We start from the raw sequence: 57,671 nt of genomic DNA on the forward strand, positions 1-57,671 counted from the left end.
GAATATCGACCAGTCGCAGCAATCGGAAGTTGATATTGATCTTTTGTTTTTTTGGCTTTAGTTTTTTTCTTATCTTTGCCTATATATTTATTCACAAAAGGGACTGCATCCAAAGCATCTGCTTTTACAGACAAGCGAATATCACCTTTTTGTGGATTATTTATCGCTTCTTTGGTCATGGGAATATTCAAACTTGCCTGCCCCACAGAGCGACCAATCTGAAAAGAAGTAATATTGAGTTGTTGAGGAGTATGATTAACAACAGAAACATTTGCATCCAAAGAAAGATCTTTTCCTTGCGCATATAGATTGCGAATACCAATTAATTTACCTTGATCGAGCACAACATCTCCAGCAAATGTTGCTGGTTGCCCTATATTTTTTGTCCATATCGGCAATTGAATGCCTGCATTTGACAAATCAAATCGTAAATTTACCGTTGCTTGCCCATTATGTAATTTTTCATATCCTACAAATAAAGGAATATCACCAACAAAATCACCCGATGTATCGACTTGCATTTTTTTTAAGCTATCAGGGGTAATATCCAACCTTACTTGAGCTGTTTCTATGATACTTTGCTCATTTTTATGCGAGAATTTTTGCATATATTTTAACGTTACAGGAAAAACTGAAAAGATACCTTTGCCTGTTAACTCTAAATGATTGGTGTCTACATTGATCGTCAAAGATCCATCTTTAAAATCCTTATCCAAAGCCACATTATCTAAATAGGCATTTTGAATTTCATTATGACCTTGAATATCAATTTGTTCAATTTTCACTTTCTTTTTCAAAGGCAGTTTGACCTTTAAGGTCGTTTTCACATCTCCACTAGGATGCTTAAACGGCAAAGGGTGACGAGATAATAAGCGTAATCTAGGTTCAGACAACAACGCTATGATATCTTTTAATTTTCCTTGGATATCCGTAGAAATAATTCCTGTCTCTTCGTGATTATCTAATCCTGTGATCCACATATCGCCTTTAGGAACCGATAAAGTGCGATAATTATCTGTGGGTTTATTATTCGGATAAACAACCTGATATCCCCCCCAAAGCTTGATATATATACGACTGGGATCAACAAAGCGTAAGCTTGCTTTCATATCTTTTAAAGGTGGAACGGGACGCAACCAATAAATTTCAGCATGATCTGCCTCTTTGATACCACCACCAAGATGCACTAAATCTAGATGTTCCCATCCTTTTTGACTGGCTAACCCAACTTCAATATTAAATCCATGCACCTGACCTGACGTGATATTTTCTGTTACCCACGCATGAGCACCCTTGGCGACCGTCGCAGGCCAATAGTTTTTAATTGTTGCAAAATCCAAAGTTGAACTATTGGCAACAAAATTCAATTTAACTTCTTTTGTTTTTAATAAGCTAGATAGAAACAAAGACCCTGTAAATTGAAATAATGGTCCACTTTGATTTTGATCCAATGCTGTTGGAGAACGCAATTGTAAGACCATTTTATCCATCGTAACATGAATGGGCTTTTGCAAATCCGTTGAAAAGTCAGCATGAAGATGCGCATCAAGCGATGAAGGATATAAATCTTGTCCTTTAACCGCAACCCTCCCTTGACCTGTTTTAATGGTTAAAGCGGTTTCATAAGGTTCTATGACAGCTTGCTTTGGCTCTGATTTCAAACCAATATCTGCTGTAAGGGAAACGGGGAGATCAATTGGTGCGAGTGCTTTTAATGATGGGTTGACCCTCGCAAAATCAGCAGGATTAAACCCATCCATTTGTATATGCCATTTTAATAACCCCGTCTTATCCAGCATTTGACGTGCTATTTCTATATTTTCATCAGCTCCACTTTGCGCACTCAACTGAATCAAATGACCATCCACATCAAGTTGAGCCATTACATGCCCAACAATACCCAGTGTATTTTGGATATAAAATGGTGCGATATTCATATCAATGTGTTTTAATTGAATAACTTTATTATTTGTTTCGTCAGTCAATTTAGCATGGCTATTACGAATAGTAATTTCATGCAAATATCTTAAATTAAAATGAAATTTGGACTTAGAAGAACTCTTTTTTTGGTCGATTAAATCCAACTGTATCCTTTGATCAGATGTTCTTTTGAACCGTAATTCTGCACCATCCACACGCAGGGATAAAGGCTCTATCTCATAACGAAACAAAGGAGCAATTGCCAAACCCAGCTTGGCATATTGGATACTGCCCTGCACTTGTTCTTGATGATCTAAAATCTCGGCTTTTTTGATTTCTATTTGCAAAGGTGCCGAGAAACCCTGTTTCCATACAGGCCATGCGATGACAAGTTTTTCGAAATTTAATGTTCCTGCTGGATAATGTTTGTCTTTTCCTTTGATGATAGGCAGTGGCAACCATGATTTCACAAAAGGCGTAATATTCACAGGCTCAAATGCAAGATACATACCCCCAGCAACCACAACAGCGCTTATAAAAACAATCATTCCCAGAATAAAGAATAGAAAGTTTTTTAACCATCGTATAAGATGTTTTTGTTTCGTTGTCGTTTGTGGTTCTTGGTCTGTATTTGATTGCATACTTTATATAACTACTCATCAATGGATTAGGAATTACAAGGATCATTGATATGCCTGCACCTCATTCTAACTCTATTCCATGGTTTTATCAAAATTGGCCTAAACCAACCAATCAACAATCCGCCGATTTATTTCAAGAAGACCTTGTGAAATTATGGATACATTGCGAAAAAGATCCAGCATTTCTAGAGCAAGAATATAGTATTAATCTTATCCGTTCTATTGGTGGAAGCAGCCCTTATCTATCACATTTAATTTTACAAAATATCCATTTTTTTGAATTCCTTTTACAAAATGGTCCAGATGAAGCCTGCAAAGTAACCTTTGATACATTACATCAATTTTCAGCACAAGAATCTCGTCAAGCAATTGCCAAAATATTACGCATTACCAAGCAAAAAATCGCCTTAAGTTGTGCTTTGGCAGATATTGGAAATGTATGGTCATTACAACAAATCACGTTAACCCTCAGCAGTCTTGCAGAAGCAACATTGAACCTTGCTATTAATCATCTTTTACTCCATGCTCACGAAAATAAAAAACTAAATTTACAACATCCAAACACACCAGAAAAAAACTGTGGCTTTATCGTACTTGGAATGGGCAAACTTGGAGCAAGAGAACTCAATTATTCCTCTGATATTGATCTGATTATTTTATATGACCCTGAAATTTATCCAAATAATGATGGCTTAAATACGATTTTTGTAAGGCTAACCCGTCAACTTGTCTCTTTGATGGAAGAACGTGACGAGAATGGATATGTGTTCCGTACTGATTTACGCTTGCGTCCAGACCCCTCATCCTCTCCTTTGGCTGTTTCTTTACCTGCTGCCATTACCTATTATGAAAGCCTAGGTCAAACATGGGAACGAACCGCAATGAGCAAAGCCAGACCTGTTGCAGGGGACATCCCCGCAGGATATGCTTTTTTAGAAGCAATCCGCCCCTTTATTTGGCGCAGGCATCTCGATTTCACTGTGATTGACGATATCCACGCGATGAAAAAGAGGATCGACCAACATAAAAAAACTGGCAAACAAAACCTATCAAAACTCCCACCTAATCTTCCAGACGAAGATGCCTTGAATTGGCTGGTTGGACAAAATATCAAACTTGGGCATGGCGGGATCAGAGAAATCGAATTTTGCCCTCAAACCATGCAATTAGTTTGGGGAGGACGTTTCCCAGAGTTACAAGATTCAACCACCATCGGTGGATTGACCAAACTGACTGACAAAGACTTACTAACCGAGTTTCAAACGCAAAAACTAATAAAAGCCTATGCTTTGTTGCGTAAAACAGAACATCGTTTGCAAATGCAAAATGATTATCAAACCCATTCTTTACCCAACAATCTTGAAGAGTTAGAGCAATTTTCTATTTTTATGGGATATGAAACCCCTCATAAATTTGCTCGTGACCTTTTTCCTTTGATGCAATTTGTCAGGCAAACATTCGAAGGATTATTTGCAACCCCTGAAAATGATGAACAATATATTCTTGATATGCCCACAACAGAGCTAAAAGAATATTTAAATCAAAAAGGGTTTCCTGATGAAGCCGCCACCATTTTACAATCATGGAATGACAGCGGTCCCAGAGCGTTAAGAACTGCCAAAGCAAGAACTATTTTAACCAATTTGTTACCTAAATTATTGGATGCATTTGCAAACCAACGCAATCCATTATTAGTTTTACAACGATTCGACACTATTCTGGCACGCCACCGTGCAGGTCTTCAACTTTTATCCCTACTTGAACGAAACCCTGCATTAATTAAAAGATTATCAGCGGTTATTGGAACTTCTCACTTTATCGCCGAGCATGTCGCCAGCAACCCAGCAGCGATTGATGCGCTCTTGGAAACAAACCTCGTTAAAAACCGATTTGATTTACGCAAAACAATTCGAAATTATCTTAAAAACGCAGAACATTATATGGATGCAATTCCTGCGTTGCATAGTCTAGTACATAGTGAAGAATTTCGATTGTCCGTAGCTCATTTGGACAATCAAATCAGCCTAAATAAAGCACAGATTTTACGCACTTCTATGGCGAACAGCATCATGAAATCTTTGCTTGACCAAGTTACCAAAGAGCATCAAAGAAAATATGGAACTATTCCAAATGGGGGTATTTGTATTGTTGTTTTGGGTAAAGCTGGTTCTTGGGAAATGACTGCGGGTTCTGATCTTGATTTAATGTTGATTTTCGATCATCCACCCGAAATTTCTGAAAGTATTTGCGTTTCTAATAATAAAAAATCTATAAATCAACGTTCTTTGTCAACCAATAACTATTATATTCGGCTAACTCAAAATTTTATTTCTGCCATTACCAATGCTGGTTCCGCTGGTTCACTATATGAAGTCGATATGCGCCTGCGTCCTTCTGGCAGCAAAGGTCCCGTTGCGGTTTCCCTCACCTCTTTTAAACGATACCACAAAGAGGAAGCATGGACATGGGAAAGAATGGCTTTAACCAGAGCAAGAGTAATTGGTGGACCTTTAAAGTTACAAAAACGCATTACAAAAACCATTCAACATGCATTATCCAACGCCCCCCATAACCTCAGCAACAAGAACGTATTAAAAGATGCTACGAATATGAGGGCTCGTTTATTAAGAGATGCTCCCCCCAACAGTGTTTGGGATGTAAAACACCTTACAGGCGGATTAATGGAAGTGGAATTTATTGCCCAAACCCTACAATTAACTGCCAAAAATCCTGATATTTTTCATCCATGCACCCGTATTGCTTTACGAAATCTTGCAAAATACGGAATTATAGACCTAAAAGATGCCAAGATACTCATTCAAGCGGATAGTTTTTGGAGAAACCTACAAAGTTTATTAAGAATATTTTTTGGCAAACTGCCCCCTAAAGATATTACCACAGACCTGACCCCAGCAATTATTGAAGTGATGTCCAGAGATCTTTTAAAAACCGCAACGCAAGATATTCAAGCCATTACACAAATTCAAGAAAAAGCCGAAATGATTGGCAAGCAAGTCAGGACTATTTTTATAAAATATATTGGCTCTCTTACATAAAATGTTATGCTGTATTTATTCTATTTCTTTAAATCATAAAGGTATATTTCATGACAACATTAACCGAAGGTGCCAAAGCACCTAACTTTGAAATGCAAACACAGTTGAATAAAACAATTTCTTTATCTGAATTAAAAGGAAAGAAATTTATTCTTTATTTTTATCCCAAAGCAGATACTTCTGGTTGTACCAAAGAAGCATGTGCATTTGAAGAAAACCTCTCCACCCTTAACAAAATCAATATTCCTGTTATCGGTGTTTCAAGGGATCCTGTTAAAAAATTAAAGGCATTTGCAGATAAATATAATCTAACTTTTGCTCTTGCCTCTGATGAAGCAGGAAACGTGACAGAAGCCTATGGTGTATGGGTAGAAAAATCAATGTATGGTCGTAAATATATGGGCATTGAACGTGCGACATTCTTAATTGATGAACAAGGCACAATTGTAAAAATTTGGCCTAAAGTAAAAGTAACTGGTCATGTTGAAGATGTTTTAAACACAATCAAACAACTCGACCAGTAATTTATATTTACTGCGCTGGTGCCAATTCTGTTAAATTAGATGGCACCTGAAATAATTTTGAGTCTTGTGGTGCGTAAACCACTTTTAACGCTACAACTAATGGGATATTATTGCGCACAACACGTAACATAACCCCATCATCTGTATAACAAATATCGTTTGGATTGCCTTCAGTATCCACAATTTGCCATTCATTACAATGCTGACCTGCAACAGTGGCTTCTCCGACCTTCATATAATCACCAGCAGGTCTTTGCCCAAGTGCTAAGATTGAATCCCCAGGCGCATGCATTGTTGTTTTTTTCTTTAATTCTGGATTTAATACAACCAATTGCTGCTTTTTATAATCGGTAATCATGTATGTATCGACCCCTTGAGAATCAATACGTTGTTTCCACTCACCCACAGACCAACGCATTCTTTGATGAAATGGTGGTAAGCCAGGCATTGCACCAGCAATCGCATAAACAACATCCACATCATGTTGTGGCGTAATAAAAGGATTCTGATCCGCATCCACTTTTAATCCTTTTGACTCATCGAGCTCCTTTGCTTTCATCGGAATCAAAGGTTGAGCCACACTATTTGGTGCAATTAAAGTCGGAGTATCCCCTTTATGTTGTGGTAATTTTACAGGCTGATAGCCAACAGGAATCTCGAAAGTAGACGATGGTAACTTGCTGTAATCCACAGATAAAGCAATCGTTTTTCCCTCTACACCATCTGCATCTACACCTTCTTGTTTTAATAAAACCCCATCATCTGTGATACATACAATAGCTGCCCCTTTAGGACCTTTTACCTTCCAATCCTGACATAAAACACCTGCTATACGTTCAGTGCCTTTCTTTTGAAAAGTCATCTTAGGGTCTAAAAACAACCCTGATTGATCTGATTTACTGGGAACAACCGTATATACTCTTGATTTATTTGCAATGACTGTCGCAGTCTTTTTTGCAGAATCAACAATTACTGTTCCCAAATTATCCGGACCATCAACACGTAATCTATTCCCATCACCAGAAAATATAATTTTTCTGCTTTGCAACAAAGAGGAATTTTCAGGTTTCACTGCATAAAGTACGGTTACGTCTCGCTTTGGCATAAATAAAGGCTTTTCAGAATTGGCATCCTGACCCCATGCTCCAGACATGATAACAAGAGAACCAAAGCCAAACATCGCCCCCCTATACAAAGGCAATTGATACTTCTTTTTTAACAGAGACGACATTCTTTGCGGAACCTTCATTTATTAAATATAATTTGCTCGACACTATATGTGCAAAATCATGATGATGCACGCATTGCTTTGATTTCTTGAAAAATATCTGCTTTCCACTCATTATTCAACCAGTACCCTGATTGTGCAATCGCTGGATATAATCGTTTTTCATATTCGGTATCGCTGATTTCCAACCCACCAAATTGTGCCAAATGAGATGTCATGAACTGGGTATCTAATAATTGGAAATGACCTAACCTTAACCGTGCCACCAAATGAACCAACGCAATTTTTGAGGTATCCGTTTTTCTTGAAAACATACTTTCTCCAAAAAAAGCTTGTCCAATTGCCAACCCATATAACCCACCGACCAGCTGCTCTTGATCCCATACTTCTACAGTATGTGCATGACCTTGCTTAAAAAGTTCAAAAAACAAAGAACGTATCGGTTGATTAATCCATGTTTGCTCTCTTTGAGGGGTTGGATGTGCACATGCGTCAATCACTGCCAAAAAATCTGTATCGACTTTGACCGCATACTGATCTGCTAAAACAGTTCTTGCTAGCCGTCTAGATAAATGAAACCCATCCAAAGGAAGAATCCCTCTTTCCTCTGGACGATACCAGTATAACCTTGGATCATCTTTATCATCCGCCATAGGAAAAACACCTTGCCTATAGGCTTCTAATAAAATTTCAACCGTAATTTCTTCGCTATTTACTGACATTTGCTAAGAAGCTGCATATTCATCAAAACGTTGTTTGCGAATATATTCAATCGTCTCTTTCGCTAATGGTCCATGTTCACGCTCTAATCGACGTGCCACAAAATGCACACGTGCCAATGCACGATAATGCGATAAAAACGCAGCGTTCAAAGATGCACCGCATAAAGCGCTAACCACTGGCATCATTTGTAAACTTAATTTTTGTGATAAGCTCAGTCCATATTGATAAGAAATATCTGCCATCAACAACACCATTGGTCGTCCACGCAACATTAACCGTGCAGAGAAAAATCCAAGTTCATTTTCTTCATTAGCGCGACCCGCATTGCCAAAAGAACGTAATGCAAATACCTCTAGACACGCTCTTTTTGTATCTTCGTTGGATAAATCTTCGCCTTCTTCTTGGGCAATATTGGCAATTTCACGCATTAATGCCAATGTTGTAAAGCTAATATCAGGCAACATCCCGGTAAAACCTGTAAAGCCGCCGACTGCACCAGAAGTGACCACCATTGCTTGCATGACTGAACTGCGTATTTTGTTATAATTAGGCAAATTTTTCAAACGATCTGGTTGATAATCCATACCAACAATTGCCACATCAAAAGCAATCTGAACCGCACTATTGGCTAGATTTTGTATTTTCTTTTGAAAATTAACAGACAAGCCAAGGCTGCGACCACTTAACTTAACCGCGTGCCCCACTGCACCACCCATAATATCAGCAAGACGCAATAAAACCCCTCGACCAGATTCCAATTTATCCAGTGCTTGTGTTAATTGAGCAATTTCTTGATCGTTCAAAGAAAGGGGTGTTAAACTTGTATGATCTTGTATGGTCATTTGCGAAACCTTCTTTTTCTAGATATCATTATTTCGAAATCAATAAGGTGTTAAAGTAAATTACGTTATCATATTATTTAAAAAAATATGAGCTTAGTTTATTATGGATCTTATCAAACTCATTTTTCTTAAACTATTTTATTCAAAATATATGACATAAAAACCATTTTTTTCAAAATCTCTATTATTCTACTTTTTTATTATTGATTGCTGCCTAAAAAGATTTATTTGTAATATAACTACAGAAAAAGGATTTATCAAATGTTCAACTATACAAAAAAAACAATCACTCAAACGCTCTTGTCTTTTTCTCTTCTTTTCGGCAGCGTTGGATTAGCAAATTCCTCTTTTGCACAACAGAATTCTGCACGTCCAACTCCAAGCCCTGGTATGTCAGAATATCAACCTGTACAAGAATATACCAGCTCAATAACTGCGACTCAATCAAACAGCGTAACCTCTAAAAAAGGTCCTGGCTTACCTGGTTCGACCCCCAGCCAATCTCCGAATAGACCTTATAATGGTCCATCTATAAACATTCTAGGGACAGGTATTCGCGCTTATTTTGATGCACCTGTTTCCCCACCTTATAATGCTTCAGCATCTTATGATACTTATGCTGGACAGCCAGGCGGCAACAGAAACGCAATTCTACAACAAAGTGTTCGAAACGGTTATTAATATAAATAATTATCTATATTCATATAAATAATTATGTGATTGAATCCTTTTATATATAAAAATATAGATGATTATGAAATTAAAATAATACATAATCATCTATGTGCAATTCTTATAAATATCTAAAGCCAAGCTCATACAATAACCAAGAAGTTATTTTAACGCCATACGCCCCTCTGTCGCCAACCGATCAACACGCTCATTTTCAGGATGACCAGAATGTCCTTTTACCCAGTGCCACTGCACTTGATGTTTTTCCGCTGCTGTCTCTAAACGTTGCCACAAATCAGCATTTGCAACGGGCTTTTTAGCTGCCGTTTTCCAGCCATTCCGTTTCCACCCTGCCAACCATTCAGTAATACCCTTTCGCACATACTCACTATCTGTATATAAATTAACCAAACAAGAACGCGTTAATGTTTCCAAAGCAACAGCCGCCGCCGTCAATTCCATGCGGTTATTTGTTGTCTCTGCTTCACCACCAGACAATTCACGTTCTTTACCACGACAACGTAATAATATGCCCCACCCTCCTGCACCAGGGTTAGGACTGCATCCACCATCTGTCCAGATATCAACGAGAATTAACGCAGACTCATGTTCCATCAGAAAGCGCTATTAACGTTTGATGATATCGAAGTCGATATAAATATGGTTTAGGATCTTTGGGAGTAACCAACGCGTCTGCAGGCGTATGAATCCAATCATGTAACCGTGTTAATAAAAACCGCATCGCTGCACCCATATTCAATATTGGAAAGAAACGCTTTTCTTCGGGTGTCAGAGGACGAATAGCCTCGTATCCCTTTATCACAGCAGCAGATAAATTGGTTAAACAATGACCATCATCTTTAAAGCACCACGCATTAATCGCAATAGCTAGGTCATAAGCCAAGAAATCAGTACAAGCAAAATAAAAATCAATAAAGCCACTTAATTGATCTGGCACAGTGAAAAACACATTATCCGGGAAAATATCAGCATGAATTTGCCCAATCGGTAAATTATCTTTGTCGGTTGGCCATTGAGATAATATTTCGTGTAAAACAGGTTTGATTTCTTGAATAATTTGTTCTTGGTCATATCCCATTGATTTATTGAGTAAATCTTGCCAAGAATCTGGTCCCACATTATTTTTTCTATACTTGGTAAAGCCTGCTCCAGCCTGATGTAGCTGAGCAATTGCTTGCCCAAGTAAAAAACAATGATGTTCAGTAATTTCAGATGCTTCTCGTCCTTCAAGAAAGGTAACAATTGCTGCTGGTCGACCAGCAAGGACAGTCAACGCAACCCCATGTTTGTCAATAATAGGTAAAGGACACGAAACACCATGCTGCACCAAATGCCCCATATATTCTAAGTACCAAGGTAGTTCCTCCTCTTTAATCCGTTTTTCATAAAGAGTTAAAATATATTTTCCTGTTGTTGTTCCCAATAAAAAATTACTGTTTTCAACACCTTGAGCAATCCCTTTAAGGGACACGAGATCACCGATCTCGTAATTTTGTAAACATTCCGAGACTTCCTGCTCTGAAACTTGTGTATAAACGGCCATGAATAAGCCCTATGATTCCTAATTATCCTAGTGGTGCTGGTAAACTAAACGTAACATGTTCTTCTTTAACAATGCGTTCTTCGATATCAAGACTAAATCTGTCAGACAAAGCATCAATAATTTCTTGAACCAATGTCTCTGGTGCAGAAGCTCCAGCTGTAATCCCTAATACATTGACCCCGTCCAAAGCATCCCATTCTAAATTTTCTAATTTAGGGATTAACAATGCCTTTGGTGCCCCAGAACGTTCTGCAACTTCACGTAACCTCTGTGAGTTAGAAGAATTGGGAGATCCAATAACCAATACCAAGTCGCATTCAGGTGCTATTCTTTTCACCGCTTCTTGGCGATTCGTCGTTGCGTAACAAATATCTTCACGCTTTGGACCTTCGATCTTAGGAAAACGTTCACGAAGAATTGCAACAATTTCCGCTGTATCATCAACAGACAAGGTTGTTTGTGTAATAAAAGCCAAACGATCAGGATTTCCTGGCTGAACTGTTCTGGCTTCATCAGCATCTTTTATCAATGTTACCGCACCAGCAGGCAGTTGTCCCATTGTACCGACAACTTCGGGATGTCCCGCATGTCCGATCATCAAAATATGACGAGAGTTCTCTCCACCATGAGCAAAATGACGTTCTGCCTCTCTATGCACTTTGGAAACCAAAGGACAAGTCGCATCGAGATAAAGTAAATTACGGCGCTCTGCTTCTAATGGCACAATTTTTGGCACGCCGTGAGCAGAAAAGACAACGTGCGCGTCTTCTGGAACTTCATCAAGTTCCTCTACAAAGATAGCACCTTGCTTTTCTAAATTCTCGACAACAGTACGATTATGAACGATTTCATGACGCACATAAACAGGAGCTCCATACCTGCGCAGTGCTTCTTCGACCACACGAATAGCACGGTCTACACCTGCACAAAAACCACGTGGTCCAGCCAGTAAGACTTTTAATGCACGAGAATCTGTCGCAGGGGATTCTAAATTTTGACTTGGCATGACTTTTCCAAATAAATAACAAATATCTATAACTATATATTTATAGTTTGATTGCTAAGCAAGATACCATTTCATATTAAGAATTTAAATATACAGTATATTCCACATTTAATCATTTTGCTTTATGTTATGCAAACCTAGTTGTTCTTTTTATTACCCTATCATGGCAGAAAAAATATGATTCCTTTAAATACTCATCAAAAACCAATATTAAAAACTTTACTTGCTCCAATAAGTGCTAGCCTTTTCCTTTTAGGGTGTAATGCAAAAGAAACTTATGATTTTCCCCCAGCATGTCCCAAAGTAACGGTTCTTTCTTCTGCCTCTGATGCTTATCAATTTGCAAATAATACAAATGATTTGGCTCATTTAGTCACAAAAGCAAGTATCTTGGGTGTCGAAGGAAATTGTATTGACGATCCCAAAAATGAAGATAATAAAGAGAAGAAAAAAAGAAATAAACCCTATACCGATAAAATCGACACAACAATGAATGTTGTTATTCAAGTCAAACGTGGTCCAGCAGCACAAGAACGTCGTTATCAAATTCCTTACTTTGTTACGATGATAAAAAATGGGGAAATTATGGATAAACAACAATTCGTAGCTAACGTACAGTTTCCAGACAATATTGATCAAGTCACTTTGAAATCTGACAAAATATTACTTAAAATTCCAGCAACAGCTGATAGACAACCCGATGGGTATGAGCTTTTCATCGGTTTCCAATTAACCCCAGAGCAACTAACTTTTAATCGTGACCATTTCAGACCCGTGCAGTATAAAAGTTATTAAATATAAGTTTAACTAACAAGGTATTATTAGTTACCTTGTTAGCTGTATTATTTAAAAAATAAATTTACTTAGGCAACATACTACCCGTAGCAACAAAACGTTCGTGCCAAGAAAGTGCCTCTTTTAAATAATGCGGTGTATAGAATGATCCACTATTCAATCCTTTTTTATAATATTCTCTTAACAAAGGTCTGAAATTTGGATGTGCGCATTTTTCAATTAGTAATTCTGCACGCTGCCTTGGTGCGAGCCCTCGCAAATCAGCTAAGCCATATTCCGTAACAACAGCATGAATATCCATAGAAGCATGATCTACTCGGGAAACCATTGGAACAATCGCTGAGATTGCTCCATTTTTAGCTAATGATGGTGTCATAAAAATTGTCAGTTTAGAATTACGTGCAAAATCTCCTGATCCACCAATCCCATTCATCATACGTGTGCCCATAATATGCGTTGAGTTGACATTACCAAAAATATCAATCTCAATAGCTGCATTCATCGCAATACAGCCAAGACGACGAATGACTTCGGGATGATTGCTAATTTCTTGAGGTCTTAGAATAATCTTGTCTCGAAATTTACTAATATTATCATTGAAATATTGCACTTTTTCAGGACTCAGTGAAAAAGAAGTCGCTGAAGCAACGCTCATTTTTCCACTTTCTAACATTGCCAGCATACCATCTTGGATTACTTCGGTATACGCAGTCAGATTTTCAAAATCCCCTTTGCTTAATGCCTCCATCACAGCATTGGCAACATTTCCAACACCAGATTGTAATGGTAAAAATTCTTGTGGAATTCTTCCTTTTTTCTTTTCATCTTTTAAAAAATCCAGCAAATGACCCGCAATGAGGCGCGCATTATCATCTGGTGGACTAAAAGGGGTATTTCGATCAGACGCATTTGTTTCCACGACGGCAACGACTTTATCGAGGTCAACTGTCATATAATGAACACCGATACGATCTGATGGGGTGCGAATAGGAATAATATCTTGTGGATAGCTCGTGGAAACTTCCCAAATATCGTGCATTCCATCCAGTTCAACAGGTTGCCATGAATTCACCTCTAAAATTACTTTCTTAGCACTATTTAACCAAAGCTGATTATTCCCAACTGCGGAAGAAGCAATTAATTTACCATCTGAACGAATACTGGATAATTCAATAATTGCAACATCCATATCACCGACTGCACCGCTACGATAAAAGGGAGCAACCTGACCTAAATGCATATCAAAATAAGTTGTATCCCCATTATTAATGCGTTCACGCATTTTTGGATCTGTATTAAAAGAGGATCGATAGGAGACGCCGTTGACCTCTGCAAGAACCCCGTCCATCTGGGGACCCGTTGAAGCCCCCGTCAGCACTTTAATTTTAAAATCTTCACCTTTATCATGAGATTCTTTTATACGCTCTGCCAAAGCACCAGGAATAGCCTTAGGATAACCAGAGCCTGTAAAGCCACTAACCCCAACTAAATCACCATGATTAATCCATTGTGCGGCCTCTTCTGCACTACATATTTTCTGTTGTAATCCACTATGATGAATACGTTTATCTTGATTCATACGACCCTCTTTTTCAATTATGATTTCAAACAATATAACCTGTTTTTTTCTAAAAAAGAGACAAAAAACTTGAAACATATAGCACAAAACAACGTGAACAAGTGATCGAACGCCTCCTTTCATGAAATATATGATGCAAATTTTACACTTTATGTTTAAAATAGTTTCCTATGTCTAGTTTGTTTTCATCGAACCCTAAATCTTTGCGTATTATCGGAGACGTGCATGGTGATTGGCATGCCTTTCGGCATGCTGTACACACAAATCATTTCATCATACAACTGGGCGATTTAGTTGATTATGGTGCTGAAAGTGGAAAGGTAATGTCCTTGATGTTAAAGGTCATCGAGGAAAAAAGAGGGGTATTCCTGATCGGTAACCATGATCGTAAATTAGGCTTAGTGCTTAAGGGGTACAAACCTCGTATCGACAGTGCTTTGAATGAAACAATAGAACAAATTAAAAGCCATCCTGACAAAAGTTTACCTGAAAAAATCGTCCAAGCTCTCGAACAAGCACCCGCGTGGATTGTACTTAACAAGCTGATTTTTGTCCATGCTGGCTTTCACACCAGAATGCTGACAGAACAACCGCCTTTGAACCCACTAGCACAAATTAACCCTCTTTTATCCAGAGCTTTATACGGAGAAACCAGTAATAAACTTTATAAAAGTGGTTATCCTGTACGTAAATTAAAATGGGTTAATCATATTCCCGAAGGATACACGTTATATTGTGGGCATGATTGTCGATCAACGGATGGCAGACCTTGGGTTCGTAAAGGATATGCTGGTGGCACAGCAATATTTATGGATACTGGTGCCGGCAAAGGCGGACATTTGTCGTGGGTTGATATTACTTTGTAAATATCATTATTGTTTATTATTATTCAAAAAAGGATTATATATAATGAGCTCTCTTTCTTCAGCAGATGCTTTAGAACAACTGCAAAATCTTCGTCTAAGTATTGACAATATTGATAATGCTTTAATTCATATCTTAGCAGAACGTTTTCGTTTGACCCAAACTGTTGGAGAACTCAAAGCAACCCATAACCTTCCTGCTGCAGATCCTCAAAGAGAATCAAGACAAATTGCACGTTTACGCGAAATGGCTCAATCTGCACGGTTAAACCCTGATTTTGCTGAAAAATTCTTAAATTTTATTATCAAAGAAGTAATCCAACATCACAAAGCAATCGCCGAACAAAAAGACAGTAAATAATGTCAGCAACCTCTTATTTAACACTTTTTATTCTAAGACATGCCAAAGCAAAGGATCATGCTGATACAGATTTTGATCGCCCTTTAACAAAAAAAGGGCACCAACAAGCTGTTGAAAAAGGTAATCTGCTTAAAAGTAAAACTTGCTTTATTGATACGATTTTATGTAGTTCAGCCAAACGCACGACTGAAACATTCAGCTATCTAGATTTAAATATCGATCAATCGCATATTGTAACTGATAGAAATCTATATCTTTGTGATCCTGAAATTTTATTAACTTACACTCAACAAATAACCCACGGAAATTCTGCACTCATCATCGGTCATAATCCTGGCCTGCATCAATTTGCCTATGATTTACTTTCTCCTCGTCCGATACATCAGATAGAGGAAAAAGATTCTCTTTCTCAATCCCTCCCCAAATGTGGACTTGTAGAAATTCATTTCCATTGTAAAAATTGGTCAGAAATCAACTGGCATCAAGGATTGTTGTCCTCTTATTACCCATAAAACTTGCACGCCTCGCATAGACGTGACAAGATATGTTTCATTTTTTGTTATAATATTTCCATTTTTGTTATAATATTTCTGTAAATTAGTCTTAATACCTTAATATTTTACTTAGGAGTAAGTGTATGACTCAAACTACGCCAACCGCTCCATCTTTTAGCCCACCTCAAGATGAAGGCTCTGTAACCATTACCTATAAGGGTCAAAGCTCGATATTGCCTGTTTTATCTGGAACGAATGGCAATAATGTTATTGATATCCGTAATCTACAAAAAGACCTGAACTTATTTACGTTCGACCCAGGTCTTGGAACAACAGCATCTTGCGAAAGTAAAATTACTTATATTGATGGGGAAAAAGGCACGCTGCTTTACAGAGGATACCCTATTACACAGCTCGCAGAACATTCTAGCTTTCCAGAAGTGGCTTATTTGCTTTTATATGGCAATTTACCAACACGCCACGAATATCACGAATTTGTTAATCGCCTCGAAGAAAAATCATTATTACACGAACAAATCCGTAACTTCTTCAACGGTTTCCGTCGTGATGCACACCCTATGTCCATCCTCTGTGGAACCGTTGCTGGTCTATCTGCATTTTATCCTGAAGGCACTGATACCTCAAACGAAAAAAGCCGCGATATTGCTGCTGTTCATCTGATTGCAAAAATTCCGACAATCGCTGCATGGGCTTACAAATATTCTCGTGGTGAACCATTTGTGTATCCTAGAGCAGATTATTCATATTCAGAAAACTTCTTAAATATGCTCTTTGCTCGTCCAGATACACCTTACAAAGTCAATCCTATCCTCAGCCGTGCATTAGATCTCATTTTGATTTTACACGCCGATCATGAGCAAAATGCCTCTACCTCTACCGTAAGATTAACTGGTTCTACGGGGGCTCATCCTTTTGCATGTATTGCTGCGGGAATTGCTGCATTATGGGGACCTGCCCATGGTGGTGCAAATGAAGCAGTTTTAAAAATGCTTCACACAATTGGCTCCAAAGAAAATATCCCTGATTACATCGCCCAAGTCAAAGATAAGAATAGTGATGTAAGGTTAATGGGCTTTGGACATCGCGTTTATAAAAACTTTGATCCACGTGCTCAGATCATGAAAAAAACTTGTGATGAAGTACTTCGTGAATTAGGAACCGATGATCCGTTATTAGAATTAGCAATGGAATTAGAAAAATATGCGTTACAAGATGAGTATTTCGTAAAACGAAAATTATATCCGAACGTGGATTTCTATTCTGGGATTATATTCAAAGCAATGGGCATTCCAGAAACGATGTTCACCGCATTATTTGCCGTTGCTCGTACCGTAGGATGGGTGAGTCAATGGAAAGAAGCTTTTAATGATCCATTACGCAGAATCTATCGTCCTCGCCAGCTTTATACTGGTCCGACAGAACGTGACCTTAAAAATTCCAAATAATTTAAATTAAACTCTAAAATCAGGAAATTTAATGTTTTAAATTTCCTGATGTATCAGAGCAATCACAACCGCGTGTTTGCCCCTCTGATACATTATAAAAATAATGATCAATCCATTCAGAAACCAATAAACGAGCCTCTGTGATAGACGATTCTGGATGATAGATTCTGTATAAATTTGTGCAGCTCTGAAAGATTTGAACTTCGTCAATTCCTGCTGACTTTAACTCTTGATAAGCTGTAATAACAGAGCGTTCACAACGACGTTGTATATTATTTGCCTGAATGGTCACGAGCTGTTCCTAATTTATTAATAAAAAGTTAACAATAAGAAGCAATCTCATCTTAGTAAAGTCACTTTATAATGTAAGATAGGTAATTTCTTGTGACTTTTGACATTTTTAACACGATATTTACTGATTTTTTATTAAAAGCCATATATAAAAGAGTCATCATCACAAGTAAGATTTTAAAACAGGACACGAATTAATTATGTCTCAAACAACAACGGCTTCTGCCAGAAAACAACCTCGTTCTCCTCGTATGACCGAGTGGGATCGTGATGCTGCATTAATTACAGCAAGATTATTATTGGAAATCAAAGCTGTTAATTATCGCCCAAATGATCCTTATCTTCTGACCGCTGGTTGGAAGTCTCCTGTTTATATCGATTGCCGCAAGATTATTTTCTTTCCTAGAGCCAGAGCTAAAATTATTGAGCTGGGTGTTGAAAAGATTTGCCGTCACGTTGGTTACGAATCTTTTGATGCTGTTGTCGGTGGTGAAACTGCGGGTATTCCTTTTGCCGCATGGTTTGCGGATCGTATGATGACCCCGATGGCATATGTCCGTAAAAAACCAAAAGGATTTGGACGTAATGCACAAATCGAAGGGGACGTTCCTGAAAATATGCGCACCCTATTGGTCGAAGATTTAACCACAGATGGGATGTCTAAAATCGGTTTTGCCAAAGCATTACGTGATGCGGGTGCCATTGTAGACCATGCTTTTGTTGTCTTTTTCTATGGCGTATTTACAAGTGCTTATCAAACATTAAGTGAAATGGGTATTACACTTCACTCTCTTTGCACATGGTGGGATATTTTAGAAGTAAGCTCTGAATATCCATATTTCTCTAATGGAGATACTTCTGAAATCAGACGCTTTTTAGAAGATCCTTGCGCTTGGTCTGCAAAACATGGCGGCGTCAGCAATGAGCAAGAAGCATTAGCGTATAAAAAAGCACGTTTATAGTCCATATTCTTTGTCATACAAATGACCTATCATATCCTTGCATTTGATTCTGGTATTGGAGGGCTTGGTATTGTCCAAAGCCTCCAACAACAGCTTCAAAATAGTTCTCTCGATTTATCAATCGATTACTTAGAAGATAATTTAATCTTCCCATATGGCGAGCAACAAGATGATTTTCTTATCCAGAGAATCATCCATTTAATTGGTATTGCAATCGATAGATTAGAACCTGATTTAATCATTATTGCCTGTAATACAGCCAGCACCATTGCTTTGCAGGCTCTAAGAGAACATTATCCCAACACATCATTCGTTGGTTGTGTTCCACCCATTCGTTGGGCGGCAAGGATCAGTCAAACTAAACATATCGGATTACTGGCAACACGGGCTACTGTGCGTCGACCATATTTAAAAAGTTTAAAGGAACAATTCGCAGCTGATTGTCAACTTATTGGATATGGTTCACCCACTTTGGCACAAATTGCCGAACGGGTTTTCAGACAAGAACCCTATAATTCTGAAGATATCCAAAAAGAAATTAATGCATTATTGCAAATGCCTTTAGCCGATCAAATCGATACAATATGTTTAGGCTGCACGCATTACACCTTTGTCTTGCCTCATCTACAAGCCTTGTCGCCTCGCCATATTCAATGGCTAGACCCTGCTAATGCAGTTGCAAAACACGCTTTGGATTTAATAGTACAAAATACTATTTTACCAAATAATAACACACCACGAGAAAACAGATTTTATTCTACTGCTTTACTTTCAGAAGATGAGGCTTTATCAAAGCAAATCCTTACAATAGGTTATAAAGATCTGCTTCATTTCGCTTTTTAAAAATGACGAGTAACGGTATATCGGGCAATATCTTCGAATAAACGATGTAATTCCCCTTCTGGAAAGTGACGAATAGCATCACAAGCCTTGTTCGCAAAAGACATTGCTTCTTGCAAAGTCGCATCCAAGGCTTGGTGTTTTTGAATTAAAGATAAAGCACGTTGTAAATCTTGTTCATTTTGCTCACCAACTTCAATCACACGTTCCCAAAATTTCTTTTCTTCTGCATCTGCTTTTTGATAAGCAATCAAGATAGGATACGTAATTTTCCCTTCACGGAAATCGTCACCAACCGTTTTGCCTAATTCTTCTTGATTTGCCGAATAGTCCAACGCATCATCAACCAGTTGAAACGCCATTCCTAGATTCAAACCATAAGCTTCAAGTGCCTCTTCGTCTTTTATAGAGCGTTCAGAAACAATTGCCCCCACTCGACAAGAAGCAGCAAATAAAGCAGCCGTTTTCCCATAGATGACTTCAAAATAACGCACGATAGACGTTGACAAATCATTTTGAATTGTCATTTGCAATAATTCCCCTTCTGCGATTGTCGCAGAAGCCTGGGAAATAATACGCATGACCTCCAAAGATCCATCTTCTGTCATAATTTGAAAAGCTCTGGAAAATAAAAAATCCCCTCCTAAAACAGAGGCAGCATTCCCAAAAACGACATTGGCACTTTCTGTTCCACGCCGTAACAAACTTTCATCAACAACATCATCATGTAATAATGTTGCCGTATGTAAAAATTCAATACATGTCGCCAAGCGAACATGACGAGGCATCACATCATCGGGTTTAAATTCATACCCACATAACCGAGCCGAAGCCAACGTTAACAAAGGGCGTAATCGCTTACCCCCAGCAACGATAAGATGAGCAGCCAACTGTGAAACCAATTCCACAGAGCTTTGCATTCTATCCATAATGACACGATTACAAAGCGTCATATCTTCGCCTAAGTAATCTAGTAATCTTTGTAAGGGTTCTTTTTTATCCATGGAGATGGGCTTCTTACTCTTCTACCTTTTTATAGAATTGTTACTTTCAATTCCAACCAACTATGTGTAAAACTTAAAATATTCTTATTCAATCCAAAAACAAGACTATAAAACATTTTTATCATTAACACCTCACTTATTATTAAGTTAGAATACAATTTATTTTGTCAAAACATTTTTTCGGTTCATGATTTATGCAATCGCTGCCATCTACATCCTCTTTTATACACCATAAATCAAAAAAAATATCTGATGGAACGCTTCTCGAGGGAAAGATTTTTTATCGACAATATCAGGAAGGATACAGAACCGCACTTGAACCGATTTTAATGGCGGCTTGTATACCCGCAAAAGCAGGACAAACCATTATAGAAGGGGGATGCGGCGCTGGGGCTGGATTAATGTGCCTGAACTATCGTGTTCCAAACATTACAGGGATTGGTTTTGAACAAAGTCAAGAAATGCTGGCATTGGCAAATGACAATTTTCAACTAAACCAAATGGAGAATTTAAAAGCCATTGAGGTAACGCTTCCTAAACTTCCTAAACGACCCTTTAATTTCCTATCCAAAGGACAAGAACATGTCGATCATGTGTTTGCCAACCCCCCTTGGCACGCCCATAATAGCTTCCCTTCTCCTGATCCTCAAAAAGATCTAGCAAAAAGACTTCCCAAAGACTTTCTTGCAGAATGGATTTATGCGCTCAGCCGACCGTTACGCCAAGGGGGGACCTTGACCCTTGCCCTTTCTGCGTCTTTATATGTAGAAGCCAGCGCAATCATGAATCAGTATAAGCTAGGCTCTATTATATTATTTCCGTTATGGCCCAAAGTGAATCGCCCCTCACGAATCATTTTATTACAAGGACGTATGGGATCCACTGGAGGCGGTCGGATTTCTCCTGGTATGATTTTGCATAATGAGGATGGTGACTTTACCACCCAAGCCAACCATATCCTCAAAGATGGACAAATGCTTTGCTTACTTCCTTAAAGTTGTTTATATAATACCAAAGAATATGTGCATTTTGGCACCGCATGTAACCATAAAATAACACTCTTCTAAATTTTGTAAAAAACTATATATAGTATGTTTACAATTTTTTATACACAATATATACAATATTTAACACCATCACATCAATACCTACTATAATCATTTTATATGGGTAGAATGCTGCTTTAAGGGTTGTTTATTAACTTTACCATATATAACCCAAAAAACTATAAAAGGAGACGTTCGTTGAGCAACGATACTAACGGTAATGCAAAAACTCATAATTTAATGACTTATAACCCAGTCTATAAGCCATTTCATTATCCATGGGCATACGATGCATGGTCGACACAACAACGTCTTCACTGGATTCCAGAAGAAGTTCCACTAGCGGAAGATGTCAAAGATTGGCATAAAAAATTAACCGAATCAGAAAGACATTTAATTACTCAAATATTTCGGTTTTTTACCCAATCCGATGTTGAGGTTAATAATGTCTATATGAAATATTACAGTCAGGTCTTCAAACCCATTGAAGTTCTGATGATGCTGTCAGCATTTTCTAATATTGAAACAATCCACATCGCTGCATATAGTTATCTTTTAGATACTATCGGCATGCCTGAAATTGAATATTCTGCATTTTTAAATTATAAGGAAATGCGGGATAAATATGACTATATGCAAAATTTCAATGTCGACAATCCTTATGAAATTGCTAAAACCATGGCGGTTTTCGGAGCTTTCACCGAAGGGTTACAGCTTTTTGCAACATTTGCAATTTTAATGAATTTCCCACGTTTCAATAAACTTAAAGGCATGGGGCAAATCGTTTCTTGGTCTGTTCGTGATGAAACACTCCATTGCTTATCTGTCATCAAGCTATTTCGCACTTTTATTCAAGAAAACCCATCTTTGTGGACACCAGAATTTCAACAAGAACTACGCGATATTTGCGCAACAATTGTTGAACATGAAGATGCTTTTATTGATCTCGCCTTTGAAATGGGAGATATCGAAGGTCTAGATGCTGCAACAGTCAAGCAATATATCCGTTTCATTGCCAATCGCCGTTTAACCCAATTAGGCGTTGATACACTTTATGATATCGATAAAAACCCACTTCCTTGGATGGATGAGATGTTAAATGCTGTTGAGCATACAAACTTCTTTGAAAATCGCTCTACCGAATATAGCCGTGCTGCTACCCAAGGCACATGGGAAGATGCTTTTGAAGATATGATTTTAGATACTTAATGCTAGCAATATAAAAAAAGAGGTTAATTATTTAACCTCTTTTGTTAATTTAATTAATTTTTAAAATTCTTCATATCGTGAAGGATCTTGATCTTTTAACCGACCATCAGGTTTATCTAACTCTTTAATTTTATCCATATCTTGTTGGGTTAATTCAAAATCAAATAACGCCAGATTTTCTTTTTGGGTCTTGTTGCAAATTTAATTATGTATTTTAGTATGATATAGAAATGGAGTGAGTATTTATATTTTAGGAACGATTTATGTCTATTGGTATCTATAGCAAGCTTATATTAAGGTCTAAGGATGATTTTAAAGGTCGCCACTTTAGTGGGTTGATGATTATCCAAGCGGTAAACTGGTATTTACGCTATTGTCTTAGCTATCGAGACATTGAGGAATTGTTTTTAGAACGTGGGATAAATATAGATCATAGCACGTTAAACCGTTGGGTATTACGCTATGCTCCTCTATTAGAAAAACGTTTGAGAAGCTATAGAAAACCCCATTGTGGTGAGGTGAGGATTGATGAAACCTATATCAAAGTAAAAGGTCAGTGGAAGTATCTATATAGAGCCATTGATAAGAATGGAACTGCTATTGATTTCTTATTAACAGCTAAAAGAAATATCAAAGCAGCACAACGTTTCTTTAGAAAGGCGTTTAAAGAAGAGGGTCTATTCGCTCCAACCCATATTGGAACAGATAAAGCATTACCGTTTCCAAAAACCATACAAACCATGAAGAATGAGTATATCCTTCCCAATCACTGCGTTCATGAAACCAAGAAATCTTTACAACAGGGAATAGAAAATGATCATTTTAGAGTAAAGAGAATTATCCCAAAGAATGGTTGCTTTCAGTCTTTTCATACCGCAAGGAAAACACTCAAAGGATATGAGGCCATTCTCTGGATTAAAAAAGGACTGGGTTTTAGAGGAAAATGGACAATCAACGAACAAATAAAGCTCATTCAAAATATCTTCGGTCTAAATAATAATATACCCGTCTAAATTAGCTAGCTTTATGGCTAATCACAGCACCATTCAATATTTGCGACAAGACCAATATTTTCAATCTTTTCATTTAACCATTCAGGTTATACATAGTAGGTTCCTAGCTTATATGTAAATGATTTGAGATGTGTACTTATCACACACAGATAAAATTAATTTGTGTCAAGGTCATTGTTTAGTTGATTTTATATCATCATATAGATATTTATAATCTTTAAATATACTATATATAGACAATTAACTATTTCATTGAACAGTTTATGGTATATCGTTAGGTATATAAAGTTCCCTAAACCCTTAATCTTGTTTTACGAGGATATGAGACGTGAGTCCTGTTGATGTACTTGAAAGAAAACCCTCTGTCGCTGCAAAAAGTAAAAATGAACAACCGATGTTTGATTTTACGGATGCGTTGGCTGGCAATGTCCAGCTTTATGGAAGGTATCAGGTCAAGCTCGATCATTCTCGTGATGATTTGCTGACCCCTTTTGGCAAAGCGACATTGGATGATCGCTATTTGATGGAAGGGGAATCTTATCAAGATTTGTTTGCGCGAGTTGCTTCTTATTATGGCAGCGACGCTGCACATGCGCAACGTATTTATGATTATATGTCTCAACATTGGTTTATGCCTGCAACGCCTGTTTTATCAAATGGTGGAACGTCTCGTGGCTTGCCAATTTCTTGTTTCTTAAATGAAGCAGAAGACAGTCTTAAAGGTATTGTTGAACTTTGGAATGAGAATGTGTGGCTAGCATCCAGAGGTGGTGGGATTGGTTCTTATTGGGGGAACCTTCGTTCTATTGGTGAAAATGTCAAACGGAATGGGAAAACTTCTGGAGTGATCCCGTTTATTCGCGTGATGGATAGTTTGACGTTGGCAATTAGTCAGGGTTCGTTACGTCGTGGATCAGCAGCTGTTTATTTACCGATTTGGCATCCCGAAATTGAAGAATTCATTGAATTACGCAGACCAACGGGGGGGGATCCTAACCGTAAAGCGTTGAACTTGCATCATGGTGTATTGGTTTCTGATGCGTTTATGCGTGCGGTTGAAAAAAATGAAGAATGGACGTTGTTATCCCCCAAAGATCAATCTGTGATTCGTAAAGTTTCAGCACGGTCTTTATGGATTCGTTTGTTAACAACTCGTATTGAACAGGGCGAGCCATATATTGTTTATTCCGATACGGTTAATAATGCACGTCCAGAGCATCATAAATTGGCTGGGTTAGAAGTTAAAACATCGAATCTTTGTGCTGAAATTACCTTACCAACAGGGATTGACCACAAAGGTCAGGAAAGAACAGCCGTTTGTTGTTTGTCTTCTTTAAATCTGGAATATTGGGATCAATGGTATCAAAATCCTCAATTTATTCCTGATGTAATGCTGTTTTTGGATAATGTCTTACAAGATTTTATTAATAATGCGCCCGATGAAATGGCACGTGCCCGTTATGCTGCGTCTCGGGAACGCTCTGTGGGTATGGGCGTGATGGGGTTCCATTCTTTCTTGCAAGCTAAAAATATTCCGTTCGAAAGCGTGATGGCAAAAGTTTGGAACAAGAAAATGTTTCAACATATTCGTCAGCAGGCTGATAAAGCTTCTGTGATGTTGGCAGAAGAGCGCGGTGCTTGTCCTGATGCAGACGATTATGGGATTAACGAACGTTTTTCAAATAAAATGGCAATTGCGCCAACGGCTTCTATTTCAATTATTGCTGGGAATGCTAGCCCTGGAATTGAACCGATTAATGCGAATGTGTTTTTGCAAAAAACATTATCAGGGTCTTTTACGGTGCGTAATCGTCATTTGCGGGCATTATTGCAAAGCAAAGGGCAAGATACAGATGAAATCTGGTCTTCTATTACGTTGAACAAAGGAAGTGTGCAGCATTTAGAGTTTTTAACTCAAGATGAAAAAGATGTCTTCAAAACAGCGTTTGAACTCGATCAACGTTGGATCATTGAACATGCTGCGGATCGTTCGCCATTTATTTGTCAGTCTCAGTCAATTAATCTATTTGTGCCTGCGAATATACATAAAAGAGATTTACATCAAATCCATTATCAAGCATGGAAAAAAGGCGTTAAATCGTTGTATTACTGCCGCTCTTTATCTTTACAGCGTGCAGATGATGTCAGTAACGTTGCAGTAAAAATGGATGTTTTATCTCCGATTTCCCCATCTACACCAATAGATGGGAATACAACCACTGATTACGAAGAATGTTTATCTTGCCAATAAATAAAATATTTTAGTAATTTTTTAAAAAGTCTTTTCTTTTAATTCAAGGAAAAGACTTTTTTTAATTTGATTAAAACTGAAAATTATTTTTGGTAATTATATACATTTATACACAAAAATATTGACATTGTGTTAAGTTATACTAAGATATTAGTAGAGGTAGCAGAATGATTAAAAAGTTTAACACTATCATAGATCTTATTAATACTTTCCCAGATGAAGAAGCGTGTATCAAACACCTTGAGAATTTAAAATGGGGTGGCAATATTATCTCTCCTTTTGATCCAGCTTCAAAAGTTTATGTATGTAAGGGTAATCGATACCGTTGTAGGAATACTAGTAAATATTTCAATGTTAAAACAAACACCTTATTTGATAATTCAAAAATACCACTTCAAAAATGGTTTTTAGCAATATGGATTATTACTTGTCATACTAAAGGAATCTCATCAGTGCAGTTAGCTAAAGACTTAGGTGTGACGCAAAAAACAGCTTGGTTTCTTCTGCATCGTATTCGCAATTGCTTTAGTTTTGATAATAACAATGTCTTAAACAATGAAATTGAAGTAGACGAAACTTATGTCGGTGGCAAGAATAAATTTCGTCATATCTGTAGAAAAGTACAACATTCTCAAGGTAGAAGTTCAAAAGATAAAACACCTGTATTTGGCATGATTGAACGTTCAGGAAAATTAAATGCTAAAAAGGTTAATGATGTATCAGCAACAACATTGACAAAGCAAATTGTTAGTTACGCTAATAAAGATGCCACTATTTATTCTGATGAATGGTTAGGGTATTCACAACTAACTAAAATCTATAACCACGCTATCGTAAAACATGCCAATAAAGAATATGTTAATGGTAAAGTTCATACTAATACTATAGAAGGTTTCTGGTCGTTATTTAAGCGCGGCATCATTGGAATTTATCATTCGGTGTCAGTTAAGCATTTACAAAAATATGTTGATGAATTTGTATTCCGCTACAACACCCGTAAACACCGGCAAGACCATCGCTTTGATTATCTGCTAACACATATGAGTTGTAGAATGACTTATCAAAGTTTAACGACATGAGGTAGAAATGGAACAATTAGATTTACCGCTTATTCAAAGACAAGAAAATAATGTTTTAATATCGCAACGCGCTTACGACGGTTACATTAATGCTACTGCTATGTGTAAAGCTGCGAGTAAAGAGTTTAAGCATTATAATAGTTTATCCACTACAAAGGCCTTTGTTCAGGAACTTTCTTCCGTGGTCGGAATTCCGACCACGGAATTAATACAGTCAATACAAGGAGGTGTTCCTACATTACAAGGTACATGGGTACATCCTCAAGTAGCAATAAATTTAGGCCAATGGGCATCACCCAAATTTGCTGTTCTGGTATCTAAATGGGTTTTAGAATGGATGCAGGGTGGCGAGAAAAAACACTCAACACTTCCTTGGCACATTCGCAGGTATTTAATCAATAGAGAAAAAATACCACCTACTCATTTTTCTATGCTAGATCAAATGACATTAAAACTATTAGCACCTCTAGAATCAAGAGGATACTTATTGCCGGATCGAATGATGCCAGACATTTCTCTAGGAAAAATGTTTTGTAAATGGCTAAGAAGTAATGGTTATGATCCAGATTCTTTCCCAACATATACTCACTCTTTTGGAGACGGGAAACGCCCTAACGTCAATGCAAAACTATATCCAAACGAACTAATAACTTCTTTTAATTTAGAGGTTAATAATTGGATTGTAGATCCTAACAAAGCTCTTAAATATTTCAAAGATCGTGATAAAGAGTCAGTAATCCCGTTAACCAATTTTATTCTTACTTTACCAACTCCTGAGAATGCTCGTACAGAACTAGACAATAAACTAATTACAGCATTGACATACAACCCAAAAGATCAATTCTAAATAAGGTTTTTTAGATTTAATTTTTCTATGAATTTGTAATTATTTTGTGTAGAGATGTATATAATTACCTTATTTTTTTTAAAAAGATTTTGCATTATACATTTATATAAGAATATGATTGCGTATATTTCCAATATATTATTTGACAATAACTATTTGTATCATATCTGGGTTATATTAGTTTCGTGTTGTTAATCCATTATGGTACTACGGATATGCTGTTAATATTTTAATTTCACTTCGTAATGACTGGATTGGATATGCGGGGCATCTTTGGTCTTTGACTGTTGAAGAACAGTTTTATTTAGTTTGGCCAATGATTATTTTGTTGTGCAGCTATCAATTTATTAAGAATATTACGATTTTTTCATATTTGTTGGCTTTTTATTACCTTTCATTCAGCCGATGACACACCTACAAGGGATTTCATTATATGTTTTACCTTTTATTCATCTAGTAGCTCTAGGTCTAGGAGCATTACTGGCATATTTTCATGACCGTCATACAGAGTTATTACAAAGTATAAACTTACATCTGTTAGGGGTTTATACTTGTATGGTTACAATTTTCTTATTAATTTCACTTACTTTTTTTTCTGTAAAAATAGATAATTCAGCACGCTATTTCTTATTTTTATTTGCCAATCTAAGTACGATAGCGATTATTCATGAAATGTGGGCAGGAAGACTACGTAACTTTGTCAATCTAATGGAGTTTTATCCTGTTAGAGTGATTGGAAAAACCAGTTACGGTATTTACCTTTATCATAACTTAGTACCAGAATTTTTTATCCGGTCGCCATTTTCGCCAAGTTTGCCACCATCATATGTTAATGTGCTAGTATACCTAATAACTACTGCAATTATTACTGTTTTGTCTTGGAAATTAATCGAAAAGCCATGCAATTTACTTAAAAATTCAGCAACAAATTTTGTACTACGAATTTAGCATATAAAATGTTAATCTAATATTGTACATATTTGAGGAGTATTGTTATGATTGTTATTCCACAATTAGCTTTGAATGATGGTACGAAAATTCCTGCTGTTGGATTTGGAACTTATAAGCTAAACGGCAGGCAAGGTGCCAAGGATATTATCAGAGCCATTCATAATGGGTATCATTTCTTAGACTCTGCATTTAACTACGAAAATGAAGGGGCTGTGGGGGAGGCAGTTCGCCAATGCGGGTTATCTCGAGATAAAATCCAGATTACTTCCAAACTACCAGGGCGTCGTCAACAATATGACCAAGCATTGGTAACAATCGAAGAGTCTTTGTATAGAGCGCAATTAGAATATTATGATTTTTATTTAATTCACTGGCCTAACCCTCTGACCGGACATTATGTAGAGGCTTGGCAGGCTTTAATCGAAGCGCGCAAAAGAGGTCTAATTAAATCCATTGGGGTTTGTAATTTCTTACCTGAACATTTGGATACTCTTATCCAAGAAACAGGGGTAACGCCTTGCATAAATCAAATTGAGCTACATCCATATTTTTCTCAAGAAACACAACGGGCTTATAATAAAAAACTAGGGATTGTTACTCAGTCATGGAGTCCGATCGGTAGAGCCAATAATATGTTGCAAAATCCACTTATTCAAGAAATTGCAGACCGATATCAAAGGTCAATCGCACAAGTTATTTTGCGTTGGCATATCCAATTGGGGGCAGTGCCTATTCCCAAAGCAACCTCTGATGAAAGACAAAAAGAAAATCTGGCGTTATTTGATTTTGAATTAACCCAACAAGATATGGATAAAATTAAAGAGTTAGATAAACCTGATGGTCGATTAAAAGATCAAGATCCTTCACGATATGAAGAATTTTAAAAATTAATCTGTAGGAATTGATCGGGTTGTTTAGGAGACTCGCGATGCCTATGTCTGATAGAGAGTATGTTAATTTTAGTGAAAATCATGAGTTAAACCATATTTTAAAAAAACATGGAAAATCTCAATCACAGAAAGATAGAGAAGAATTAAAGAAACTTGGTGTGACAGCTAAAGCTAAATTAGAGAAAAAAATACTTAAACATAATGATTTTGAACCCTTTGTCAAAGATCATTTAAAGTATTTGGATTAAATAATCACAAAGCTCAGAAGAATATGTTTTCTGAGCTTTGTGATTAGACTATTATTCCCACTCAATGGTTCCTGGTGGTTTTGAGGTAATATCATAGGTTACACGATTAACACCACGCACTTCATTCACAATACGCCCAGCAACTCGGGTTAAAAATGCCATATCGAATGGATAAACATCAGCGGTCATACCATCAACACTGGTGACTGCACGTAATGCACAAGCATGATCGTAAGTACGGCCGTCACCCATAACACCAACGGTACGAACAGGAAGCAACACAGCAAAAGCTTGCCAAATCGCATCATATAACCCTGCGCTACGGATTTCTTCTAAGTAAATAGAATCAATTTTACGCAATAAATCCAATTTATCACGCGTAATATCACTTAAAATACGAATAGCTAATCCTGGTCCAGGGAAAGGGTGGCGACCAACAATATTCTCTGGAATACCCATTTCACGACCAAGATCACGAACTTCATCTTTGAACAAATCACGAAGCGGTTCAACCAGTTTCATATTCATCCGTTCTGGCAATCCACCGACATTATGGTGAGATTTAATCGTAACGGAAGATCCTGTAACGCTGACACTTTCAATCACGTCGGGATATAAAGTGCCTTGTGCAAGGAAATCTGCCCCACCAAGTTTCTTGGCTTCTTCTTCGAAAACTTCAACAAATAGGCGACCAATCGTTTTACGTTTGACTTCTGGATCAGTCACCCCCTCAAGTTCTTTTAAAAATAAATCAGAAGCATCACGTTTAATCAAAGGAATATTAAATTGACCTGTAAATGTTTTAACAACTTCGTCTACTTCACCTTGACGCAGCATCCCATGATCTACAAAAATACAAGTTAAGTGATCACCAATTGCTTGATGGATTAATACGGCTGCTACCGCGGAATCAACCCCACCAGATAAACCACAAATTACTTTTTTATCGCCAACCTGTTCGCGAATACGTGCGATTTCAAGATCACGGAAACTTGCCATTGTCCAATTTCCATGACAACCCGCAATATTATGGGTAAAATTCTTTAACAAAGCCGCACCATGAGGCGTATGTACAACTTCTGGATGGAATTGAACACCATATAAACGACGTCCTTCATCTGCAATCATTGCATAAGGTGCACCCTCGCTGGTTCCAATAACTTTAAATCCAGGAGGAAGTTTAACAACACGATCCCCATGGCTCATCCATACTTGTTCACGATTTCCTCTTGCCCAAACGCCACGGCAAAGAGAACTATCTTCGATAATTTCAACATGTGCACGACCAAATTCACGATGATCGCTAGATTCGACCTTTCCCCCTAATTGATGGCACATGGCTTGTTCACCATAACAAATCCCCAACACAGGAATATTGAGTGCAAATACTTCATCAGGAATCCGAGGGGAATCTTTATCAGCAACACTGGCGGGACCACCTGATAAAATAATCCCTTTGGGCGCAAATGAACGAATCTTTTCATTATTACTGGTATAAGGCCAAATTTCACAATAAACCCCACTTTCCCGAACGCGTCGAGCAATTAATTGGGTTACTTGGCTACCGAAATCAAGAATAAGAATCTTTTCTTCGTGTAAAGATTGTTCTAAGTCACTTACTTGGGTCATTATACCAACTTCTTCATTAAACTTTTCGAAAAAAACATGTTTGAATATCACATAAGCGAAAAACATTCAGATAAAAAGGGAATTATCTAAAAAATTTTAACTTTCTCGTTTATAAGACTAAATCAATTTAATATTTTCATACTATAGTTTTTTATTAAATCTTGTCGGAGCCTTCTATGATTATAAAGAAAATAGGATATTTTTTAACCAACACGATGTTTTTGGGTCTTACCTGCCTTTCTTTAAGTGCTTGTGGTAGTAAATTAGCAGAAGATCATCCACAAGGTATTTGGTTGGGTAAAATGGAAGTTGAACAAGGCACTTGCCCCACCGATAGGATGGCAGCATTGCGCATTGATAAAAAAATGGTTCTCTTTTCCCCAGATAATGGTGCTTTGATACTTAGGGGGGATTTTGATAAAAAACAAAAACCTAGACATTTGGTTGCTCAATTGCATCGTGTCGATATGGATCATAAACCTTATAACCTTATTTTCGAGGGCAAAGCACAAAATGAAAATATTATAGGGACTTATGGAACCCCAGATTGTCGTGCGCATATTACTTTTTATCGCCCTAATCATTATGGATTATCCGATGCCATCGCACATTAATAAATAAAATTAAAAAAAGGCTTGCAATCTAAAAAAAGATAAGATAAAAGCCTTATTCAAGACGCACCCGTAGCTCAACTGGATAGAGCACCAGACTACGAATCTGGGGGTTATGGGTTCGATTCCTGTCGGGTGCGCCATTATAAAAATCATATATCTGTTATGATTAAATAAAAAATCACATAAAATACAAAATATTGTTATACAAACAATCAAGTTTTTGTTATAAAGAATTATTTTATACTGCTAATATGAAATAAATGATTGATTAGTTGATGATACTTCTTTCTTCCTCGCTTCTGATCATAGAAGACCAACCTGAAATATGTGATTTAATCGAGCTTAGTCTACTTGATAAAGTAGAAAAAATACATGTTGCCCATTCACTTTCCGCAGCTTGTTGCTTGCAATCACAATATCGTTTTGATATTGCTATCGTTGATTCTTGCTTACCTGACGGTGACCCTTATCCACTGGTCAAAGAATTGTTGGCTCAACACTGCAAGGTATTGCTGATGAGCGGTAATTTCGAGTTAAATAAGCGCTTGGCACAATTACCTTTGCCTCGAATAGAAAAACCATTTCGTTTGCCTGTATTAATTCAATCTGTTAAACAAGCCTTTCAAATGCCTGTTACAAAAACATTAAAATCTGCTTGATAGCAAAATGGTTATTTTCCGCTGTTAAATTTATATCAAATCGTTGATATAAATTAGCGTGGCAGCCATTTACTTTCCCCTATAGATTCTAATCTTGGATTAAGATCAACAGAGTATAATTCATATCGTTGCGCTATTTGACCAAAATGTTGACGTTCTATTTTTCCTTTGGGTGCATAACCCAACGGGTTATATACAGGTGCAAAATAGCTATTTTGATTAACTGATAAGAAAGAAGACTCTTCATTGTTTTCCTTGCAAATGAAATATCCTTTTGTAGTCTTGCTAATAGGTAAATTAAAATATTTCCAACGATCCCCAATCACCATGATTTGCCGTTTCGGCAGGTAGAATCTAAGCTCTGATGCCAACCCATAATTATCAGAAATAATCACTTGATCCAAGGGAACAACGGAATTAACAGATTGAGCAAATGTTTGCCATCCGCCCAACTGCTTCAACAACATATTCTTCTTAGCAGGCAAAGGAATAATAGCAAATAATACTTGAATATAAACCAATGACACAATTGAAAATCCAACAATAATGGCTGTTTTCAACCATTGATTTACATATAATCCCGCTATGATAACCAACACAGGATATAATAATCCGACCCAGTTTGCTTGTACACGATCCCCAATGGCATGTTGAATAAATACACAAACAGGCACAATAATCATCAACCATAATAAAAAAGCGCATGAATTACAGTTTTTTTGCCAAACAGCACGGGTTAAAGAAAACATCCCAATACAAAAACAAATAAAAATGATAGGCGTTGATAATCCAATTTGTCCACCCAGTAATTCTGACAAAAATTGTAATGCTCGACTAGGATTCCAATCGGTTGTTCGCCCACCTTGTTTAAGCAGGCTAACCCATTGATGCTGACTATTCCACAAAATCACAGGATAGAAAATAACGCACGCTAAAACTGCACCGCCCCATAGCTCCTTTGTTTTTAAATAAGTGCGTCCTTCTTTACTTAGTAAGCACCATAATCCCAAAGCTGCAATTAGTAAAATAGCTGTATATTTACTCAGCAACGCCAATCCTGCACTCGCGCCAATTATCCACCACCATTTTGCTGAGTGGGTATATAATAAACGACCGCATCCCCACAGTAACACACAGACAAAAAACAATAGAGGCGTATCTGGGGTCACGATAATTGCTCCGACCCCGATTGTCAAAGTGGCATTTAATAATAAAACAGCAACCAGAGCCTTGCGATCTGATTGCGGTTGATGATTATTCAAGTCTTTAACAGCAAAGAAAATAAAGAAACTACCGATAAAAGCAGCCAGTGAACCTAAAAAACGAACCCCTACCTCTGCATTTCCCCACAATAAACATCCTGCTTTGATCCATAATGCGATCATGGGGGGATGATCGTAAAAACTGTAACCCAAATTACGTGACCAAACCCAATAATAGGCTTCATCAGGCGATAAAGGCACAGAGGCTGCAACAATAATTCGTATGATTGTTAGCACACCTAGCCCAACAGATAGTTTGAGAAGCAAATTATTTTTCATGAATACAAAACCAGATTTTTTATCATTATGCCGATACATATATTGTGATAAAATACCGACGATAACATATCAAGAAAATTACAATACTCATTGTATCTAATATAAAAATTGATGTTCAAATAAAAATAAAAGATTTACACTTTTTTTCTAGATTTTTTGACCATTTCTTCTAATATTTGCAATGCATGTTCCTTTAACAAACTATCCATTTTCTTTTTTAAAAACCTGCTTGTTAATAAATGCAATTGTTTCATCATTTCCGACTTTTTCTAATGCAAGCAATAATGAATCTTTAGCATCTATATCCTTTTCTTAGACAAAAGCATTTTGAATAAGAGAGGGCAACTTTACTATAAAATTTTGGGTTTTGTCGCAAAATTTAAATTTTATAAAATTTTGAGTTTTTACTAGCATTAGTTATTATAAAATATCTATATAATTCAATAAATTAAAAAATCCTATTTTGAAGAAATAATATTAAAAACCACTAAACTTAAAACTTTACGACAAGACCGATTATTCATAACTTATTCATTACAAATTCAAAAATATAATAAACTATTTTTTCTTTACCGATGTTTTGAATAGTTTTTGCATCAGCATGAATAAAAATTGGATCATCACTTTAAAACCCAATTTGCTTTCACCAAAAAGCCTTTGACGGAATTGAAATGGTATTTCTTTTAAACGGATAGATGATGAAGCAGACATTACTAAATCTAATAAAATTTTAAATCCTGTACCTGATAATGTTGGCAAGAGTTCGATAAACATAGAACGTCTCAACAAGAAAAAGCCGCTCATTGGATCATTGAGTGTGACAGGTAAAAATTGTTGGGAGATTCGGATACCTGTATTGGATAAAAAAAGCCGCCAACGATTGGCAAGCCCTGTGTTATCGCCCCCTTCTACATGACGGCTTCCAACAGCAAAATCGTAATGATCTTGCAATACAGCATCCAGCATCATCGGCAGTAAGGTTTCATCATGCTGCATATCACCATCAATAACTGCAACACACTCTGCAGAAGAGGATAATACCCCTTCAATCACAGCAGAGGAAAGTCCTCTTCTTCCAACCCGTAAAATACCTCTGATTCGTCGATCTTGTTGCGCTAGCCGCCAAACCTGTTTGATCGTATCATCAGGGGAGTTATCATCAACGAAAATAACTTCCCATTTGCGACCCTCTAATGCTGAGATTAATGCTTTAAATAAAGGTTCAACATTATCACACTCATTATAACATGGAACAACAACACTTAGCTCTAGTCTATTTTCGACGGGGCAAGAAGCATTCATAACATCATTTACGATCTATTAATCAAAACCTAATTTACAAAATTATTCCAAATTACTTTCTAAGGGAACCCCTTCTCGTCGCAAACTTGTTCTGATAATTTGCAATGTCTGCACCCTTGCCACATGGGGATTATTGGTTAGTTCATGCGTTAATCGATTCTCATCCTCAGCATCTTTAGCAATAAAACAAATTAAAAAATCCACACCACCTCTGACCATATGACACTCTCGAACCTCTGGCAGTTGTGCCATCTGAGCTTCGAATTCTTTCAACACTGATTCTTTTTGGCTATCTAGCCCAACCAAAACAAACACAGACAAAGACCATCCAACGGCAGCGGTGTTGATTCTAGCATGATAACTTTGGATAACCCCCATAGCTTCCAGTCGCCGTACGCGCCTTAAACAAGGGGGAGCCGAAATGCCAACACGCTGAGCCAAATCTATATTTGTAATGCGACCATCTTTTTGTAATTCATCTAAAATCAACCAGTCAATCTTATCAAGGTCTACTAAATGTGCCATATACTTGTTATTCCGCCCTAGCATTTTGCTGATATCTGTAAAAGACTATTGTTAAACAAAACCTTCTTCTTATACAATAAACACAATATATATATAATTTCAAAAATCGCTACGATTAAATCAGGATATAACAACATGACAGAGGTTTTTATTACAAACATGCTTATTATCGGCGCAGGTCCCGCTGGATATACCGCAGCCATTTATGGTGCCAGAGCAAATATGAAACCTGTCCTTTTAACTGGGATGCAACCTGGTGGACAATTAACCATCACGAACGATGTAGAAAATTTCCCAGGTTTTGCGGATGCAATCCAAGGTCCATGGTTAATGGAGCAAATGGCAGAACAAGCAAAAAATGTTGGTGCTGAAATTGTTATGGACAGCGTTACAAAATGTTCCTTGCTGGGACCTGAAAAGGAAGATGAATATTTTATTTTTCATACCGATAGTGGAAATATTTACAAAGCCCGCACTGCAATTATCGCAACAGGTGCTCAAGCACGTTGGTTAGGACTAGAAGCAGAAGAAAAATTACAAGGCTACGGTGTTTCTGCGTGTGCAACTTGCGATGGGTTCTTTTATCGTGGGAAAAAAGTAGCCGTCATTGGAGGTGGAAACACCGCTGTTGAAGAAGCCCTTTATTTAACCCATCATGCTTCACATGTAACCTTAATTCATCGCCGTGATAGTTTAAGAGCTGAAAAAATTCAACAAGATCGTTTATTAAATAACCCAAAAGTATCCGTGATCTGGGATTCTGTTGTCGAAAACATTCTTTCAGGCGGAACACCAGAAGCCGTCACAGGACTTGCTTTGAAAAATGTTAAAACCAATGAACAATCTACGTTAGATATTGACGGAGTTTTCATTGCGATTGGTCATAATCCCAATACTTCTTTATTTAAAAATCAACTTGATCTCGATTCTGAAGGATATATTATTACCCAACCAGGCACACCTAAGACCTCTATTCCAGGTATTTTTGCAGCAGGTGATGTTCAAGACAAAACCTATCGCCAAGCCATTACAGCCGCAGGGTCAGGCTGTATGGCAGCATTGGACGCTGAGCGTTTCATAAGTGAAATTGAATAGATAAAGCAAAGGTGGGAAATAGCAATATTATTTCCCACTGTTCCTACAATGATTAATATTACTAATATAAAACTATCAACTAATAGAGCATTCTTGGGTGTAACAAATAATATCCGTGCGATTGCTTTTGATTATACAGCCACATCCATTTTAATTTTTGCGTATTTTGATACAAAACCAACAGAAGATGATTATGAAGTCATCAATTGTGCTGTAACTGAAATACTTGCCGATTTCCCTGAATTTCTATCCCAAGAAATTATTCTAACACAAACCAATACCCCAATAGGCACGTTAAATGCTTATAAAGGGATGGATCTTTGTAAGGTAAAGCCTTTTAGTCTAAACGATTATAGTTATCTTCTAAACGCACAATATCATCCTCATTTAGATAAGAACCGGATTGTATTTCAATTACAACCAACGGAATACGTCCCGGATTTGTCAAACGATGTAGTGTTCCAACAGGTAAATAAATACTTTCGTTTTCTTTGACTAAAATGACCTCTGAATCTCGCGTAACCTCAGCAACTCCAGAAACAACAACCCAATGCTCTGAACGATGGTAATGTTTTTGCAAAGAAAGCTGCGCACCTTCATTCACGACCAGCTGTTTGACTTGAAAACGATGTCCACTTGCCAATGTCTCATAATATCCCCACGGGCGATAGCAACGTGTGTGTGCAAAGGCTTCTTTTTGCTTTGCCAAAGTCAGTTTTTCAACAATTTTCTTTACATCTTGAGATTTATGGCGATCTGTTACTAAAACCGCATCCTTGGTAACGACAACGACAACGTTATCAAGACCATTCACCGCAGCAACCATATCATCTGAACGGATATAGCTATTTTGCGTATTCTCAAGAAAGACATTGCCTATGGCAACATTCCCTCCATCATCTTTTGCGCCGATGTCCCACAAGCCGTTCCAGCTACCAATATCAGACCATGTCAAATCCGCAGCAATCACCAGCATTTTTTCTGTTTTTTCAGCAATTGCATAATCGATAGATATATCAGGAACCTTTTCAAAATCCTCTAATTGAATACGTTCAAAATATAAATCCGTTTTACGGTTCCGAATGGCAAGTTTGATACTAGACAAAAGGTCTGGCGTATAATTTGCCATTTCCTGCAACATCGTTTTTGCAGAAAAAACAAACATTCCTGAATTCCATAAATATTGTCCAGAATCCAACATCTGAGCTGCACGCTGATAATCGGGTTTCTCTGTAAAAGCCTTTACAGAAAAAGCATGTTGGGCATCTTGAATCTTATCTCCTTTTTGAATATATCCATACCCTGTTTCTGGTCGCGTTGGTTGAATACCAAAAGTAATAATATTGCCTTGTTGGGCTAGTAATGCAGCCTCTTCAACCAATTGAATTAAACGTTCAGTTTCCTGAACAACTGCATCCGCTGCCATAACCCAAAGAATATAATCTGGACTTTCTTCTTCCACCAAAAAACTAGCAGCAGCAATAGCTGGAGCAGAATTCCTGCCAACTGGTTCTAGTACAATACGTGCTTTTTCAATACCAATCTCACGCAATTGTTCAGCAATTAAAAAACGATGATCGTTATTACAAACAACAATTGGGTCTGTGAATAAAGACCCAATTGCTCTTAATGCTGTATCTTGCAGCATTGAATTTTCAGATAATAATGGCCATAATTGCTTAGGAAAACTGGCTCGGGAGACAGGCCACAAACGACTACCCGTTCCACCTGATAAAATTACTGGAACAATTTTAATCATTTCAGTTCCGCGCATCCTATGCCCCCTTGCCTCATTTTCCTAAGCTATATCGAAACTTATTAAGCCTCATCCATTTGGCTGTTCGTCCGTTTTCTTAATTCTTTGCCTGTCTTAAAAAAAGGAACATATTTTTCATGAACTTCTACAGCATCGCCTGTTCTAGGGTTACGACCAGTACGTGCTTTGCGATTTTTCACAAAAAAAGCACCGAAACCGCGCAACTCTACTCTTCCACCTTGTGCCAGAGAAGTTCCAATTTCATCGAAAATAGTGGAAACAATCAAATCAATATCTTTAATTAATAAATTTGGATGTGCTGCTGCAATCTCTAAAATAAGTTCAGATTTAGTCATTTAATTTATACCCGTTTTTATAATTTTGCCTAAGGTTTCCAAATTGCTATCGCACCATCAAGATTTTCATGATCGTTATACACCACTTGGTGCATGAAACCATTCACAGAATCCCCTAATGTTTCACCTACAAATCTAGAAAACCATTTAGAAGGTTTCTTATTCTTTAATTCTATTACTTTGATATCAGATGATAATTTTGAATAATGAATTAACCATTTCTTAGCATCTTGTTCTGTGCCGATTTGATCAATCAATCCATTTTTAACTGCTTGCTGACCACTATATGGACGACCATCGCCAAGTTCCCTCACTTTTGCAATATCCATATGCCTTCCCTCAGCGACCATCCCAACGAATTGATCATAAAAATTTTCAATCAGTCCTTGCAACATCTCACGACCTTGCGAAGAAAGTGGCTTAACCATAGAAGGTTGACCTTTTAACGGACCAGAAACCAATTGATCGACATTAATTCCAACTTTGCCCAACAATCCTGAGATGTCAGGAGCCTGCATAATAACACCAATCGATCCCGTTAATGTCGAATTGAGCGCAAAAATGCGATTAGCAGGTACAGAGATCATATAACCAGCCGAAGCTGCAACACCTCCCATACTCACCACCACTGGTTTTTTCTTGGCAAAATGCATGATCGCGTCATGCAATTGCTCACCACCCGTGACGGCTCCACCAGGACTATTGACACATAAAATCAACCCTTTAACAGATTTATCCGCCAAAGCATCATCAATCAACTTAACCTGTTTAGAAACATCAGAACCAATAATACCTTCGATCTTTAATTTTACTAAATGATCTGTATTTCGTCCCATTTTAAACAAAGACGAACCCGCAACAATTGTTACGATGGATACAATAAATACAACACATGCAATACAACGCCACAAAACCAACTTTCGTCGGATTTTTTGACGTTCTAATAACAAATCACTTTCTATCTGCATTTATCAAAGTATCCCATCACAAACAAGCCATCATTTAATAATCTTAAAGACTGGATATATAGTTACCCAAACTTGTAGTGTCAAAAGAATATTGCTTAATCTTCTTTACGACTTCTACGATTACGCACATTGTTTTTACTACTAATCACATTTTTACGACCCAACCCAATTTCACGAGCTAAATTAGACCTACGCTCTGCATAATTTGGTGCCACCATAGGATAATCCGCAGGTAAATTCCAACGTTAACGATATTGTTCTGGCGTTAACCCATAAGCACTTTGAATATGACGCTTTAACATTTTGAGCTTTTTCCCATCCTCTAGACAAATGATATAATCCGGGAAAACGGAACGTTTTATGGGAACAACAGGTTGCAGCTTTTCTGTATCAGAACCATTCTTATCTATCGAACTTAACGTTTGATAAATTTGTCTGATTAATTCTGGCAATTGGTCAGAGCCAACCGAATTATTTGATATATGAGAGGAAACTACTTTAACGGTCAGCTCCAACAATGATAAATTTTTTTCTTCTAATTCCATATTATATTATCCAAAATATCACACTAAATATTTGAATTTCATTTAAAAAATTTAAATAAAATTATATAATAAATACTCTTTTTACTATATATTACCGATAACAGTTTTAACATTATTTCAAATATTTACTATATAAAATTATAAAAAAATTAATGAACCCTGTATAATACTCATGACCTTAAATAAAACTTTGAAAATATTTTATTTTATGTTTATGCCATAAAAATTAAAAGTAATTTAAACAAATAATAATAACTTTAACAAAGGTTTAACAGTCATGTTTCAAGTAAAAATAATTTCTATTGTATGTATTCTCGGTTTATTTGTTTTGACAAGTTGTACTAAAAACAACAATAAACATCAATATGTAAACGGATCATATTTACAAATAGGCTCTGGGGGATCATTACGATAAGTCTTGCTGAATAATTAAAATTATATAATAAACCATCAAAACACTATGAATAAATTGAAAAAAAACAAAAAATATTGACTTAACGATTGACTTTTTAGCTAAAAAATATGATATAAACTTGAAATTCAGATCAAATCTTCTGAAACGAATTATAACAAAAAGAAATTCTGTAACTGTTATTACAAGAATTTGACATCTATAGAGAGTTTATAATGTTTGCAATTATCCGCACGGGTGGAAAACAATATCGCGTTACTCCTGATATGGTATTAAAAGTTGAAAAACTTGATGTCGAAGCAGGAAGCACTGTAACTTTTTCTGATGTATTGGCTGTTGATGGTACCATTGGTGTCCCAACTGTGGCTGGTGCTTCTGTAAAAGCAACCGTGATCGCGCAAGATCGCTTAAAGAAAGTCATCATCTTTAAAAAACGCCGTCGCCAAAACAGCCGTCGTAAAAATGGGCATCGTCAACCTGTAACAGTTTTGCGCATTACCGAAATTAATGCTGCGTAATTCATAAACCTATTCAATATTGATTTTAAAACAGGAGATAAATCATGGCACATAAAAAAGCAGGCGGTTCCTCCAGAAACGGGCGCGACACAGAAGGTCGTCGTCTTGGAGTGAAAAAGTTTGGTGGACAATCTGTTATCGCTGGTAACATCATTGTGCGTCAACGCGGAACAAAAATCAAACCAGGCGCAAATGTTGGTCTAGGTCGTGATCACACAATTTTTGCCCTTGTTGATGGCAATGTACGTTTTGATAGCCGCAACAAAGGAAACGTTACTGTTTCCGTAGAAACACTAGCAAACGCTGCTGAATAAAACAATCATTGACCTTTTGGGGTCTATGTTATTCAATAAAGGGTCGATTCGTTTTGAATCGACCCTTTATATTTTAAGGTATAGATAAAAGATGAAATTTCTCGATCAAGCTAAAATTTATGTAAAATCAGGTGATGGTGGCAATGGTGTAGTCGCATTTAGAAGAGAGAAATTCATCGAATATGGCGGTCCTGATGGTGGGGATGGTGGTCGTGGTGGCGACATTATTTTCGAAGCTATTGACAATTTAAATACTTTGATTGACTTTCGCTATACTCAACATTTTCGTGCCAGAAAAGGCGGCAATGGCTCTGGTGCTAATCGCACAGGTGCTGCTGCTGAAGATGTCATCATCAAAGTACCCGTTGGAACACAAATTTTTGATGATGACAAAGAAACCTTATTGGCAGATCTTGATGAGACTGGCAAAACAATCACTTTATGTCGTGGTGGCGATGGTGGTTTTGGAAATGCACGTTTTAAATCCAGCACAAACAGAGCCCCTCGCCGTGCAGATCCAGGATGGCCTGGTGAAGAACGTTGGGTTTGGCTGCGTTTGAAATTGATTGCGGATGCTGGACTGGTTGGTCTACCCAATGCTGGCAAATCCACGTTTCTATCTGTTGCCTCTGCGGCACGCCCAAAAATTGCAGACTATCCCTTTACAACCCTACACCCTCAATTAGGAATGGTGCGGCTATCTTCTACAGAAGAATTCGTTTTGGCTGATATTCCTGGATTGATTGAAGGAGCTCATATGGGCAGCGGTCTAGGAGATCGATTCTTAGGGCATGTTGAACGATGTGCATTACTCCTCCATTTAATCGATATCACAAGCGAAGATGTCGTCCAAACTTGGCAAACGATTCGTCATGAGCTTGAAGCTTATGAAGGCAATCTTGTTGAAAAACATGAAATTATTGGGTTAAACAAAGCCGACCTTCTTACCCCAGAAGAAGCCTTGGAAAAACAACAATCCTTGGAAAAAGCAACAGGACAAAAAGTATTTTTACTGTCCGCAGCAACACATCATGGGGTCAAAGATATTTTATATTATTTACAAAATTACATTACCAATCATAAATTAAACGATAGTTCTCATCAAAAACCATTTAGCCCAATATGATGCAAATACCTCAACTTAATAAAGCCCGAAGAATCGTTGTTAAAATTGGCAGTGCATTGCTCGTTGATGGACAAAATGCATGTATTCGACAATCTTGGTTACAAACGATTGTCGAAGATATTACCAATTTACATAAACAAAATTGCGATGTCCTCGTTGTTTCCTCGGGTGCCATTGCGCTGGCACGTTACACTTTTAATCTGAATCGTCATAAATTACGACTTGCAGAAAAACAAGCTGCGGCTGCTATTGGGCAAATCAAATTAGCACAGGCGTGGAGTGAAAATTTTCTGGAGCATAATATTACAACTGCCCAGATCTTATTAACACTAGAAGATACTGAAACGCGCCTGCATTATTTAAATGCACGCGCTGCTTTGGAAACCTTATTAAAATTAAAATGCATTCCTATTATTAACGAAAATGATACGGTTGCGACGTCTGAAATTCGTTTTGGGGATAATGATCGGCTTGCTGCCCGTGTTGCCGAAATGGTGGGGGCAGATCAGTTAATTCTGCTTTCAGATATTGATGGGTTATATACAGCTGACCCAAAAACCGATCCTAATGCCAAACATATTCCTGTTATTCAAGAAATTACCCCCGAAATTATGACAATGGGTGGCAAAGCTCCGACTGGATATTCCTCTGGGGGAATGGCAACCAAACTTGCTGCTGGCACCATTGCAAATACTGCGGGTTGTGCTATGGCGATTGCTTTTGGAAAAACACAACATCCTCTAAAAGCTTTACAAGAAGGTGCAAGATGCTCGTGGTTTTTACCCAATACCTCAACCTATACTGCACGTAAACGATGGATTGCTGGGGGAATGACCACCAAAGGAATCATTTACATCGATCATGGTGCAGAAAAAGCATTATACTCAGGAAAATCGTTATTACCTGTTGGTATCACCAAAGTCGATGGGTATTTTCAAAGAGGTGATTTAATTAAAATTGGAAATAAAGAGGGAAATATTATTGGTAGTGGCGTAACTGCTTATGACTCTTCCGAAGTAAATCAAATTATTGGCTTACACACAGAAGATATTAATAGTTCTTTGGGGTGGGAAGGACCAGATGAAGTCATACATCATGACGACATGGTACTTCCCCCTGCATCTATCTCGGAGGCCAACGCAGAATAGGTTCTGCGCGACGACGCTGATGTGATTCCTCTTGCCTCTCCTCTCTGGCAGATTTGGGTGGAGGATCATAGACGCGTTCCTCTCTTCTTACTGGAACGGGAGGTCTTTCTTGAACTGGTTCAACAGGTCGCGTTCTTGCCCGATTATCTGTTACAACATCTGGTGCATCATGATATACTGCTGTTTTTGAAGCCACCCCAACGGGGGCTGATTCAGCTTGTGATGGCGGATCAAAACAGGTTGGATTGCTTTTCGTTAAAGGCACCGCAGAGTAATATTCAGGAGAATTTGTAGATTTTCTTTCTCTTACTGTGTTTTCCTCACGAACTGCTTCCCTTTCAGGCATTGGGACAGGTTGTAATTTGAACTCCAACCGTTCACGAGCATCGGGTATCCGTTTTAACAATACGCGTAACTGGGCTTGGATATCCTCCATCTGATGATCCAAATACGTTAAACGACTTTTTAACCCAAAAACGGAAAAAGGCATTAATAAAAAACAGAGCCCAAAAATGACAACAACGCCAACAATGACAAGTTGTAACCACCAAGGAATCCATTCTGGAAAAAAAAGCGCCATAATCTATTCCAGCTATCTAACTTACAAATGTTTAAAAATATTCTTGAAATAATGAATGAATTTATCAATTTTAAGGAAATTGTCAAAATTTCCTTTTATATTCATTACATTCCTAATGCGCGACGATAAATATCAAAAAGCGTTTCTTGTTCTTCAATTTCAGAAGGTTCTTTTTTACGCGCACTGATGATACGACGAACTACTGGAACATCAAATCCTGCGGATTTGGCTTCGGCATAAATATCTTTAATATCATTCGCCAATCCTTTACGCTCTTCCTCTAGACGTTCTATACGTTCAATGATACTCCGCAAACGGTCTGCTGCGATTCCGCCTACTTCTGGTGTTTTTTCAAATTCAGTCATTTTAAATCCTATCTTTTTATGTAGTCAAATATTGACTATTATATATATTGCATTACGCAATCCTTTTGATATGGTCAATTATTTGATGCATTATTATTTTAACAAATAATAATTAAAAGTTTGAAAAAAAAAAATATCATATTAAGCTAACGCTAAATCATGATAATTAGTCGAACTGATTATTCAATGATAGATTTATATTTTTATATAGTTTTTTACCAAGTATATTTTTACACAAAGTCATACGACTAAACATAATAATCTGAAAGGTTAACTTTTTTATGGAAAAGCCAAACTCCTATTCACCATTTGATTTTATCATATTTGGTGCAACGGGCGATTTAACAACTCGGAAATTATTACCTGCATTATATTATCGCTTTCTTGATAACCAACTTCCTGGCAATACACGTATTATCGGTACCGCACGCTCGCCGTTAAGTGACGAAGATTTCAGAAATCGCGCACGTGATGGATTAAACCAATTTATTCGTGAAGAGGATCGCACTCCTGAAAAAATAGAAGATTTCGTAAAACATATTTATTATGTCAGTTTAGATGGTGCTGATCCTAATGGTAAATGGGCTGATATTGAAAAATTATTAAATTCAGACCAAGCAAACGCAATTCGTATTTTTTACTTTGCTACAGCCCCGCGCCTCTATGGTGATATTTGTGATAATTTATCCAATCACAAATTACTTACAAAGACAACGCGTGTTGTCTTGGAAAAACCTATTGGCACCTCACTAGAGACTGCAGAAGAAATTAATAGTCGTGTTGGTAAACATCTCCCTGAAAATCACATCTTCCGTATTGATCATTATTTAGGCAAAGAAACCGTTCAAAATATTTTGGCGTTACGTTTTGCTAACCCTGTTTTTGAACGTTTATGGAATTCCGATTCCATTGACTATGTTGAAATCACTGCTGCTGAAACCGTCGGCGTAGGCAACCGTGGTGGATATTACGACGGTGCAGGTGCATTACGTGATATGGTGCAAAATCATCTGTTGCAAGTGCTGTGTATGGTTGCAATGGATCCACCTATTTCTTTGAATGCTGATGATTTGCGCAATGAAAAATTAAAAGTCCTGCGCTCCTTAAAACCTATGACTGATGAAATGATTCAAACAGATACAGTCAGAGGTCAATATACAGCTAATACCGTTGATGGAGAGGCAGTCCCTAGTTACTTAGAAGAACTTCAAAAAGACAAAAGCAATACAGAAACGTTTGTTGCCATCAAAGCGCAAATTAATACATCACGTTGGACGGGTGTTCCTTTTTACTTAAGAACAGGCAAAAGATTGGCTGAAAAAACAAGTGAAATTGTTATTCAGTTTAAAAAATCTGCTTGGTCTTTATTTCCTACCGCTTCCGAACCAAATCGTTTGCATATTCGTATTCAACCCGATGAGGGTGTTTCCTTATCTATGCAAGTCAAAGACCCAAGCAAATCTCATACCAGCTTACGCAGCACCTCTATTGATATTGCATTCTCACCTGCGTTTCATATTCGTTATCCAGATTCTTATGAAGGTCTCATCATGGACGCTGTTAGAGGCGATCCATTATTATTTATTCGTCGTGACGAAGTGGATGCCGCATGGAAATGGATCGAACCTATTCTTGATGGATGGGCACGAGAAATCATTCCTATGTCTCAATATAAAGCTGGCACTTGGGGACCCCAAGAATCAGAACAACTATTAGCAAGAGACGGTCATGTTTGGCATGAAAACATAACTTAATTCCTGATGCCTCAATTGTCTGATAACAATCAAGAGCCTATCAAACAAAAGGAAAATTCTCCTCGTTTGACAGGCAAACCATATCGTTCTATGAAGCGCAGAATCATTCAGCGTGTTATTTTTGCGCTACTTTTTTCTGCAGGGGTTATTGGTGCCCAAGAAATGGGATGGTTAAATAATATTTCACGCCAATGGATTAAACAAAAAGTTAACTGGATGGATAATAAGCAAGTTACTCAGTATTTACGCACTGTGATTACTGATAACCAGTTAACCCAAACATCAATACACTGTCTTGTTTTCGTTATTAATAACGATACAGGCGGAGAAACGGTCAATATGCAAGTCAGAGAGCAACATAATAACAGCTGTTCTGAGACACGACCTGATTTTCCTTTATTATTTACCTTTCGTGTCAATCGAAGCAATGGTAATATACAAGTCGATAAGGGATCCCCTAATCACTTTTATCCTATTCATTAAAGTGCTTATTGACAAGGCTAAACCGCAATGACGGACGACCCATCCACACCAACGCCTATTATATCCCCTTCCCCTAATCGTCGCAGTTTCTTACAGTTATTGACTGCCAGTTCGGTGACTGTGGGTGGCGTGATTGTGGTTTGGCCTTTTATCAACAGTCTTAATTCTCAAAACACAACCCTTGAACAAAATTTTGTAGATATTGATATTTCTTCGTTAAAAGCAGGACAACAAATAACAGTCACGTGGCAAGGGCATCCTGTTTTCATTTTAAATCGCCCTGCTGAAGCTCTTCAAGCATTACAAGATTCAAATCTGGTCTCTCGATTAAGAGATCCTGATAGTAAAGAATTACAACAACCCTCTTATACGCAAAATTGGCATCGTTCTATTCGCCCTGAAACCGCTGTTTTAATTGGTTCATGCACCCATTTAGGCTGTGTTCCAACATTGAAATTAGGGGCTAAATTAGGCAGTTTTTATAATTGTGCATGTCATGGTTCAAGGTTTGACTTGGCTGGACGTGTTTATAAATCTGTGCCAGCTCCTTATAATTTACCCATTCCACCTTATACCTATTTAAAACCAAATATTATTCGTATAGGCGAAAATCCCAAAGGGCAAGAATTTGATTTTACAAAAATTAAACAACTATAAATACAAAAAAATATAGTAATCAAGAGCAATTATTACACAGAAGAGAAAATAAATAATCTTTAAAAATAATCAGGATTTCAGTATGAAAAATGACTGATAATATTTCTATTTAACGCTAAACAAATTCTTGTTGTTATTTATAACTCTCATACTATTGATAAATTCACGATTCCTAACCTCTTTTATTTAGTAACACCCTTGACTTTTTCTTAAAAAAACAGTCCTTATCTTTACAGTCAGATAGCCAGATAATCGCTGTTTATATTATATATTACTTATCGTAATATAAAGAGAGGAAAGTCCGGGCTCCACGGAAAGATGGTGCCAGTTAATGGCTGGCAAGGGTAACCTTAGGGAAAGTGCCACAGAAAACAAACCGCTTGTCGGAATTTATTGAGTATTCAATAAATTACAAGTCAGGGTGAAATGGTGTGGTAAGAGCACACCGCGTTCTTGGTAACAAGAATGGCAGGGTAAACCCCACCAGGAGCAAAACCTAATAGGGATAACGGATTATCGCAAGATAATCGAAGGATTTCCGCCTTGTTATCCGGGTTGGTTGCATGAAATACGATGCGAATCGTATTCTAGATGAATGATTATCGCTTGTCTTTGGACATTCACAGAACCCGGCTTATACGCTATCTGACTTTAAAATTCTTTTATATCTTTTATTTCTATTTCCCCTCTAAATTTTATTTTGATATCGAAAAGTGAAACTTTTTTATCAACTCTGAATGTGAAATATAAAATATCTGACAAAAGCCACTGAAAATAAGTGAAATTTTAATTCTAACATTTGACCTCCCACGATTACCCATGCTATCCCATAAAAGAACATAATCATTACCGTAGTAATAGATTATCGATTCTCAGATTTTTTTCTTTATTTATGCAGCATGTTTAAAGGAGGTCATACAAGAATGAGCTTATTCCTTGGCACACATCAAAATAGGCTTGATGTCAAAGGAAGGGTTTCTGTACCTGCAATCTTTCGTGCTGCATTACGAAAAGAACATATCAAAGAAAATAATTCCCTTATTTTCAGACCTTCTCATAAAATGTCTTGCATCGAGGGTTGGCCTTTATCTGTTTTTTCTGAATTAACGAATTCTTTAAGTACTCTAGATCTATTTTCAGAAGAACATGATGATATTGCTACCACTCTTTACGCCGAAGCTTGGCCCCTTGATCTGGATCGTGAGGGTAGAATTTTATTACCTGATATTTTAAAAGAACATGCCAATTTAACAGACGCAGTAACATTTATGGGGCTGGGCGCTATTTTTCAAATCTGGGAACCAACCGCAGCAACAGAACGCTGCAAAACCGCACGTCAAAAAGTGCAACAAAAAAACTTATCTATTACCCCACAAACTCATAAAAAAAGGATAGAAACATGACACAAGAAATCTATCCTGCACATGATGGGCATTTTTCTGTCATGTTAAATGAAGTGATGGCATGGCTAGAACCCAAAGCCAATGGTGTTTATGTCGATGCCACTTTTGGGGGGGGCGGCTATAGCAAAGCAATCCTTGCTGCTGCTGATTGCACTGTTTGGGGCATTGATCGTGATCCTGATGCGATTGCGCGTGGACAAGAAATTCAGAAACAATTTCCTTCCTTACGCTTGCTACAAGGTGATTTTGAAAATATCGATTCACTCTTGACCTCACAACAAGTTACCGAATGTGATGGAATTGTTCTTGACCTTGGTGTTTCCTCTTTTCAACTGGATCAAGCAGACAGAGGCTTTTCTTTTCGTTTTGATGGACCTTTAGATATGCGTATGAGCCGCACAGGGAAAACTGCGGCTGATTTGGTGAATTATCTTTCTGAAACAGAAATTGCTGATATTTTATTTCATTATGGTGAAGAACGCTTTTCTCGACGTATTGCCAAGGCGATCGTTAATCGACGTGCCGAAGCCCCTTTTGAAACAACCCAAGATCTAGCAAGTCTGATCCAAAGAACAATCCCAACGGATAAAAGTAAGATCAATCCTGCTACACGTTCTTTTCAAGGATTGCGTATCGCGGTTAATAACGAGCTAGAGCAAATTCATACAGCCCTTAACGCTGCATTAACTCTGTTAAAGCCTGGTGGAAAATTAATCGTTGTTTCTTTCCATTCCCTTGAAGATAGAATTGTCAAAGATATTATGAATAAAGCTGCTGGGCGTGTTGCAAAACCCTCTCGGTATCTTCCTCTCTCCTTGTCTCCGTCACAAAGCGATGTTGGTTTTGAATTACTTACGTCAAAACCACAACGCCCTTCTGACCAAGAATGCCATATTAATACTCGTTCACGCAGTGCCAGATTGCGTGCGATTCAACGTGTTTTATGATCTGAAAAAAGGAACCATTCCCTATGATGATCCGTCCATTTACTTTATTTTGTGTTTTCTTTGCTGGGGTTTCTGGTATGGTTTTGTATGCTCAAAAGCATAAAACGACCCTCCTTGACAAACAAATCACGAAAATTGTGTATGATACACAACGGATTAAATCTCGTACAGCCATGTTACGTACGGAATGGACGTTACTTAACCAACCTGACAGATTAAAAGAATTATCTACGAAATTTATTCCTGTGCTACATCCTTATAGCCCATCACAGTTTGTTCAAATGTCCGCGGCAGCCTCTATGTTACCACCCATTACCAAAGCCCCTGAAAAAGATAAAACACGCGAAGACTTGATTAAGAACGTTGCTGAAAATCATGAGCAAGCTGGTAATATTGTTGCTGATGCAACAACAACTCAGACAGCAGCTCAGAAAGAGCTTCATCAAACACCAGCCGTCCAAGTGCCACCCATTATTGTTCCTCCGAATAATAATGTAAATCATCCCTCTATATTACAACAAAAACCTCAACAAACGGTTAAACCTGTTACGACGGCAAACAACTCTGTAACAGAGCCTGTTGCCTCATCTGCGCCTACACCGCATAAAAAAGTAAAAATTGCTGAAATAGCGGATGCGACAGATGCAATAAAAACCCAGAATTTGAAACCACAAACTGTTAAGAAACCTTCTATAGTTGCAAAGACGAAAGTAAAAGAAAACAGCTTAACAGAACAATCAGTTGCTTCTGCTTCTGTTCCAACGACACATCGTAAAAAGGTTAAAGTTACAGAAACAGCTGACGCCAGTGATTCTATAGATACTCCAAATCCAAAACCACAAACAATCAAGAAAAACCATATAGAGAATGTTGCCTATAATATTCAAAGTGGGAACCCTTTTTCTCATAATAAAACCTCGAAACCTAAACAGGCACAATCATCTTCTACTAACACACAAAAGAAACGTCCTTCTACAGTCACCGTTGCACATTCCGAATCTGCTCTGGGGGGAAGTAATGATGAGGCTCTGCCTGCCCCTGTACCTTTTGCACCATAAAATCAAGGGGTGTATAAAAAATAATGCGATACAGGGATGATCGGAAACAAAGCTCCCCTCGTAATACAGAGAGGGAAGATCGCGCTGAACCACAAATTAATATAAAAAAGAAGAAAAAAAACTTTAATAGAATGGATAAAACCAGAGCACGCTTGTTAATCACAGCGTGTGGTTTTTGTTTTTTATATGGTGCGGTTACTTTTAAACTAACTATGGCTACTATTTTGATGCCTCTTGCTCCGCAAAAGCAACAAATAGCCCCTCAAGTACCAGCCATTCCCAAAAGTGATCCCAAAGGCGTGATGTCTGGTGATTTTGCTTTACCACAAATTAAAAGGGCGTCTATTATTGATCGTAATGGACAAATTTTGGCTATTTCTTTACCTGTTGCCCAAGTTTATGCCAATCCCTTGGAAATTATTGACGCTGCTGAGGTTACAAAAAAATTAAAAGCAATCTTACCTAAGCTTGATGTCAATCAAACCTATGAACGCCTATCTTCTAAAAAGCAATTTGTTTATCTTGCTCGGGATATTTCCCCTCAACAAGAAGTTGCTATTAATAATCTAGGGATCCCAGGATTATATTTCGAAGCAGGGGAGCGGCGTCGTTATCCTTTGGGTCGATTAGCATCTCATATTCTTGGCAGCGTTGATATCGACGATCACGGCATCGCAGGCGTAGAAAAATTCTTTAACGAACGCTTAATGAATACACGTCACCCGCTCAGATTATCCATCGATACGCATGTTCAAACCGTAGTCCAAGAAGAAGTTGAAGCCGCAAAGAACAAATTCCAAGCAGAGGCAGCATGCGGAATTGTAATGGACGTTCATACGGGCGAAATCTTAGCTATGATTAGTTTGCCTGACTATGATTCTAATCAATTTAGTAAAGCGCCTCCTAACTCTCGCTTTAATCGGGCTACAACTGGAATGTACGAGCCTGGATCAACTTTTAAACTACAAAACGTTGCCATGGCACTTGAATTGGGTGTAGTTCATATTTGGGATCGCTTTGCAACCGCCCCTGTACGTGTTGGACGGTTTACGATCAAAGATTTAAAAACAGATCATTTTCCTCCTTACCTTTCTCTACCAGAAGTAATGGCCTATTCCTCTAACCCTGCTTCGGCGCATATTGCATTAGATGTTGGGGCAGAAAGGCAAAGAGAATGGATGCAACGAATGGGATTTCTTGCGCGTGTTCCCATAGAATTGCCTGAATCAGGTCGCCCCATTGTGCCCTCTATCAAGAATTGGGGCATATCAACTGTCATGACGATTTCATTTGGTCATGGTATTGCGGAATCTCCCCTAGCCATCGTTCGTGGAACGGCAGCCACAGTAAACGGAGGTATCTTACTGAAACCAACATTATTATCCTTGCAAGATATTAGCAATACTGATCTTTCGCAACAACCTGTGGATAATAATACCCCAACACCACAACCCAAGGCTCAAGGAAAGCGTGTTCTTTCTGAAAAAACCTCTGAATTACTAAGAAAAATCTTACGTCTGGATGTTACCAAGGGAACGGGTAAAAATGGAGAGGTTCCTGGTTATTTTGTCGGTGGAAAAACAGGAACCAGTGAAAAAGTCAGTAAGTCAGGTGGATATTTAAAGCACGTTAACGTTTCTGCTTTCACGGCTGTCTTTCCGATGAATGATCCTAAATATGCTGTTTACGTGATGTTAGACAGCCCAAAACCAACCAAAGAAACGCATGGCTGGACAACGGCTGGGTGGAACGCAGCCCCTACGGTCTCTAAAATCATTGGGCGGATCGGTCCTATTCTTAACTTATTTCCAAATACCAAAGATGCAGCAACAATTGACGCGCAGCTTGCTATTCCATTACGCCCTTCAATTCCCAAAGGGGTAAAACCTTTGGGACCTGGGAACGATCCTGGCGATCCTCGTTTAAATCGCCCTGAAAAAAGTAAGGAAAAAAGTAAAAAGAAACAAACAGCCAAATCCTCGTCAACAAGATCAGAATAAAGCCCCCTTTACAATGATGTCTCTCAACAAGCTGCTTCACCATGTTCATTTATCATGTGTTCCCAAAGATATCCAAATTACGGGAATAACATTAGATAGTCGCAAGATACAAAAAGGATATCTTTTTGCTGCCCTGCCAGGCACAAAATCAAACGGATGTGATTATATTGATATGGCTATCGAAAAAGGTGCATCAGCCATTCTTTTGCCAATCAATGTGCCTTTTCCACAAACAGATCATTGTATAGCCATTCCCTGTGATAACCCACGATATATAGTATCATTAATGGCCGCTTGTTTCTTTTCTAAGCATCCACAACATCAGATAGCAATTACAGGAACCAACGGCAAAACCAGCACAGCTGATTTCATTCGACAAATTTGGCAATTACAACATTACAAAGCCGCCAGCATTGGCACTTTGGGGGTTATTAGTAACACAAATTATCACTATACAGGTCCTGTACTTACGACGCCTGATAATATTATGTTACATGAAATCTTAACCAGTTTAACTGAACATAATGTGCAGCATCTTGCTTTAGAAGCATCCTCTCATGGTTTAGATCAATATCGTTTGGATGGTTTAACGATAGAGGCTGCTGGCTTTACGAATTTAACACGCGATCATTTAGATTATCATCATGATTTTCAACATTATTTACAAGCTAAACTAAGATTATTTAAAGATATTCTACCTATTGGAGGGATTGCTGGTGTTAATGCAGATATGGATCAAGACGCATTAACACAAATCAAGCAAGCAATTCTGGAACGCAAACAAAATCTACGATTAGTTGGCGAACAAGGGCAATTTTTACAACTGCTTTCTGTAACGCCATTACCCGAAGGGCAACAATTAGTCCTTAAAACTGCATTAAATGATCGTTTCTCTGTGACCATTCCTTTATTGGGGCGATATCAAATTGATAATATTCTGCTTGCTATGGCACTGATTGCCAAAGATGAGCATGATATAGCCAATTTCATCCCCTTATTACCACATCTTAAAGGCGTCAGAGGTCGAATGGAACAGGCAGCCATTTTGCCAAATAGTGCGGCTGTTTACGTTGATTATGCACATACACCCGATGCTTTGGCGCATTTACTGCAATCTTTACGCCCACATACACATAACAACTTACATGTTATTTTTGGTGCAGGTGGAGATCGCGATGCGGGCAAACGCCCTTTAATGGCACAAGAAGCTGCAAAATATGCGGATTATGTGATTATTACGGATGACAATCCTCGCACAGAGGATCCTGACCTTATTCGTCAAGAAGTTAAAATGGGAGCTCCCACTGCCTTGGAAATTGCTGGACGAGAACAAGCCATAGCCCAGACCATAAAAAAGCTACAAAGTGGCGATATTTTAGTCGTTGCAGGAAAAGGGCATGAGCAAGGGCAAATTATTGGCTCTGTTGTTCATCCCTTTGATGACGTTACTATAATTCAAAAATATGTGGGAAGCCTATGAGCGTTTTATGGACTGAAACAGACCTTATCCAAGCAACAGGTGGAACTTTTCCTTGTTCCACCACCATCAAAGGTAGGGGTATCTCAATTGATACACGTTCTATTGAAACAGGCGATATCTTTATAGCGATTATTGGTGAAAATAGCGATGGACATCAATATGTCCAAAAAGCCTTGGATGCTGGTGCTGCTTGTGCCATTATAAGCCAGCCTATTGCTGAGTTGGCAGAAAATGCACCTATTCTTTATGTCAAAGATACATTGCAAGCTCTGACTGATATGGGACGTTATGCGCGTAATCGGTTCACTGGCAAAGTCATCGCAATCACAGGTAGTGTTGGCAAAACAACGACCAAAGAAATGATAAAAACAACTTTGTCCACTTTTGGCACAGTTCATGCTGCTGCTGGTTCTCATAATAATCATCTTGGTGTTCCGTTAACCCTAGCACGATTACCAAAACATACAGATTTTTGTGTATGTGAAATTGGAATGAATCATATTGGTGAAATTGCACCTTTGGCAGAGCTTGTCAGCCCACATATTGCTATTATTACTGAAGTGGCCTCATCCCATCTAGGATATATGCAAAACCTAGAGAATATCGCCAAAGAAAAAAGTCAGATTATAACAGCACTTTTACCAAAAGCCATTGCGTTGGTGCCAGAAACAATTTATGGCTTGAAAACATTCCAAGACACAGCCACAAAACATCAGGTTCAATTACAAACTGTTGGAACCTCTGAGGCTGCTTTTATACAAATAAGTAATGTCAATCTTGCAGCACAACAATCAACATTTGATGTAATCATCGAAAAATATCTATATCAATTTACACTCTTATCACCTGGAGTACATTTAGTACGCAATGCAGGGTTAGTGATTGGTGCTATTCATGCGTTAGAGCTTGATGTTCAACGGGCTATCCCTGCCCTGACTTTATTCCAAACAGGCAATGGCAGAGGCAAAATTTTGCCTTTACAGAGTGTTCATGGTGTTGTTTTAGACGAAAGTTATAACGCTTCAACATTATCCATTCGTACTGCTTTACAAACATTATCTCTATTAGCTCCTGCCAGAAAAATCGTTATCTTAGGCGATATTATGGAGTTAGGAGACTATAGCGAGCAAGAGCATCTTTCTTTGTTACCACACATTACTGCTAATGCTGATCTTGTTTTCTGTTGTGGTTCAATGATGCATATTGTATTTGAACAGCTGCCTCGATCTTTACAAGGGACATGGTGTGCAACAGCACAAGAGCTAATCCCTTTAATACTCTCTATATTACAGGAAAATGATACGGTGCTTGTCAAAGGAAGTAACAGCATGCGTATGAATTTAATTGTAACGACTTTAACCGCTCCAGTAATAAGGAAAAACTAATGCTATATGATTTAATTACGCGTTTTGGGTTGGAGTATCTTTCTCCATTCAACCTGTTTCGCTATATTACTTTTCGCGCTGGAGCGGCGTGTTTTACTGCCTTTTTCCTAAGTTTATGGATTGGGCCTTATATCATCGCAAAACTGCATAAAATTCAACGCGATGGACAACCTATTCGTGCACTGGGACCAGAACGTCATATCAAAGAAAAAGCAGGAACCCCAACAATGGGTGGGATCATGATGCTTTTGACCTTAACGCTCTCTATTTTATTATGGAGTGATCTATCCAACGGTTTTATATGGATTGTTTTGTTCGTAACACTTGGGTTTGGATTGATCGGTTTCTTTGATGATTACCAAAAATTAGCCAAAAGAAATACTGACGGATTATCAAAACGCACACGCTTAGGTGGAGAGTTCTTGATCTCTATCGTGGCTGCTTTTGCGTTGCAATATATCACACCACCTGATATTGCCAACCAAGTTGCTTTACCTTTCTTTCAAAACCTCATGATTCCTCTAGGATATTTCTTTCCTATATTTGGTATGGTGGTCATTGCAGGATTTGGGAATGCGGTTAATTTCACCGATGGTCTGGATGGATTAGCAATTGTCCCCGTTGTGATTGCGTTTCTGGTCTTTGCATTAATTGCCTATATCGTTGGAAATGCTGTATTTGCAAAA

The 57,671-nt window shown here is 37.7% G+C and carries 55 protein-coding genes, 1 tRNA gene, 1 other RNA gene and 1 pseudogene (2 of these 58 cut by a window edge); 38 read left to right on the forward strand and 20 right to left on the reverse strand.

The annotated features are described in order from the left end of the window. Positions 1-2,561: the 5' portion of a YhdP family protein gene (locus QJV33_RS03940; protein WP_281462094.1), read on the reverse strand. 763 nt of this gene lie to the left of the window's left edge; the window shows 2,561 of its 3,324 coding nt (coding positions 1-2,561); its start codon is at positions 2,559-2,561; the stop codon falls past the left edge of the window. Between the two features lie 50 nt (positions 2,562-2,611). On the opposite strand from QJV33_RS03940, the gene QJV33_RS03945 reads away from it, so the two are divergent. Together QJV33_RS03945 and bcp are read left to right on the forward strand one after the other, a co-directional pair. After that, the gene (locus QJV33_RS03945) at positions 2,612-5,617 is read left to right on the forward strand and encodes a bifunctional [glutamine synthetase] adenylyltransferase/[glutamine synthetase]-adenylyl-L-tyrosine phosphorylase (RefSeq protein ID WP_281462095.1); all 3,006 of its coding nucleotides are present in this window, start codon (positions 2,612-2,614) and stop codon (positions 5,615-5,617) included. A gap of 50 nt (positions 5,618-5,667) precedes the next feature. Then, positions 5,668-6,141 (forward strand): thioredoxin-dependent thiol peroxidase, encoded by a 474-nt coding sequence (bcp, locus tag QJV33_RS03950; RefSeq protein WP_281462096.1) that lies wholly within the window; start codon positions 5,668-5,670, stop codon positions 6,139-6,141. Between the two features lie 7 nt (positions 6,142-6,148). On the opposite strand, the gene QJV33_RS03955 is transcribed toward bcp, so the two are convergent. Genes QJV33_RS03955 through QJV33_RS03965 form a run of 3 tightly spaced genes read right to left on the reverse strand, consistent with a single transcriptional unit; the run spans position 6,149 to position 8,934 of the window. After that, a complete protein-coding gene (locus QJV33_RS03955; protein ID WP_281462097.1) occupies positions 6,149-7,372 on the reverse strand; it encodes a DUF4412 domain-containing protein in 1,224 nt (407 codons plus the stop codon). 56 nt (positions 7,373-7,428) lie between these two features. Further along, positions 7,429-8,091, reverse strand: a complete 663-nt coding sequence (gene aat / locus QJV33_RS03960; protein ID WP_281462098.1) for a leucyl/phenylalanyl-tRNA--protein transferase — start codon at positions 8,089-8,091, stop codon at positions 7,429-7,431. Positions 8,092-8,094: 3 nt separating this feature from the next. Beyond that, positions 8,095-8,934 (reverse strand): EcsC family protein, encoded by an 840-nt coding sequence (locus QJV33_RS03965; RefSeq protein ID WP_281462099.1) that lies wholly within the window; start codon positions 8,932-8,934, stop codon positions 8,095-8,097. A gap of 261 nt (positions 8,935-9,195) precedes the next feature. Here QJV33_RS03965 and QJV33_RS03970 point away from each other — a divergent pair, with 261 nt between their 5' ends. Beyond that, positions 9,196-9,615, forward strand: a complete 420-nt coding sequence (locus QJV33_RS03970; RefSeq protein WP_281462100.1) for a hypothetical protein — start codon at positions 9,196-9,198, stop codon at positions 9,613-9,615. 153 nt (positions 9,616-9,768) lie between these two features. On the opposite strand, the gene rnhA is transcribed toward QJV33_RS03970, so the two are convergent. The 3 genes from rnhA to ispH are packed head-to-tail and all read right to left on the reverse strand — an operon-like array spanning position 9,769 to position 12,176. Then, on the reverse strand, positions 9,769-10,221 hold the full coding sequence (rnhA, locus tag QJV33_RS03975; protein WP_281462101.1) for a ribonuclease HI: 453 nt from the start codon (positions 10,219-10,221) through the stop codon (positions 9,769-9,771). Then, positions 10,211-11,170: a homoserine kinase gene (locus tag QJV33_RS03980; RefSeq protein WP_281462102.1), complete on the reverse strand. Its 960-nt coding sequence runs from the start codon at positions 11,168-11,170 to the stop codon at positions 10,211-10,213. Before QJV33_RS03980 ends, rnhA begins: the two co-directional genes overlap by 11 nt. 22 nt (positions 11,171-11,192) lie before the next feature. Further along, positions 11,193-12,176, reverse strand: coding sequence for a 4-hydroxy-3-methylbut-2-enyl diphosphate reductase (gene ispH, locus QJV33_RS03985; RefSeq protein WP_281462103.1), 984 nt, complete (start codon positions 12,174-12,176; stop codon positions 11,193-11,195). 177 nt (positions 12,177-12,353) lie between these two features. Here ispH and QJV33_RS03990 point away from each other — a divergent pair, with 177 nt between their 5' ends. Continuing rightward, on the forward strand, positions 12,354-12,971 hold the full coding sequence (locus QJV33_RS03990; RefSeq protein ID WP_281462104.1) for a hypothetical protein: 618 nt from the start codon (positions 12,354-12,356) through the stop codon (positions 12,969-12,971). 64 nt (positions 12,972-13,035) lie between these two features. On the opposite strand, the gene QJV33_RS03995 is transcribed toward QJV33_RS03990, so the two are convergent. Next, entirely contained in the window at positions 13,036-14,550 is a 1,515-nt protein-coding gene (locus tag QJV33_RS03995) for an acetyl-CoA hydrolase/transferase family protein (protein ID WP_281462105.1), read from the reverse strand. A gap of 170 nt (positions 14,551-14,720) precedes the next feature. Between QJV33_RS03995 and QJV33_RS04000 the strand changes: the two genes are divergently transcribed. From QJV33_RS04000 to QJV33_RS04015, 4 genes are all read left to right on the forward strand, one after another. Next, positions 14,721-15,416 carry a metallophosphoesterase gene (locus QJV33_RS04000; protein ID WP_281462106.1) on the forward strand — a complete coding sequence of 232 codons (696 nt, stop codon included), beginning with the start codon at positions 14,721-14,723 and terminating at the stop codon, positions 15,414-15,416. A 43-nt stretch (positions 15,417-15,459) separates the two neighbouring features. Further along, positions 15,460-15,774: a chorismate mutase gene (locus QJV33_RS04005; protein ID WP_281462107.1), complete on the forward strand. Its 315-nt coding sequence runs from the start codon at positions 15,460-15,462 to the stop codon at positions 15,772-15,774. Continuing rightward, positions 15,774-16,286: a SixA phosphatase family protein gene (locus QJV33_RS04010; RefSeq protein WP_281462108.1), complete on the forward strand. Its 513-nt coding sequence runs from the start codon at positions 15,774-15,776 to the stop codon at positions 16,284-16,286. The genes QJV33_RS04005 and QJV33_RS04010 overlap by 1 nt, the downstream gene beginning before the upstream one ends. A gap of 125 nt (positions 16,287-16,411) precedes the next feature. After that, on the forward strand, positions 16,412-17,734 hold the full coding sequence (locus QJV33_RS04015; RefSeq protein WP_281462109.1) for a citrate synthase: 1,323 nt from the start codon (positions 16,412-16,414) through the stop codon (positions 17,732-17,734). Between the two features lie 28 nt (positions 17,735-17,762). Here QJV33_RS04015 and QJV33_RS04020 read toward each other — a convergent pair whose 3' ends face one another. After that, a complete protein-coding gene (locus QJV33_RS04020; RefSeq protein ID WP_281462110.1) occupies positions 17,763-18,026 on the reverse strand; it encodes a hypothetical protein in 264 nt (87 codons plus the stop codon). A gap of 199 nt (positions 18,027-18,225) precedes the next feature. Between QJV33_RS04020 and QJV33_RS04025 the strand changes: the two genes are divergently transcribed. Together QJV33_RS04025 and murI are read left to right on the forward strand one after the other, a co-directional pair. Then, entirely contained in the window at positions 18,226-18,987 is a 762-nt protein-coding gene (locus QJV33_RS04025; RefSeq protein ID WP_281462111.1) for an orotate phosphoribosyltransferase, read from the forward strand. Positions 18,988-19,008: 21 nt separating this feature from the next. Next, positions 19,009-19,830 carry a glutamate racemase gene (murI, locus tag QJV33_RS04030; RefSeq protein WP_281462112.1) on the forward strand — a complete coding sequence of 274 codons (822 nt, stop codon included), beginning with the start codon at positions 19,009-19,011 and terminating at the stop codon, positions 19,828-19,830. Here murI and QJV33_RS04035 read toward each other — a convergent pair. After that, positions 19,827-20,831 carry a polyprenyl synthetase family protein gene (locus QJV33_RS04035; RefSeq protein WP_281462113.1) on the reverse strand — a complete coding sequence of 335 codons (1,005 nt, stop codon included), beginning with the start codon at positions 20,829-20,831 and terminating at the stop codon, positions 19,827-19,829. The two genes, murI and QJV33_RS04035, sit on opposite strands and share 4 nt — an antisense overlap. 194 nt (positions 20,832-21,025) lie before the next feature. Here QJV33_RS04035 and QJV33_RS04040 point away from each other — a divergent pair, with 194 nt between their 5' ends. From QJV33_RS04040 to QJV33_RS04080, 9 genes are all read left to right on the forward strand, one after another. Beyond that, the gene (locus QJV33_RS04040; RefSeq protein WP_281462114.1) at positions 21,026-21,826 is read left to right on the forward strand and encodes a tRNA1(Val) (adenine(37)-N6)-methyltransferase; all 801 of its coding nucleotides are present in this window, start codon (positions 21,026-21,028) and stop codon (positions 21,824-21,826) included. Positions 21,827-22,117: 291 nt separating this feature from the next. After that, positions 22,118-23,086, forward strand: a complete 969-nt coding sequence (locus tag QJV33_RS04045; protein WP_281463383.1) for a ribonucleotide-diphosphate reductase subunit beta — start codon at positions 22,118-22,120, stop codon at positions 23,084-23,086. Between the two features lie 263 nt (positions 23,087-23,349). Then, complete coding sequence (locus tag QJV33_RS04050; RefSeq protein WP_281462115.1) at positions 23,350-24,099, forward strand: IS6 family transposase; 750 nt, start codon at positions 23,350-23,352, stop codon at positions 24,097-24,099. Between the two features lie 394 nt (positions 24,100-24,493). After that, positions 24,494-26,350 carry a ribonucleoside-diphosphate reductase subunit alpha gene (locus QJV33_RS04055; RefSeq protein WP_281463384.1) on the forward strand — a complete coding sequence of 619 codons (1,857 nt, stop codon included), beginning with the start codon at positions 24,494-24,496 and terminating at the stop codon, positions 26,348-26,350. Between the two features lie 167 nt (positions 26,351-26,517). Continuing rightward, positions 26,518-27,429, forward strand: coding sequence for an IS1595 family transposase (locus tag QJV33_RS04060; protein WP_281461738.1), 912 nt, complete (start codon positions 26,518-26,520; stop codon positions 27,427-27,429). A 7-nt stretch (positions 27,430-27,436) separates the two neighbouring features. Then, a complete protein-coding gene (locus QJV33_RS04065; protein ID WP_281461739.1) occupies positions 27,437-28,276 on the forward strand; it encodes a KilA-N domain-containing protein in 840 nt (279 codons plus the stop codon). Between the two features lie 555 nt (positions 28,277-28,831). Continuing rightward, positions 28,832-29,224 carry a hypothetical protein gene (locus QJV33_RS04070; RefSeq protein ID WP_281462116.1) on the forward strand — a complete coding sequence of 131 codons (393 nt, stop codon included), beginning with the start codon at positions 28,832-28,834 and terminating at the stop codon, positions 29,222-29,224. A gap of 47 nt (positions 29,225-29,271) precedes the next feature. Further along, the gene (locus QJV33_RS04075) at positions 29,272-30,111 is read left to right on the forward strand and encodes an aldo/keto reductase (RefSeq protein WP_281462117.1); all 840 of its coding nucleotides are present in this window, start codon (positions 29,272-29,274) and stop codon (positions 30,109-30,111) included. A 44-nt stretch (positions 30,112-30,155) separates the two neighbouring features. Next, positions 30,156-30,365, forward strand: coding sequence for a hypothetical protein (locus QJV33_RS04080; RefSeq protein ID WP_281462118.1), 210 nt, complete (start codon positions 30,156-30,158; stop codon positions 30,363-30,365). Between the two features lie 51 nt (positions 30,366-30,416). Here QJV33_RS04080 and guaA read toward each other — a convergent pair whose 3' ends face one another. Next, positions 30,417-31,994 carry a glutamine-hydrolyzing GMP synthase gene (guaA, locus tag QJV33_RS04085; protein WP_281462119.1) on the reverse strand — a complete coding sequence of 526 codons (1,578 nt, stop codon included), beginning with the start codon at positions 31,992-31,994 and terminating at the stop codon, positions 30,417-30,419. Positions 31,995-32,170: 176 nt separating this feature from the next. Here guaA and QJV33_RS04090 point away from each other — a divergent pair, with 176 nt between their 5' ends. The 3 genes from QJV33_RS04090 to QJV33_RS04100 all read left to right on the forward strand — a co-directional run bounded on the left by QJV33_RS04090 (position 32,171) and on the right by QJV33_RS04100 (position 33,267). Further along, on the forward strand, positions 32,171-32,608 hold the full coding sequence (locus tag QJV33_RS04090; protein ID WP_281462120.1) for a hypothetical protein: 438 nt from the start codon (positions 32,171-32,173) through the stop codon (positions 32,606-32,608). 63 nt (positions 32,609-32,671) lie between these two features. Next, positions 32,672-32,748, forward strand: a tRNA-Arg gene (locus QJV33_RS04095). A gap of 135 nt (positions 32,749-32,883) precedes the next feature. Next, the gene (locus QJV33_RS04100; protein ID WP_281462121.1) at positions 32,884-33,267 is read left to right on the forward strand and encodes a response regulator; all 384 of its coding nucleotides are present in this window, start codon (positions 32,884-32,886) and stop codon (positions 33,265-33,267) included. A gap of 53 nt (positions 33,268-33,320) precedes the next feature. Here QJV33_RS04100 and QJV33_RS04105 read toward each other — a convergent pair whose 3' ends face one another. The 3 genes from QJV33_RS04105 to QJV33_RS04115 form a co-directional block, all read right to left on the reverse strand. Further along, on the reverse strand, positions 33,321-34,808 hold the full coding sequence (locus QJV33_RS04105) for an ArnT family glycosyltransferase (RefSeq protein WP_281462122.1): 1,488 nt from the start codon (positions 34,806-34,808) through the stop codon (positions 33,321-33,323). A gap of 558 nt (positions 34,809-35,366) precedes the next feature. After that, positions 35,367-36,110, reverse strand: coding sequence for a polyprenol monophosphomannose synthase (locus QJV33_RS04110; protein ID WP_281462123.1), 744 nt, complete (start codon positions 36,108-36,110; stop codon positions 35,367-35,369). A 42-nt stretch (positions 36,111-36,152) separates the two neighbouring features. Continuing rightward, the gene (locus QJV33_RS04115; RefSeq protein WP_281462124.1) at positions 36,153-36,635 is read right to left on the reverse strand and encodes an Lrp/AsnC family transcriptional regulator; all 483 of its coding nucleotides are present in this window, start codon (positions 36,633-36,635) and stop codon (positions 36,153-36,155) included. Positions 36,636-36,770: 135 nt separating this feature from the next. Between QJV33_RS04115 and trxB the strand changes: the two genes are divergently transcribed. Then, positions 36,771-37,730 (forward strand): thioredoxin-disulfide reductase, encoded by a 960-nt coding sequence (gene trxB / locus QJV33_RS04120; protein ID WP_281462125.1) that lies wholly within the window; start codon positions 36,771-36,773, stop codon positions 37,728-37,730. A gap of 337 nt (positions 37,731-38,067) precedes the next feature. Here trxB and QJV33_RS04125 read toward each other — a convergent pair whose 3' ends face one another. From QJV33_RS04125 to QJV33_RS04140, 4 genes and pseudogenes are all read right to left on the reverse strand, one after another. After that, positions 38,068-39,504: a mannose-1-phosphate guanylyltransferase/mannose-6-phosphate isomerase gene (locus tag QJV33_RS04125; RefSeq protein ID WP_281462126.1), complete on the reverse strand. Its 1,437-nt coding sequence runs from the start codon at positions 39,502-39,504 to the stop codon at positions 38,068-38,070. Positions 39,505-39,548: 44 nt separating this feature from the next. After that, positions 39,549-39,842, reverse strand: a complete 294-nt coding sequence (locus tag QJV33_RS04130; protein WP_281462127.1) for an integration host factor subunit beta — start codon at positions 39,840-39,842, stop codon at positions 39,549-39,551. Between the two features lie 29 nt (positions 39,843-39,871). Next, complete coding sequence (gene sppA, locus QJV33_RS04135) at positions 39,872-40,810, reverse strand: signal peptide peptidase SppA (protein ID WP_281462128.1); 939 nt, start codon at positions 40,808-40,810, stop codon at positions 39,872-39,874. Positions 40,811-40,905: 95 nt separating this feature from the next. After that, positions 40,906-41,355: pseudogene (locus QJV33_RS04140) on the reverse strand (MucR family transcriptional regulator). A gap of 627 nt (positions 41,356-41,982) precedes the next feature. On the opposite strand from QJV33_RS04140, the gene rplU reads away from it, so the two are divergent. The 4 genes from rplU to proB all read left to right on the forward strand — a co-directional run bounded on the left by rplU (position 41,983) and on the right by proB (position 44,873). After that, positions 41,983-42,285 (forward strand): 50S ribosomal protein L21, encoded by a 303-nt coding sequence (gene rplU, locus QJV33_RS04145; protein ID WP_281462129.1) that lies wholly within the window; start codon positions 41,983-41,985, stop codon positions 42,283-42,285. 44 nt (positions 42,286-42,329) lie between these two features. Then, the gene (gene rpmA / locus QJV33_RS04150) at positions 42,330-42,599 is read left to right on the forward strand and encodes a 50S ribosomal protein L27 (RefSeq protein ID WP_271789400.1); all 270 of its coding nucleotides are present in this window, start codon (positions 42,330-42,332) and stop codon (positions 42,597-42,599) included. A 91-nt stretch (positions 42,600-42,690) separates the two neighbouring features. Continuing rightward, positions 42,691-43,725, forward strand: a complete 1,035-nt coding sequence (gene obgE, locus QJV33_RS04155) for a GTPase ObgE (protein WP_281462130.1) — start codon at positions 42,691-42,693, stop codon at positions 43,723-43,725. After that, complete coding sequence (gene proB / locus QJV33_RS04160; RefSeq protein WP_281463385.1) at positions 43,725-44,873, forward strand: glutamate 5-kinase; 1,149 nt, start codon at positions 43,725-43,727, stop codon at positions 44,871-44,873. Before obgE ends, proB begins: the two co-directional genes overlap by 1 nt. Here proB and QJV33_RS04165 read toward each other — a convergent pair. Further along, positions 44,848-45,453, reverse strand: coding sequence for a hypothetical protein (locus tag QJV33_RS04165; RefSeq protein WP_281462131.1), 606 nt, complete (start codon positions 45,451-45,453; stop codon positions 44,848-44,850). The genes proB and QJV33_RS04165 overlap by 26 nt on opposite strands. Before the next feature lie 104 nt (positions 45,454-45,557). After that, entirely contained in the window at positions 45,558-45,818 is a 261-nt protein-coding gene (locus tag QJV33_RS04170; RefSeq protein ID WP_281462132.1) for a DUF2312 domain-containing protein, read from the reverse strand. A 281-nt stretch (positions 45,819-46,099) separates the two neighbouring features. Between QJV33_RS04170 and zwf the strand changes: the two genes are divergently transcribed. The 11 genes from zwf to mraY form a co-directional block, all read left to right on the forward strand. Further along, a complete protein-coding gene (zwf, locus tag QJV33_RS04175; RefSeq protein ID WP_281462133.1) occupies positions 46,100-47,572 on the forward strand; it encodes a glucose-6-phosphate dehydrogenase in 1,473 nt (490 codons plus the stop codon). Between the two features lie 6 nt (positions 47,573-47,578). After that, positions 47,579-48,055 (forward strand): hypothetical protein, encoded by a 477-nt coding sequence (locus tag QJV33_RS04180; RefSeq protein WP_281462134.1) that lies wholly within the window; start codon positions 47,579-47,581, stop codon positions 48,053-48,055. A gap of 27 nt (positions 48,056-48,082) precedes the next feature. Further along, entirely contained in the window at positions 48,083-48,712 is a 630-nt protein-coding gene (gene petA / locus QJV33_RS04185; RefSeq protein ID WP_281462135.1) for a ubiquinol-cytochrome c reductase iron-sulfur subunit, read from the forward strand. 236 nt (positions 48,713-48,948) lie between these two features. After that, an RNA gene (rnpB, locus tag QJV33_RS04190) (RNase P RNA component class A) lies at positions 48,949-49,365 on the forward strand. A gap of 270 nt (positions 49,366-49,635) precedes the next feature. Beyond that, positions 49,636-50,115 carry a division/cell wall cluster transcriptional repressor MraZ gene (gene mraZ, locus QJV33_RS04195; RefSeq protein ID WP_281462136.1) on the forward strand — a complete coding sequence of 160 codons (480 nt, stop codon included), beginning with the start codon at positions 49,636-49,638 and terminating at the stop codon, positions 50,113-50,115. Beyond that, complete coding sequence (rsmH, locus tag QJV33_RS04200) at positions 50,112-51,062, forward strand: 16S rRNA (cytosine(1402)-N(4))-methyltransferase RsmH (protein WP_281462137.1); 951 nt, start codon at positions 50,112-50,114, stop codon at positions 51,060-51,062. Before mraZ ends, rsmH begins: the two co-directional genes overlap by 4 nt. Positions 51,063-51,085: 23 nt before the next feature. Next, positions 51,086-52,120 carry a cell division protein FtsL gene (ftsL, locus tag QJV33_RS04205; protein WP_281462138.1) on the forward strand — a complete coding sequence of 345 codons (1,035 nt, stop codon included), beginning with the start codon at positions 51,086-51,088 and terminating at the stop codon, positions 52,118-52,120. A gap of 23 nt (positions 52,121-52,143) precedes the next feature. Continuing rightward, on the forward strand, positions 52,144-54,120 hold the full coding sequence (locus QJV33_RS04210) for a peptidoglycan D,D-transpeptidase FtsI family protein (protein WP_346771128.1): 1,977 nt from the start codon (positions 52,144-52,146) through the stop codon (positions 54,118-54,120). A gap of 13 nt (positions 54,121-54,133) precedes the next feature. After that, positions 54,134-55,600 carry a UDP-N-acetylmuramoyl-L-alanyl-D-glutamate--2,6-diaminopimelate ligase gene (locus QJV33_RS04215; RefSeq protein WP_281462140.1) on the forward strand — a complete coding sequence of 489 codons (1,467 nt, stop codon included), beginning with the start codon at positions 54,134-54,136 and terminating at the stop codon, positions 55,598-55,600. Next, positions 55,597-56,985 carry a UDP-N-acetylmuramoyl-tripeptide--D-alanyl-D-alanine ligase gene (locus QJV33_RS04220; protein WP_281462141.1) on the forward strand — a complete coding sequence of 463 codons (1,389 nt, stop codon included), beginning with the start codon at positions 55,597-55,599 and terminating at the stop codon, positions 56,983-56,985. Before QJV33_RS04215 ends, QJV33_RS04220 begins: the two co-directional genes overlap by 4 nt. Further along, a protein-coding gene (mraY, locus tag QJV33_RS04225) for a phospho-N-acetylmuramoyl-pentapeptide-transferase (RefSeq protein ID WP_281462142.1) crosses the window boundary here: on the forward strand, positions 56,985-57,671 show its 5' portion. Its footprint extends 405 nt past the window's final position; only the first 687 of its 1,092 coding nucleotides appear in the window; it begins with the start codon at positions 56,985-56,987; its stop codon lies off the right edge, out of view. Before QJV33_RS04220 ends, mraY begins: the two co-directional genes overlap by 1 nt.

The sequence above is a fragment of the Commensalibacter nepenthis genome (assembly GCF_029953305.1).
In the GTDB taxonomy this organism is placed as follows: Bacteria; Pseudomonadota; Alphaproteobacteria; order Acetobacterales; family Acetobacteraceae; genus Commensalibacter; species Commensalibacter nepenthis.

Coding starts and splice junctions, on each gene's coding strand:
- QJV33_RS03945 (WP_281462095.1), top strand. CDS start 2,612: ATGCCTGCACCTCATTCTAACTCTATTCCATGGTTTTATCAAAATTGG.
- bcp (WP_281462096.1), top strand. CDS start 5,668: ATGACAACATTAACCGAAGGTGCCAAAGCACCTAACTTTGAAATGCAA.
- QJV33_RS03955 (WP_281462097.1), bottom strand. CDS start 7,372: ATGTCGTCTCTGTTAAAAAAGAAGTATCAATTGCCTTTGTATAGGGGG.
- aat (WP_281462098.1), bottom strand. CDS start 8,091: ATGTCAGTAAATAGCGAAGAAATTACGGTTGAAATTTTATTAGAAGCC.
- QJV33_RS03965 (WP_281462099.1), bottom strand. CDS start 8,934: ATGACCATACAAGATCATACAAGTTTAACACCCCTTTCTTTGAACGAT.
- QJV33_RS03970 (WP_281462100.1), top strand. CDS start 9,196: ATGTTCAACTATACAAAAAAAACAATCACTCAAACGCTCTTGTCTTTT.
- rnhA (WP_281462101.1), bottom strand. CDS start 10,221: ATGGAACATGAGTCTGCGTTAATTCTCGTTGATATCTGGACAGATGGT.
- QJV33_RS03980 (WP_281462102.1), bottom strand. CDS start 11,170: ATGGCCGTTTATACACAAGTTTCAGAGCAGGAAGTCTCGGAATGTTTA.
- ispH (WP_281462103.1), bottom strand. CDS start 12,176: ATGCCAAGTCAAAATTTAGAATCCCCTGCGACAGATTCTCGTGCATTA.
- QJV33_RS03990 (WP_281462104.1), top strand. CDS start 12,354: ATGATTCCTTTAAATACTCATCAAAAACCAATATTAAAAACTTTACTT.
- QJV33_RS03995 (WP_281462105.1), bottom strand. CDS start 14,550: ATGAATCAAGATAAACGTATTCATCATAGTGGATTACAACAGAAAATA.
- QJV33_RS04000 (WP_281462106.1), top strand. CDS start 14,721: ATGTCTAGTTTGTTTTCATCGAACCCTAAATCTTTGCGTATTATCGGA.
- QJV33_RS04005 (WP_281462107.1), top strand. CDS start 15,460: ATGAGCTCTCTTTCTTCAGCAGATGCTTTAGAACAACTGCAAAATCTT.
- QJV33_RS04010 (WP_281462108.1), top strand. CDS start 15,774: ATGTCAGCAACCTCTTATTTAACACTTTTTATTCTAAGACATGCCAAA.
- QJV33_RS04015 (WP_281462109.1), top strand. CDS start 16,412: ATGACTCAAACTACGCCAACCGCTCCATCTTTTAGCCCACCTCAAGAT.
- QJV33_RS04025 (WP_281462111.1), top strand. CDS start 18,226: ATGTCTCAAACAACAACGGCTTCTGCCAGAAAACAACCTCGTTCTCCT.
- murI (WP_281462112.1), top strand. CDS start 19,009: ATGACCTATCATATCCTTGCATTTGATTCTGGTATTGGAGGGCTTGGT.
- QJV33_RS04035 (WP_281462113.1), bottom strand. CDS start 20,831: ATGGATAAAAAAGAACCCTTACAAAGATTACTAGATTACTTAGGCGAA.
- QJV33_RS04040 (WP_281462114.1), top strand. CDS start 21,026: ATGCAATCGCTGCCATCTACATCCTCTTTTATACACCATAAATCAAAA.
- QJV33_RS04045 (WP_281463383.1), top strand. CDS start 22,118: ATGACTTATAACCCAGTCTATAAGCCATTTCATTATCCATGGGCATAC.
- QJV33_RS04050 (WP_281462115.1), top strand. CDS start 23,350: ATGTCTATTGGTATCTATAGCAAGCTTATATTAAGGTCTAAGGATGAT.
- QJV33_RS04055 (WP_281463384.1), top strand. CDS start 24,494: ATGTTTGATTTTACGGATGCGTTGGCTGGCAATGTCCAGCTTTATGGA.
- QJV33_RS04060 (WP_281461738.1), top strand. CDS start 26,518: ATGATTAAAAAGTTTAACACTATCATAGATCTTATTAATACTTTCCCA.
- QJV33_RS04065 (WP_281461739.1), top strand. CDS start 27,437: ATGGAACAATTAGATTTACCGCTTATTCAAAGACAAGAAAATAATGTT.
- QJV33_RS04070 (WP_281462116.1), top strand. CDS start 28,832: ATGGTTACAATTTTCTTATTAATTTCACTTACTTTTTTTTCTGTAAAA.
- QJV33_RS04075 (WP_281462117.1), top strand. CDS start 29,272: ATGATTGTTATTCCACAATTAGCTTTGAATGATGGTACGAAAATTCCT.
- QJV33_RS04080 (WP_281462118.1), top strand. CDS start 30,156: ATGCCTATGTCTGATAGAGAGTATGTTAATTTTAGTGAAAATCATGAG.
- guaA (WP_281462119.1), bottom strand. CDS start 31,994: ATGACCCAAGTAAGTGACTTAGAACAATCTTTACACGAAGAAAAGATT.
- QJV33_RS04090 (WP_281462120.1), top strand. CDS start 32,171: ATGATTATAAAGAAAATAGGATATTTTTTAACCAACACGATGTTTTTG.
- QJV33_RS04100 (WP_281462121.1), top strand. CDS start 32,884: ATGATACTTCTTTCTTCCTCGCTTCTGATCATAGAAGACCAACCTGAA.
- QJV33_RS04105 (WP_281462122.1), bottom strand. CDS start 34,808: ATGAAAAATAATTTGCTTCTCAAACTATCTGTTGGGCTAGGTGTGCTA.
- QJV33_RS04110 (WP_281462123.1), bottom strand. CDS start 36,110: ATGAATGCTTCTTGCCCCGTCGAAAATAGACTAGAGCTAAGTGTTGTT.
- QJV33_RS04115 (WP_281462124.1), bottom strand. CDS start 36,635: ATGGCACATTTAGTAGACCTTGATAAGATTGACTGGTTGATTTTAGAT.
- trxB (WP_281462125.1), top strand. CDS start 36,771: ATGACAGAGGTTTTTATTACAAACATGCTTATTATCGGCGCAGGTCCC.
- QJV33_RS04125 (WP_281462126.1), bottom strand. CDS start 39,504: ATGCGCGGAACTGAAATGATTAAAATTGTTCCAGTAATTTTATCAGGT.
- QJV33_RS04130 (WP_281462127.1), bottom strand. CDS start 39,842: ATGACTAAATCTGAACTTATTTTAGAGATTGCAGCAGCACATCCAAAT.
- sppA (WP_281462128.1), bottom strand. CDS start 40,810: ATGCAGATAGAAAGTGATTTGTTATTAGAACGTCAAAAAATCCGACGA.
- rplU (WP_281462129.1), top strand. CDS start 41,983: ATGTTTGCAATTATCCGCACGGGTGGAAAACAATATCGCGTTACTCCT.
- rpmA (WP_271789400.1), top strand. CDS start 42,330: ATGGCACATAAAAAAGCAGGCGGTTCCTCCAGAAACGGGCGCGACACA.
- obgE (WP_281462130.1), top strand. CDS start 42,691: ATGAAATTTCTCGATCAAGCTAAAATTTATGTAAAATCAGGTGATGGT.
- proB (WP_281463385.1), top strand. CDS start 43,725: ATGCAAATACCTCAACTTAATAAAGCCCGAAGAATCGTTGTTAAAATT.
- QJV33_RS04165 (WP_281462131.1), bottom strand. CDS start 45,453: ATGGCGCTTTTTTTTCCAGAATGGATTCCTTGGTGGTTACAACTTGTC.
- QJV33_RS04170 (WP_281462132.1), bottom strand. CDS start 45,818: ATGACTGAATTTGAAAAAACACCAGAAGTAGGCGGAATCGCAGCAGAC.
- zwf (WP_281462133.1), top strand. CDS start 46,100: ATGGAAAAGCCAAACTCCTATTCACCATTTGATTTTATCATATTTGGT.
- QJV33_RS04180 (WP_281462134.1), top strand. CDS start 47,579: ATGCCTCAATTGTCTGATAACAATCAAGAGCCTATCAAACAAAAGGAA.
- petA (WP_281462135.1), top strand. CDS start 48,083: ATGACGGACGACCCATCCACACCAACGCCTATTATATCCCCTTCCCCT.
- mraZ (WP_281462136.1), top strand. CDS start 49,636: ATGAGCTTATTCCTTGGCACACATCAAAATAGGCTTGATGTCAAAGGA.
- rsmH (WP_281462137.1), top strand. CDS start 50,112: ATGACACAAGAAATCTATCCTGCACATGATGGGCATTTTTCTGTCATG.
- ftsL (WP_281462138.1), top strand. CDS start 51,086: ATGATGATCCGTCCATTTACTTTATTTTGTGTTTTCTTTGCTGGGGTT.
- QJV33_RS04210 (WP_346771128.1), top strand. CDS start 52,144: ATGCGATACAGGGATGATCGGAAACAAAGCTCCCCTCGTAATACAGAG.
- QJV33_RS04215 (WP_281462140.1), top strand. CDS start 54,134: ATGATGTCTCTCAACAAGCTGCTTCACCATGTTCATTTATCATGTGTT.
- QJV33_RS04220 (WP_281462141.1), top strand. CDS start 55,597: ATGAGCGTTTTATGGACTGAAACAGACCTTATCCAAGCAACAGGTGGA.